Below are 57,671 nucleotides of genomic sequence, written 5' to 3'. Positions count from 1 at the left end.
GGTCTGGGCCTGTTGCTGGCCTTCACCCCTTGCTCGTTGCCGATGCTGCCGATTCTGGCGGGGTTGATCGTTGGCAGTGGTGCCACGCCCAAACGCGGTTTTGCCCTCGCCGGCAGTTATGTGATCAGCATGGCGCTGGTGTATGCGGCGATGGGTGTTCTGGCGGCATCGCTCGGCGCGAACCTTCAAGCGCTGCTGCAGAATCCATGGCTGTTGGGCAGCTTTGCGGCGGTGTTCGTGCTGCTGGCCTTGCCGATGTTCGGTTTTTTTGAACTGCAATTGCCGGTGGCCGTACGGGATCGGCTGGAACATGTTTCACGCAGCCAGCGCGGTGGCAACCTGATGGGCGCCGGTGTGCTGGGGGCCTTGTCCGGTCTGTTGGTGGGACCGTGCATGACTGCCCCATTGGCCGGCGCCCTGCTCTATATCGCCCAGAGCGGCAATGCGCTGCACGGCGGGCTGATTCTGTTCGCCATGGGCGTTGGCATCGGTGTGCCGCTGTTGCTGCTGGTGACCGTCGGCAATCGCTTCCTGCCTAAACCTGGCGCATGGATGAACCTGCTCAAGGGTGTGTTCGGTTTCCTGTTTCTCGCCACGGCTTTGCTGATGCTGCGCCCGGTGCTGGATGAATCGCTGTGGCTCGGTATGTGTGGCGGTTTGCTGCTGATCGCCGCCTATAGCGCCTGGAAGCAGTCCCAGGGGTTTGGCCGCGTTGCCCATCTGTTCGGCGCCAGTTCGCTGCTGTTGGGCTTATGGGGCAGCCTGCTGGTGGTCGGTGCGGCGGGCGGCAGTGACGATCCGTATCAGCCGTTGCAGGTGTACAGCGCCGGTCGTACCGGCGCTGTCGCGCCGAGTGCTCATGATGCATTCACAACGATCAAGGAGCCCGCTGCCCTGCAACGCGAGCTCGACACGGCCAAGGCCCAGGGCCAATGGGTGCTGCTGGACTACTATGCCGACTGGTGTGTGTCGTGCAAAGTCATGGAAAAACAGGTCTTCGGCAAACCCCAGGTGCTGGATGCGCTGAGCGATGTGCGCTTGCTACGGCTGGACGTCACCGCCGACAATGCCGCCAGCCGCGAACTGCTCGGCCGTTATAAAGTGCCGGGGCCGCCGAGCCTGTTGTGGATCGGCACCGACGGCGAAGAGCGTCGCAGCCAGCGCATCACCGGCGAGGTCGATGCCGGCACTTTCCTGCAACGCTGGACCACCACCCGAGACGCTCGTTAATGCTGACCTTTACCCTCGGCACCTTTGCCATCGCGCTTAACCATTTGCTGCTGATCAGTGCCCTGGCGCTGGCGACGTTTGTCGGCTGGCGGGTGGCCAAGCGTGGCGGCGAGAACCCGGAATCGGTGTTGTTCAGCCTGTTCCTGCTGGGCATGCTGGCGGCCCGGGTCGGCTTCGTGATTGCCTACTGGGCACAGTATCGCAACGATCCGTGGCAGATCATCGACCTGCGCGACGGTGGTTTTCTCGCCTGGCCGGGGGTGGTCGTGCTCTTGCTGGCTGCGTTGTACCGAGGCTGGCGTCAACCGGGTTTGCGTCGGCCGTTGGGCTTTGGCGTGGCCAGCGGTCTGGCGTTCTGGCTGCTGGCGAGTTTCTCCCTGGGTATTTACGAACAAGGCACGCGCCTGCCGCAGATCACCCTGCGCAATGCCGCCGGCCAGACCATCCAACTCAGCGACTACCAGGGCGGCCCGTTGGTCATCAACCTCTGGGCCACCTGGTGCCCGCCGTGCCGCCGGGAAATGCCGGTGCTGGAAAACGCCCAGCAACAGCGCCCGGACCTGACCTTCCTGTTCGTCAACCAGACCGAAAGCATGCAGAGCGTCGCCACCTTCCTCGAAACCCAGGGCCTGAGCCTGACCAACGTGCTGTTCGATGGCAGCGGTCGATTGAGCCAGGCCGTGGGTTCCATGGCATTGCCGACTACGCTGTTCTATAGCCCCGACGGGTATCTGTTGGGCAGTCACCTGGGTGAGTTGTCGGAAGCCAGCCTGGCCCGCGCCCTGGAACACTTCGACACCCCGAACCCGGCCACCTCGGCCACGCCTTCAAGGAAATTGCCATGCTCCGCCTCCGCCACCTGCTGACACTGACCCTGGGTGCCGCCCTGCTGCACTTACCGTCGGTACAGGCCGAAGAACTGCCTGAAGCGATCAAGAAGATCGAAGCCAAGGGCGCCAAAATCGTCGGTACCTTCGACGCGCCCGACGGCCTGCGCGGTTACGCGGCGCAGTACCAGAACCGCGGCATGACGCTGTACCTGACCCCGGACGGCAAACATGTGCTGCTCGGCAATCTGTACGATGCCGACGGCAATGACCTGAGCAGTGCGCCGTTGCAAAAACTGGTCTACGCGCCGATGGCCAAGGAAGTCTGGGGCAAGATGGAAGCAAGCAGCTGGATCGGTGACGGCAATAAGGACGCACCACGGGTCGTCTACCTGTTCAGCGACCCGAACTGCCCGTACTGCAACATGTTCTGGGAACAGGCACGGCCGTGGGTCCAGGCCGGCAAGGTGCAGCTGCGGCACATCATGGTCGGCATCATTCGCGAAGACAGCCCCGGCAAATCCGCCGCGCTGCTGGCCGCCAAGGACCCGCAGAAAGCCCTGGAAGAACACGAGAAATCCGGCAAGGGCAGCTCGCTCAAGGCGTTGAAAGACGTACCGCCGGCGATTCAGGCGAAACTGGCGGCGAACATGAAGTTGATGGAAGACCTGGAACTGGCCGCCACTCCGGCGATTTTCTACATGGATGAAAAGGGCCAGTTGCAACAACAGCAAGGCGCGCCATCGCCGGACAAGTTGCTGAAGATTCTCGGGCCCAAATAAAGATCAAAAGATCGTCCGAAGGCTCGGGCCGCGTTCGGACGATCTTTTTAATCAAGCGCTACACGGATTTCTGTCGGCCAGAAACTTCAGCAGCGCCTCAGTGACAAACTCGGGGTTCTCCAGACTGGAGATATGCCCCGCCTCCGGCACCAGCACATACGGGCAACCGATCAACTCGGCCATTTCTCTTGTTTCCGATGGCGGCCGAGGTTTGTCCTGGTCGCCACACATCAACAGCGTGGTTTCAGGGTTCAGCTGAGCCAGGCGCGGCAACAAATCATCACGACTAAACGTGATCCGCCCCATCGGCACGATGCTTTCGCGCAGCCGGTTGACTGGCAATGCAGCCAGCCTGGCGCGGAAATCCTGATACAAAGCCGACTGCGGATCGATGCCCGGACGGAAGAAGATCGGCACAATAATGTCGAGCAGTTGCGGCGAGATCTCACCGCTGTCTTCGATCTGCTTGAACAGCGAAAAATAGTATTGGCGGGTCGGTTCCGGTTCAACGCCGACATAGGTGTCCATCAGCACCAGCCCGTTGAGCCGCTGCGGCGCCGACAGCGCCAGGCGAACGCCCCACATGCCTCCGACTGAAAGACCGACCAGCGTGACGCGGTCGATGCCCAGATGATCGAGCAATGCCAGTGCCTGACGCGCCACGTCATCCAGCGACGTCATGCCCTCGGGCATCCGCCCGGACTCGCCATGGCCCCAGAGGTCCAGGGCAATGACCCGATAGTGCTGCGACAGCGCCGCAATCTGCGGCGCCCACATGGCCTGGTCCCACAGGTAGCTCCCGGCCAGCAATACCGCCGGGCCCGTGCCTTGATCTAGGTAGTGAAGCGCTTGTCCATCAATCGTTACGAAGGGCATCGACTGTCTCCCTGGTGAAATAGGATCCATTAAAAAACCACGGGAAGCCTGAGCCGCGTGGGCTCGGCAGTCAACCCGGGTTGAAGATCAAAAGATCGTCCGAACGCGGCCCGAACCTTCGCCAGCTGCTACAGGGACTCGTGTACACCCGCACGAACCAAATGGGCTCGGCGTACACCTGTAGGAGCTGCCGCAGGCTGCGATCTTTTGACTTTAAAGCCCCTCCAGCTCCGCCATCAGGTCATTCAACCGATCCACTTTCTCCTCGGTAATGTCGCTTGCCGCCAACCCGTCGATGTACTCGGCCAACTCCGCCACCGTGCTGCACTCGAACATCGCCCGCAGCGGCACGTTGCGTTGCAGGGCTTTTTGCACCCGCGAGGCGATCTGGGTGGCCAGCAGCGAATGCCCGCCGAGCTCGAAGAAGTTGTCACGCACGCCAACCTTCTCGACCTTCAACACTTCGGCCCAGATATCCGCCAAGGTCTGCTCCAGCTCATTTCCCGGCGCCTGATAGTCCTGGCTTTGCAACTGGCCGATCTCCAGTGCCGGCAAGGCCTTGCGATCGAGTTTGCCGTTGGCGTTGAGAGGCATTTTGTCGAGCCACAACCAGTGCAGCGGCACCATGTATTCCGGCAGTTCGGCACGCAGGCGCTGCTTGATCCGCTCCAGTCGTTCGTTCGGATTCAACGCCGAATCCGCCGCCACCAGATAGCCGACCAGATGCTTGCCGTTGACACCCTCCTGCACCCCGACCGCCGCGTCGCGGACTTCCGGCTGTTCATGCAGACGCGCTTCGATTTCACCCAGTTCGATGCGGTACCCGCGAATCTTCACTTGATGATCGATACGCCCGACGTATTCCAGCACGCCATCACTGCGACGCCGGGCCAGGTCACCGGTGCGATACAGGCGATCCCCGGGCGCACCGAACGGGTTCGGCACAAATACCTGCGCCGTGCGCAACGGATCGCTCACATAACCACGACCGACCCCGGTGCCGGCCACGCACAACTCACCCACCGCCCCCAACGGCACCAGCTCCAGCGCGCCATCGAGCAGGTACAAACGGTTGTTGTCGGTCGGCGTACCGATCGGCAAATAGCTGCCACGGGTCGAAGCCAGGTCGATCCGGAAGAACGCCACATCGTCCGAGCATTCCGCCGGGCCATAAGCGTTCACCAGACCCATCTGCGGGTAACGCAGCAACCATTGATGCGCCAGTTCCGGCGGCATCGCTTCACCGGTCGGCAACATCCAGCGCAGGTCATCGAGGCTCATGCAGTCCTGGGCGAGCATGCCCTGAATCAGTGACGGCACACTTTCCAGCACGCTAATGCCCTGGCTCTGGACGTGGGCCAGCAAGCCTTGCGGATCGTGGGCGATGCTGTTCGGCACGATGTCTACCCGAGCGCCGAACAACGGCGCCGCGAGGAACTGCCAGACCGAAATATCGAAGCTTTGCGAAGCGGTCTGGGCGATCACATCGGCGTCGCTCAGCTTCAGGTACGGCACCTTGCTCAACTGGTTATTGAGCATGCCGCGCTGCTCGACCATCACGCCCTTCGGCAGGCCGGTGGAGCCCGAGGTGTAAATCACGTAGGCAAGGTTGTCCGGGGCGCTGTAGATACCCGGATTGGCCACCGAAACGTCGCTCGCCTGCACGTCTTCCCAGACCAGCAATCGAGGCCGGTTGGCACAACCGAATTCCTCCAGCAGCGCGACGGCTTGTTCACGGCACGCCCGAGTGCAGACCAGCAACGGCGTGCGGCTCAGGTCAATGATCCGGCTCAGACGCTGACTCGGCAGGCCCGGGTCCAGCGGCAGGTAACCGGCACCGGCCTTGAAGCTGCCGATGATCATGCCCAGCAGATCGAGATTACGCTCGGCAAGCAACGCCACCGGTTGATCCAGGCCGACACCGACTGCAATCAGCGCATGACCGAGACGGTTGCTGCGTTGATTCAGCTCGACATAGCTGAGTTGCTGATCGAGACAACTGGCGGCAATCCGCTGCGGATGCCGGGAAACCTGCGCTTCGAACAATGAGACATAGCTCTGCTCCAGCGGATAATCGTGTTCGCTCTGGTTGCAGCCGTGGATCAGGAAGTCCTGTTCCTCTGCGCCCAGCAGCGGCAGATCAGCCATGTCGCCATGGAAGCCTTCGACCAGCGCCAGCAACAGGCGCTTGAACTCACCGAGCATGCGCTCGACGGTAGATTCGTCGAAGTAACGCTGGTCGTAGGACAGGTGCAAACCCAGGTCATCCCCCGGATAGCAGACCGCCGTCAACGGGAAGTTGGTGTGGGTGCGGCCCGAATCCGAGGTGGCGTTGAAGCTTTGCGCGCGGTCCAGCACCGAGACTTCCACCGGGGCGTTTTCGAACACGAACAGGCTGTCGAACAGCGGTTGGCCTTTCGGCAGTTCGCTGGTTTCCTGGATGCTCACCAGCGGCAGGTACTCGTACTCGCGCAGTTGCATGTTGCTGTCGAGCAAACCGCTGAGCCACTGACGAACGCTGCAGCGCTGATCGTCCTCGGGCATTTTCACCCGCAAGGCGATGCTGTTGATGAACAGCCCGACGGTGCGTTGCATCTCTGGCATGTCCACCGGACGCCCGGCCACCGTGACGCCGAACAGCACGTCGCGATCACCGCTCAGGCGACGCAGCACCAGCGCCCACGCCGCCTGGGCGAAGGTGTTGATGGTCAGCTGATGGGCCTGGGCCAGTTCGCGCAGTTGTGCGCCGTCACGGGCATCAAGCCTTGTATAACAGTCGCCGACGATCATGCCGCCGCTGTCGCCGGCGTGTTCACGCAGGAACGGCCGGTCGCTCGGAATCGGCGTGGTGCGCTCGAAACCTTGCAGGTTCTGCCGCCACCACTGCCGCGCCTCGGCCAGACTCTGGCGTTGCAGCCAGCCGATGTAATCGCGATAACGCGGCGGCACCGCCAGTTGCGCTTGCCGGCCTTCGCCGAGGGCGGTGTAGATTTCGAAGAAGTCGTTCATCAGCAGCGAACGGCACCAGGCATCGATGAGGATGTGGTGGTTGCTCATCATGAACCAGTAGCGCGCCGCGCCCACGCGGATCAAGCGCAGGTGGAACGGCGCCTGATTGAGCAGATCGAACCCGGCCTCGCGCTCGCTTTTCAGCAGCGCCTGCAGCTTCGGTTCTTGCTCGGCTTCGGCCACCGCGCTCCAGTCCAGATACTCGATCGGCGTGCTGCCCGGTTTATGGATCAATTGCAGCATGTCTTCGCCGACGTTCCAGCAGAACGAGGCGCGCAAGGCTTCGTGACGGGCGATCACCGCTTGCCAGGCCTGGGCGAAACGCTCCGGGTCGAGCTCGCTGTTGATGCGGTAGCGGTCCTGCATGTAGTAGAGGCCGGTGCCCGGTTCGAGCAAGGTGTGCAGCAGCATGCCTTCCTGCATCGGGGTCAGCGGGTAGACGTCTTCGATAATCGCCGCCGGGACTGGCAGTGCGTCGAGTTGCGGCTGAGCCAGTTTGGCCAACGGGAAATCCGATGGCGTCAGGCCGCCCGCGTTGTCGCTCAGGCAGTGCTGGATCAGGCTGTGCAATTCATCCCGATACGCCTGCGCTAGGTCGGCGATGGTTTGCCGGTCGTGGCGTTCGGCGCTGAAGGTCCAGCGCAGCACCAGTTCACCACCGTACACCTGACTGTCGATGCTCAGTTCGTTGGGCAGCGGCGCATGCGGATCATGGGCCGCGCCGACCGGCTCATCGAGCGGACGGAACAGCGCATCGCTGCCGAAGCTCTGGTCGAACTGGCCGAGGTAGTTGAAGGTGATCGGCGCCACCGGCAGCGCGGCCATGGTCTGCCGACACAGGCCATCAGCCAGGTAACGCAGCACGCCATACCCCAGGCCTTTATGCGGCACCGCGCGCAGTTGCTCCTTGATCGCCTTGATCGACGCACCCTGTTCACTCACCGGCGTGAGGCGTAGCGGATAAGCACTGGTGAACCAGCCGACGGTGCGGGTCAGGTCGATCTCGTCGAACAGGGGTTCGCGGCCGTGACCTTCGAGTTGAATCAACGCCGACTCATGACCGCTCCAGCGGCACAACACACGGGCCAACGCAGTCAGCAGCAAATCGTTGACCTGGGTGCGATAGGCCGCCGGGGCCTGCTGCAACAGTTGCCGGGTGCGCTCGCTGTCGAGGCGCACGCTGACGGTTTGCGCGTGACGATTCTGCTGCCCGCCCCGAGGCCGATCACACGGCAATTCAGCGCTTGGGCCGGCCAGTTGCGCCTGCCACCAACTCAATTCTTCCCGCAGGGATTCGCTGCCGGCGTAAGCCTGCAACCGTGCGGCCCAGTCCCTGAAGGCACTGGTTTTCGCCGGCAGTTTTACTGACTGCTCTGCATCCAGTTGTCGATAAACCGTTTGCAGATCGTCCAGCAGCACCCGCCACGACACCCCGTCCACCACCAAGTGGTGAATGGCAATGAACAGCCGTTGGTGCCCCTCGGGATCATCGACCAACAGCGCCCGCATCAGCGGCCCTTGCTCAAGGTCGAGGCTGCGCTGGGCCTCGGCGAACAGCGCCGCGCTTTTGTCCATCGTCGGCACTTGCACCTGCCATAGCACGGCGGCGTCGGAAACTGCCTGATGCTCGGCCTGCCAATGACCGGCGACCTTGGTGAAACGCAAGCGCAAGGCGTCGTGCTGTTCGATCACCGCCAGCAGCGCTTGCTCCAAACGATGCGGCTCCAGCGCCACGGTCGGCTCCAGCAGCAACGCCTGGTTCCAGTGTTGACGCTGCGGGATTTCGGTGTCGAAGAACCAGTGCTGGATCGGCGTCAAACGCGACTCACCCGTGAGCAAACCTTGCTCGGCGGTGACCCGTTCAGTACGAGTCGCCACCGCAGCCAACGTCTGCACGGTCTGGTGCTGGAACAGGTCGCGCGGGCTGAAGTGGATGCCCTGCTGCCGCGCCCGGCTGACGACCTGGATCGACAGGATCGAATCGCCGCCCAGTTCGAAGAAGTTGTCGTTAAGGCCGACCTGCCGCACGTTCAACACTTCGCACCAGATGCCGGCCAGGGTCAGCTCAAGTTCGTTGCTCGGCGCCACGTATTGCTGACGATTCAACTCCGGGTCCGGTGCCGGCAGTGCGCGGCGGTCGAGTTTGCCGTTGGCGGTCAGCGGCATGTTTGCCAGCAGGATCAGGTGCGTGGGCACCATGTAGTCCGGCAGTTGAGCCTTCAAGTGAGCCTTGAGGGCTTCGCGCAGGGCGGTTTGTTGCGCTTCGCCCTGCTCGGCCACGTCTGTGACCAGGTAGCCCACCAGTTGTTTGCCGCTCGGCGCATCGAGCGCCAGCACGACCGCTTCACGGATCGACTCATGTTCCAGCAGACGGGTTTCGATCTCGCCCAGTTCGATGCGGAAACCACGGATCTTCACTTGATGGTCGATACGGCCGAGGTACTCGACAAGGCCATCGGCGCGCTGACGGACAAGGTCGCCGGTGCGGTACAAGCGTCCGCCGTTCGCGGCAAAAGGATCGGCGACAAAGCGTTCGGCGGTCATCCCCGGACGCTGGTGATAACCCAGCGCCAGACCGGCGCCGCCGACATACAACTCGCCGGTCGCGCCTTGTGGCAGCAACGCCAGATCGGCGTCGAGAATGTACGCCACGCGCGCGCCAATCACGCTGCCGATCGGCACGCTACCCTGCCCTTCTTCCAGTTGCTCCGGTGCCAGACTGGCCAACGGCATGACCACGGTTTCAGTCGGGCCATAAGCGTTGAAAAACAGGCTTGGCTTGAACGCCGCGCGAATCCGTTGCAGGTGTTCGCCGGTCAGGGCTTCGCCACCGGTGATGCACATGCGCACCGGCAGGGTTTCGCCCTGGGTCGCCAGCCATTGCGCCAACTGGCTGCCGTAGCTTGGGGTGAAGCCGAGGATGTTGATGTTATGGCGACGAATCAGCCCGCAGATTTCTTGCGCATCCCACTGGCCTTGAGCGCGAAGGACCACCTGCGCACCGCTCAATAGCGGCACCAGCAGACGCTCGGTCGCGGCATCGAAGTTGATCGAATAGAAGTGCAACTCGCAATCATCCGGGCGCATGCCGAAACGCTCGATCACCGCGCGGCAATGCATGGCGATTTCACCGTGGGACACCACCACGCCTTTCGGTTTTCCGGTGGAGCCCGAGGTGTAAATCAGGTACGCCTGATGCTGCGGCAAGCTGATAAACGGCAGCTCGCTGGCCGGGTAATTGGCCAGGTCCGCGGCATCGTCTTCCAGACACCAACGACCGACGCTGGCCGGCAACTCACCGAGTGCCGCGAACATCGCCGCATCGCTGAGCAACAAACCGATGCCGCTGTCTTCGATCATGTAGTGCAGGCGATCCAGCGGGTACTCCGGGTCCAGCGGCACATAGGCGCCGCCCGCCTTGAGGATTGCCAGCAAGCCGATGACCATCTCCAGCGAACGTTCCAACGCCAAGCCGACCCGCACCTGCGGCCCGACACCGCGCTCACGGAGCATCCAGGCCAGACGATTGGCGCGGCTGTCGAGCTCGGCGTAGCTCAGGGTTTGCCCGGCGAACGTCAGCGCCGGTGCGCCCATGCGCACCCGCGCCTGCTCAGCGAACAGCTGGTGGATGCATTGATCGAGGCGATGCTCACCCGGCTCGATGCCGAGGCTGTCGAGCAGGTTTTGCTGTTCAGTGGCGTCGAGCAATGGCAGCTCACTCAAGCGCTGTTGCGGATCGGCCAGCAACGCTTCCAGCAGATTGCGCCAGTGCCCGGCCATGCGCGCGATGCGCGGCTCATCGAACAGATCGGTGCTGTAAGTCAGGCAGCAACCGAGGCGATGGTCGAGGTCGGTGACTTCCAGGTTGAGGTCGAACTTGGTCGCTCGCGCATCGTTGGCCAGGTACTCGACGGTCATCCCGGCCAGGGTGCGACTCTGCTGGAACTCCCAGCGCTGCACGTTGCACATCACTTGGAACAGTGGGTTATAAGCGGCGCTGCGCGGTGGCTGCAAGGCTTCGACCAAGTGATCGAACGGCAGGTCCTGATGGGACTGGCCTTCGATCACCGTGTGGCGAACCTGCTCGAACAACTCGCCCACGGACATCTGCCCGTCGAGCTGGCAACGCAGCACTTGGGTGTTGAGGAACGCGCCGATCAGCCCTTCGCTTTCCGGGCGAATGCGGTTGGCCACCGGCGCACCGATGCGCAAATCGGTCTGGCCGCTGTAGCGGTAAAGCAGCACGGCCAGGGCGGCGGTCATGGTCATGAACAGGGTCAGGCCGTTGTCTGCGTTGAAAGCACGAACCCGCGCCGCGAGGTCATCGCTGAGGTCGAAACGGAACAGTTCGCCCTGATGACTTTGTACCGGCGGACGCGGACGATCAGCCGGCAATTCCAGCAGCGGATGTTCGCGGCCCAGTTGCGCGGTCCAGTAATCGAGCTGGCGCTGACGTTCGCCGGACTCCAGCCACTGACGCTGCCACACGCTGTAATCCAGGTACTGCACCGGCAAGGGTTGCAGCGGTGATTCGCGGTCATCGACGAACGCTTCGTAGAGTGCGCTGAGTTCCCGCGCGAAGATGTCCATCGCCCAGCCTTCGGTGACGATGTGGTGCAGGGTCAGCACCAAGTAATGTTCGTGCTCGGCGGTCTTGACCAGGCAGGCGCGCAGCAACGGTCCGGTTTCCAGATCGAAAGGCGTGTGCGCCTCGCTGTCGGCCAGTTGCTGGACTCGCTGCTCACGGGTATCGGCCGCCAGCGCGGAGAAATCCTTCCAGTCCATGCGCAGGCCGGTGTCCGGATGCACCTGTTGCCGGGCCACGCCGTCGACGCTCGGGAACGTCGTGCGCAGGGTTTCGTGGCGCATGATCAGCGCTTGCAGTGCCGCTTCGAAACGCCCGACGTCGAGTACACCGCGCAACCGCGCCATGCCGCCGACGTTGTAGGCCGGGCTGTCCGGTTCCATCTGCCACAGGAACCACATGCGTTGCTGGGAATAGGACAACGGCACCGGTTGGCGGCGGTCGACTTTCTCGATCGGTGGCTGCCGGTTGGTTTTGCCGCTGGCCTGGATCAAGCGAACCTGTTCGGCAAACGCGCCCAACTCACTGGCCTCGAACAGCGCCCGCAACGGCAACTCGACGTCACAAGCCTGGCGGGTGCGGGAGATGATTTGCGTGGCCAGCAAAGAATGACCGCCGAGGGCGAAGAAGTCGTCGCGCAGACCGATCTGCGCTTGGCCCAACACTTCGCGCCAGATGTCGGCGATTTGTTGCTCAAGCGCCGTGACCGGTTCGACGTGCTCGCGGACATGCCACTGAGGTTCCGGCAAGGCGCGGCGATCGAGTTTGCCGCTCGGGCTCAGGGGCATTTGGTCCAGACGCATGAGTTGCGCCGGGACCATGTATTCCGGCAAATCAGTGGCCAGCGCGGCTTTCAGGCGCGCGGTTTGAGTGTCGAGGTCTTCAGTGGAATCAGTGGCGGTGTAGTAACCGATCAACTGCCCGCCGACCGCCGTTTCGCGCACCAGCACCACCGCTTGGGCGACGCCGGTTTGTGCCAACAGCCGCGCTTCGATCTCTTGCGGCTCGACACGAAAGCCACGCAGTTTGACCTGCTGATCGAGACGACCGAGGTATTCGATTACGCCATCGGCGGTCCAGCGCGCACGGTCGCCGGTGCGGTACAGACGCGTGCCCTGCTCGCCCAGTGGATCGACCACGAAACGCTCAGCGGTCAGCCCCGGACGACCTAGATAGCCCCGAGCCAAACCGATACCGCTGATGCACAGTTCACCCGGCACGCCGGCCGGCACCGGGTTGAGGTCACTGTCGAGCACCCGGCACAGCACGTTGCCCAATGGCCGGCCAATCGGCGAGCGCTCGCCATCGGCGATTGTGCAGTGCCAGTGGGTGACGTTGATCGCGGTTTCGGTCGGGCCGTAGCGGTTGTGCAGTTGCACCGCCGGCAGTTGCGTCAGCACGCGGTTGCGCAGTTCGGCGGGCAAGGCTTCGCCGCCGGAAAACACCCGGCGCAGGCTGGTGCATTCGGCGGTCAGCGGTTCGTCGATGAACAACCCCAGCAAGGGCGGCACAAAGTGCAGCGTGGTCACGCCGTATTGCTGAACCAGTTGCGCGATGCGGTGTGGATCGCGATGTTCGCCGGGACCGGCGATCAGCAAGCGGCACCCGGTGATCAACGGCCAGAAACACTCCCATACCGACACGTCAAAACTGATCGGGGCTTTTTGCATCAGCACGTCGGTATCGTTCAGGTGATAAGTGTTCTGCATCCATTGCAGACGTTCAGCGAGCGCTGCGTGAGTGTTGCCAACGCCCTTGGGCTGGCCGGTGGAACCGGAGGTATAAATCACGTAGGCCAGGTTGTCGCCGTGCAGGTGCAGACCCGGCGCATGGCTTGGCCAGCTCTCCAGGTGCAGGGCGTCCATGGCAATCACGCAGACGCCATCAGTGGCCGGCAAGCGGTCGAGCAATTCGGTTTGGGTCAGCAATAACTCGACGCCACTGTCGCTGAGCATGTAGGACAGGCGCTCGGCCGGGTAATCCGGGTCGAGCGGCACATAAGCGCCGCCGGCCTTGATGATCGCCAGCAAGCCGATCAGCAACTGCGGCGAACGCTCGGCGGCGATGGCCACGCACACATCCGGGCCGACGCCTTTGTCGCGCAGGTAATGCGCCAAGCGGTTGGCCTGAGTATGCAGTTCAGCGAAGTCCAGGTTGCCGCCGTCCCACAGCAACGCGGTGCGCTCCGGGGTCTGGCGTACTTGTTCGTTGAGCAGTTCCGGCAACCACTGCTGCGCCGGACTGCATGGGGCAACGCTCCAGTCATTTTGCTGAGTGTGTTCGGCGGTAGTCAGTAGTTGCAGGTCACCGATCACTTGTTGCGGGCGTTCACAGATGGCTCGCAGCATGTTGCTGAAGTGCTCGGCCAGACGCTCGATGGTCGGCGCGTCAAACAGTTCGCTGGCGTAGTCGAACGACAGGCTCAAGCGTCCGTTGCGGTCTTCTTCGCTGTGCAGTTGCAGGTCGAACTTGGCTTCGCGGCTGTGCCACGGCAGCTCTTCGGCGAGCAGCCCCGGCAGACGACGCAGGGCGCTGAGATCCCGTTGCTGATGGTTGAACATCACCTGGAACAAACCTTGTTCGCGGGCCTGGGGGAAAGCTTCGAGCAGTTGTTCGAACGGCAGGTCCTGATGCGCTTGTGCACCCAGGGCGGCTTGCCGGGTTTGCGCCAGTAACTCCACAAATGGCAGTCGCGAATCCATTTCGGCACGCAGCACTTGGGTGTTGATGAAGAAGCCGATCAGCCCCTGGGTTTCCAGGCGTGGACGGTTGGCATTCGGCACGCCGACGCGGATGTCGCGCTGGCCGCTGTAGCGATGCAGCAGGCTCTGGAAGGCTGCGAGCAACAGCATGAACGGTGTCGATTCATGGGCCTGGGCGGTCTGGCGAATGGCGTTGCTCAGGCTCGCGTCCAATCGCAGCGTGTGGCGTTCGGCGCTGTAAGTGTGCTGCGCCGAACGTGGGTGGTCGGTGGCCAGGCTCAGGGTCGGATGCTCGTCACCCAACTGCGCTTTCCAGTAAGCGAGTTGCCGTTCGCCCTCTCCTTGCGCCAGCCACTGGCGCTGCCAACTGCCGTAGTCGGCGTATTGCGTCGGCAAGGCTGCAAGGCTGGCGGTCCGGCCTTGAGAGGCTGCCGCATACAGGCGCGAGAATTCGTCGATCAGCACGTTCAGCGACCAGCCGTCGGCGATGATGTGGTGCATCGTCACCAGCAGTTGATGATCCTCATCATCGAGGCGCACCAGGGTCACCCACAGCAGCGGGCCGTTCTCCAGGTCGAACCGGGTGCGGGCTTCGTCCTCGCGGATTTGTTGCGCGCGGGCTTCACGCTCGGCGGCCGGCACGTCGCGGATGTCGATCACTTGAAGATCGAATTCAGCGGCAGCATCGACCTGTTGCAGGGCCACACCGTCGCGCTCGAAAAACCGCGTGCGCAGGGATTCGTGACGTTCGATCAGTTGCTGGAAACTGGCGCGCAAGGCGTCTTCGTCCAGTTCGCCGCGCAGGCGCAAAGCGCCGGGAATGTTGTAGGCGCTGCTCTGCGGGTCAAGTTGCCAGGTGATCCACAAACGGTTTTGCGCCAGGGATTGCGGCATGGCTTCGTTGCGCGACAGCTGAGTGATCGCGCCTTGGGCGAGGCCGCCATCCTGTTGTTGCCGGGCGACGGCGGCGGCGAACGCGCCGAGGGTTGGCGCTTCGAACAACAGACGCAGATTCAGCTCCAGAGCCAGCTTTTCACGCAGGCGTGCGACCACTTCAGTGGCAGCGATGGAGTTACCGCCGAGCAGGAAGAAATGGTCATCGGCACTGACTTGTTTGACGTTGAGTTGTTCGCACCATATCTGGCCGATCAAGGTCTGCAGCTCGGAGCCCGATTCAGTTTCAGAGGGGCTTGCGCTGTCTGCCGACGGGAATAGCGCATAGCTGTCGAGGCTGCCATCGGCCAGGCGACTGCGACAGGCCGAGCGTTGCAACTTGCCGCTGGAGGTCTTGGGCAGCGCCCCCGGATTGAGCAACACCACCACGCTCGGCGCTTCCTGATACGCCTCGGCCACTGCCTGGCGAATAGCTTTGATCAGCGCCTCGGGCGGCAGGATTTTCTGCACGCTGCGGCTGATTTCCGCGGCAATGCCGATGCCTTCCCGCCCCTCGAAGTTGACCGCGAACGCGGCCACGCGACCTTTGCGCACCACCTCCACTTCGCGCTCGATGGTCTGCTCGATGTCCTGCGGATAGAGGTTGTGACCACGAACGATCAGCATGTCTTTCAGGCGCCCGGTGATGAACAGTTCACCGTCACGCAAAAAACCCAGGTCGCCGGTGCGCAGCCAGGTGCGGCCTGCATGCTGGACGAAGGTCTTGGCCGTGGCTTCAGGGTTGCGCCAGTAGCCATGGGCGATGCTCGGCCCGGCGGCCCAGACTTCACCGACGACGTTGTCGGCGAGTTCTTCAAGCGTTACCGAATCGGCAATCAGCACCGCATGATCCGGCTGGCTGACGCCGCAACTCATGATCGGACTGCCATCGCCCGGTTCGGCACGGTTTTGCGCCAGGGCCTGATCATCCACGCGCAATGCCGGAATGCCCTGACCGCGCAGAGTGCCGGCAACGAACAGTGTCGCTTCCGCGAGGCCGTAAGAAGCCATGAAACTGTCCGACGTAAAACCACAGGCCGAGAACTTCTCGGCGAAGCGTTCCAGGGTGTCGAGACGAATCGGTTCGGAACCGGAATACGCCACGCGCCAACCGCTCAGGTCGAGGCATTCCAGAGCCGATTCGCTGACGCGCTCGCTGCACAGTCGATAGGCGAAGTCCGGCCCGCCGCTGATGGTGCCGCCGTATTCGCTGATCGCTTCCAGCCAGCGCAACGGGCGACCGAGGAAGTACGCCGGCGACATCAACACGCACGGCACGCCACTGAAAATCGGTTGCAGCAGGCCACCGATCAGCCCCATGTCGTGGTACAGCGGCAGCCAGCTGACGATCACGTCATCAGGATTGAGGTCGATACCAAAGCCATGACGAATCAATAGTTCGTTGGCCACCAGGTTGCCGTGGCTGACTTGCACGCCTTTAGGTAACGCTGTGGAGCCGGAAGTGTATTGGAGGAAGGCGATGTGCACGCCTTGCAAGTCCGGCGCAACCCAGCGTTCGGCCAGAGCGTTGTCGAGGGTGTCGACACATAGCAGCGGCGGCGCCCCGTTGATTTGCAGCAACGCGTCGTGCAGGTCGGCGCGGGTCAACAGCAGGCGCGGCTCGGCATCGCTGATGATCGACAGCAGACGTTCCTGATGATGACGACGGGTCGATTCCGGCGGATAGGCCGGGACCGCAATCACCCCGGCGTACAGGCAACCAAAGAACGCCGCAACATAATCCGGGCCACTGGGAAACAGCAGCACCGCGCGATCGCCGAACGACGCCTCGGCCTGCAACGCACCGGCAATGGTTCGCGCCCGTTGATCCAGCTCACGATAACTGAGCACCACAGCCTGATCCTGGGTTTCGGCGAGAAAACGCAAGGCCACCCGGTCCGGCGTCAGGGCCGCGCGGCGCTGGAGGGCTTGGACCAGTGTGCTGGGGAGTTCGAACGCGTCGGTCATGAGGTTTCCTGCCTGAATTCGGCTTGCAAGTGGAATCGGTTTTCGTACGTCATGCCCGTTCATGGGCATGCAGGACACGGTCTTCGCCGACCGCGCAAGGCATTGGGAATGCTGTTTTGTCAGGGGCTTGCGCCCGCAGCCAGTCACCAATGAGAACGGATGAGGTCTTGAAATAATTAGTCGCCGGGCTTGAGCGCCGACGGGCTTGCGGCCAGTGGATGAGTCAGCGTGTCGCCGCTCTCCCTCCGCACCGCAGTGGAGCATTAATTCTCTTTCTCAATTGACAATCATTATCATTCAGAATAATTTGTCGCTCGATATGTAGGACGGCTCCGACCCCCCTTGTCGTCTCACGACCCTATTTGCAGCAAGGTGATTTCCAATGACGGAACAAGTATCCACAAGCAGGTGCGATTCACCGCTACTTCAGGCCTTCGTCGACAACCGACTGATTCTGGTCAAGATTGCCGCCCGCATTACCGGCTGCCGATCCCGTGCCGAAGACGTGGTGCAGGATGCTTTCTTCCGGTTGCAATCGGCGCCGCAGATCACCTCGTCCATCAAGGCGCAGCTCAGCTATCTGTTCCAGATCGTGCGCAACCTGGCGATCGATCACTACCGCAAGCAGGCGCTGGAGCAGAAGTATTCAGGCCCGGAAGAGGAAGGTCTGAACGTGGTGATCCAGGGCGCTTCGCCGGAAACCTCGCATATGAATTTCTCGACCCTGGAAAACATTGCCGATGCACTGACAGAGCTGCCCAGCCGCACCCGTTACGCCTTCGAGATGTACCGCCTGCACGGCGTGCCGCAAAAAGACATCGCCAAGGAACTTGGCGTCTCGCCCACCCTGGTGAACTTCATGATTCGTGATGCGCTGGTGCATTGCCGCAAGGTGTCGGGCAATCGTGCGAATACCTTCGCTCGTCGTTAAGACGGCGCCGTGTCGATAAAAAAGATCGCAGCCTTCGGCAGCTCCTACAGGTGCGTGCTCATCCGCAAATATCGCGGCAAACACGGTCAATGCAGGAGCTGCCGAAGGCTGCGATCTTTTTTTCAGGCCAACTTGCACCGATCAAAAAACCGCTCACGCCCCAGCACCATCAGCGCCGCGCGCTTGTGCGGGAAGTCGAACTCTTTTTCGCAGTGAAAACACTGATTGTGCAGATGCCCGATCATCTTCGCGTTGTCGGCTCGAGGTTCGGCGACCACCCGTTGAGTGCGCGGATCATCGAGAAACAAGTAGTGCACCAGCGCCGATAACCAACTCGCCACCTTATGTGGGCCACGGTGATGTTCTTCGCCCACCAGCATGTGAATGCCACGGTCGTAATCACCGGCGTCATAGAACGGCGCAATGCGATCTTCCTTGGCCCAGTAGGCTTCAAAGTAGGCAAACGGCTGATCATCGAAGCAACCGATCAGCGTCAAGGTATGCGGGTCGGCTTCAAGCTTGCCGAGGTATTCCCGATGCTGCTCGAGACTGCCCTCCTCCTGCCAGAAACTCGCGACCCGCGGGCTGTTCTGCCAACGGTTGAAACGCGCCAGGTCATGCTCGATTTCTACCGTGCGCAGGGAAACCCACGCACCGAGCCGCGCATCGAAGCGTCGATAGACCTCACCACGGGGTTTCGCTGCACGAAGGGGATGGCGCTTGCCGTCGCTGATGACCATCTGCTGTGGATAGCTACCGGTCAACGACTCACCCAGCCAAGGCTGAGGCAATTGCCAGAACAGCGTGCGTTCACAGCGATACTGGCCGTTGACGTCGGTGGGGATCAGCAATCCGCTGAGCAAGGCTTCGGTGGGCACTTGATCGAGGTGCCAGGTCAGACGCTGACACTGCGCATCACGGGCAAACAGCCAATAACAGGCCGCCCAGAATGCTTGACCGTCAGGACGGCCAAAGCGCTCCTCCAGCCGCAGATGCAACTCGGGTTCGCGGGTCAGCCGCAGTTCGATCAGCGGCTGACCTTCCAGGCTGAGGCTCAGGCGACTTGCGGTTTCATCGGCTACAAGACGGTTGCCTGACGGCAAGGCCAGGGCGGTCAGGTCATTCAGATTGGACATGGATCGGGCTCACGGTAATCGTCGACAGTTCAACGATGTGACGTGAGCCGGGGCAGAAAATTTAAGCGCCGTCGCCAAATACGCGCCCCATGGCGCGATTCAGTGCTTGCCCACCGGCACCAGGGCAATTTTGTAGGGATCGAAAATCTTCAGCATCTGGCCGTTGTTTCGCAGGCCTTGCAGCAACTTGCCGAATGCTTCACCCGTAATCGGCGCCTCTGGACGAATCAGCGCGTAATGGTGATAGACCTGATCGATGCGTTGCGACACCAGCAACTGCTCGCCGACTTTTTCGTTGCGCAGCAGGTAATCGCTCAGATAAGAGCGTSTCACCAGGGCAATGTCTGCTCGCCCGCGCAGCACCATCAGCAGGTTGCTGTCGTGGGAATAGGTCAACGTGGCCTTGTAAGTGTCGGCCAGATACTTGGGATCGGCATTGAAATTGGCAAACTCGTAGTGATAGCCGCTGTACAGCGCCAGCCGCTTGCCCGTCAGGTCCTTGAAGTAACTCTCATCGCGACCGGGTTGCTTCTGCGCGACAAAGATTTCTGCATCTTCCAGGTCCATGTCAACGAGGGTATGCGGGATGTCCTTCCAGCCCCAGTCCGGGTTCTCGAAAATCGCCATATCGACCCGGCCTTCCTTGAAGTCGTTGAAACGCCTGGGAATCGAGGTGGGCACCAGCACAAACTGATAATCGGTTTGCAACTGATTCAGCGCTTCCACCAGTTGCGGCAGCAGACCGGTGTCGGCACCGGACTCCGGGCGCACGGTATAGGGTGGAAAATGGGCGGCCCCGACCCGCACCTGTTGCGCGGCCTGAGATGGCAACACCCAGCACACCGCAAGCGCCGCCAGCAAAAGCCGCGACGCCATTCGAATTGATGAAGACATCAAAACAGCACACTCCCCAAAAAAATACTCACCAATGCATACAAACTAGGCGGTTTCGTCAACTTAGCCAGTTTCTTGCCGAGATAGACGGCTCTTACCGTTCTTCAAGCACCAAAATCAGCGCTTCATCGGCCAATTGATCGAGGTTCATACTGCCACCGGGGCGAAACCAGGTGGTGGTCCAGGATAGCGCGCCCGTCAGGAAGCGGCGGGTGATGAACACGTCGCCCCGGATAAAACCGGCGTCCTTGGCTTCTCCCAGCACCTGCAGCCAGATGGCTTCATAAATATCGCGCAGCGCCAGAACCTGCGCCTGGCCTTCCTCAGACAGCGAACGCCACTCATACACCAGCACCGCCATGGCCTCGCCACTGCCGCCCATGATCGACTGCAATTCGCAGCGAATCAGCGCCAGCACCCGCTCGCGCACACTGCCGGCCTCGGCCAGTGCTGCGCGCATCAACGCGGTATTGTAGCGAATGGTCTCCTCCATCACTGCCCGCAGGATCTCGTCCTTGCTTTTGAAGTGATGAAAAATGCTGCCTGACTGAATGCCCACCGCACTGGCCAGGTCACGCACGGTGGTGCGTTCATAACCTTTGTTGCGAAACAGGTGAGCGGCCACTTGCAGCAGTTTGCCGCGGGCGCTGTCGGGGTCGGTCAATTGGCCGCTGTCGACCAATTCGCGCATCACCCTCAGGGCTTTTTGCTCGTCCACCCGTTCTCTCCTACAGTCGATCAATCAAATGCGCCGCTGCCCCGTTAAAACAGTAGGGTTGCGCGGGCAATTTAAGCTGGCGGGGGCGACCAAGCAAGCGCTCGGGAAGAAGATAATCAAGGCGTTTACAAACCAAGCGCTTGCTTGGTAGTCTCGAAGCACTTCTGTCGCAGGTGGCTATGGAGTTGACTGTGCCTAAAACAATTCGCATCGGTTGTGCCAGTGCATTCTGGGGCGACACCTCGACCGCCGCCGCGCAGCTGGTGGAGGGCGGCCGCCTGGACTATCTGGTGTTCGATTATCTGGCCGAAATCACTCTGTCGATCATGGCCGGGGCGCGGATGAAAGATCCCGCCACCGGCTACGCCAGCGACTTCATCGAAGTCCTCAGCCCCCTCCTCGAGCAGCTCGCGAAACAACAGATCCGAGTGATCAGCAACGCCGGCGGGGTCAATCCACAGGCCTGCGCCGCTGCCCTGCAAGCGGCCTGCGACAAGGCCGGGGTGGCGCTGAAAATCGCCGTGCTGTCGGGTGACGACCTGCAACCGCAGTTCAAACACCTGAGCAGTCTTGGTATCCATGAGATGTTCAGTGGCGCGCCCCTGCCGCCGATGTGCGTGTCGACCAACGCCTACCTCGGCGCACCGGGCATCGTCGAAGCCCTGCGCCTGGGCGCCGACATTGTGATTACCGGGCGCGTGGTCGACAGCGCCGTGGTCAGCGCCGCGCTGGTGCATGAGTTCGGCTGGTCGTGGCACGACTACGACAAACTCGCCCAGGCCGCATTGGCTGGGCACCTGATCGAATGTGGCGCCCAGTGCACCGGCGGCAATTTCACCGATTGGCATGACGTGCCCGATTACGAACACATCGGTTTTCCGATCGTCGAAGTCGGCGCCGACAGCCAGTTCATCGTCAGCAAACCCGACGGCTCCGGCGGCCTGGTCACACCGCTGACGGTTGGCGAGCAGATGCTCTATGAGATCGGCGACCCACAGGCCTATTTGCTGCCCGATGTAGTGTGCGATTTCAGCCAGGTCAAACTCGTGCAACAAGGCAATAACGCGGTTCAGGTGCATGGCGCGAAAGGCTTGCCGCCGACCGCTCAGTACAAGGTCAGCGCAACGTACCCGGACGGTTTCCGCTGCACCGCCAGTTGCCTGATCGCCGGGATCGATGCCGTAGCCAAGGCCCGACGGGTCAGCCAGGCGATCATCAACAAGACCTCGCAAATGTTTAGCCAGCGCGGCTGGGCGCCCTACAGCGAAGTGAACATCGAACTGCTGGGCAGCGAGGCCACTTACGGCCCCCACGGCCAGCGCCAGGACAGCCGTGAGGTGGTGATCAAACTCGCCGTGCGCCATCCAAGCAAACAGGCCTTGATTCTGTTCTCCCGGGAAATCGCTCAGGCTGCCACCGGTATGGCGCCCGGGCTGACGGGAATCGTCGGCGGACGGCCGACGGTGTATCCGTTGATCCGGCTGTTTTCGTTCCTGATCGACAAAACCGCCTGCGCCTTGGATATCGATCTTGCCGGTGAGCGCCATCCATGCGCCCTGCCCGCCCTCGATACGCTCGACCCGGCGGACTTGCCACTACCGTTCGATCCGCCCCAACCCGCAGAACGCGCCGACGCCAGCGTGGCCTTGATCAAACTCGCCGTGGCGCGCTCCGGCGACAAGGGTAACCACAGCAACATCGGCGTCATGGCCCGCCACCCCGACTACCTGCCCTGGATCGCCGAAGCACTGACACCCGAGGTGATGGTCGACTGGATGAGCCATGTCCTCGACCCGATTCACGGACGCGTCGAACGCTGGTATTTACCCGGCACTCAGAGCTTTAATTTTCTTCTGGAAAACGCACTCGGCGGCGGTGGCGTGGCCAGCCTGCGGATCGATCCGCAGGGCAAGGCGTTCGCCCAACAACTGTTGGAAATCCAGATTCCGGTGCCCCAGCGCATCGCCGATCAGTTCAATTAGAGGACTGTCGCCATGGCCTATGACTCGATTTTCAAACCCGACCTGTTCGCCGGCCAAACCATCATCGTCACCGGAGGCGGTAGCGGCATCGGTCGTTGCACCGCCCATGAGCTCGCGGCCCTCGGCGCGCAAGTGCTGCTGGTGGGACGCAATGCCGACAAATTGAAAAAGGTCAGCGCCGAAATCACCGAAGACGGCGGTAAAGCCAGTTGGCAGGTCTGCGATATCCGCAACGAAGACGCCGTCACGCAACTGGTCAGCGAGCTGATCCGCGAACACGGGCCGATTCATGGGTTGGTCAATAATGCCGGCGGGCAGTACCCGTCGCCGCTGGCGTCGATCAATCAGAAAGGTTTCGAAACCATCCTGCGCACCAATCTGGTGGGCGGTTTTCTGATGGCCCGGGAGGTGTTCAATCAGTCCATGAGCAAGCACGGCGGTGCCATCGTCAACATGCTCGCCGACATGTGGGGCGGCATGCCCGGCATGGGCCATTCAGGCGCGGCGCGCTCGGGCATGGACAACTTCACCAAGACCGCCGCGTTCGAATGGGGCTACGCCGGCGTGCGGGTCAACGCCGTCGCGCCGGGCTGGGTCGCGTCCAGCGGCATGGACACCTACGAAGGCGCGTTCCGGGCGGTGATTCCGACACTGTGCGAACACGTGCCGCTCAAGCGCATCGGCACCGAATCGGAAATCAGCGCGGCGATTGTGTTCCTGCTCAGCCCGGCAGCGGCGTTTGTCAGCGGCAGCACGTTGCGCATCGACGGTGCCGCCAGCCTCGGCGGGCGGGCCTGGCCAATGCACAAGGCGCAGAACAGTCACTCGTACAACGGCTTTCACCGCGCCTATTTACCTGAAGTACTCAGGCCGGACGCCTCCAAACCAGACGAACCGAAGGACAAGGAATCACCATGCCGGTCATCCAGTCCCAGATAGACCCGTTCAGCGAACCATTCGCCCGCAACCGTGCGGCCATGCTGGCCGGCATCGAGCAGGTCCGCCAGCTCGAACAGAACCTGTTGAATAAAGCCGCAGAAGCCAAACCGAGGTTCGACAAGCGCGGGCAATTGCTGCCCCGGGAGCGGCTGAACCTGCTGCTTGATCCCGGCGCGCCATTCCTCGAGCTGGCGAGCCTGGCCGGCTACAAGCTGCACGACGACAAGGACGGCAGCGCGGCCGGCGGCGGTTTGATCGCCGGGATCGGTTACGTATCCGGCGTGCGGGTGCTGGTGGTGGCGAACAACAGCGCGATCAAGGGCGGCACCATTTCCCCCAGCGGCCTGAAAAAGTCCCTGCGTCTGCAGCAGATCGCCATGGAAAACAAACTACCGGTGATCACCCTCGCCGAGAGCGGTGGCGCCAACCTCAACTATGCGGCGGAAATTTTCGTCGAAGGCGCGCGCAGCTTTGCCAATCAGGCGCGGATGTCGGCGATGGGCTTGCCACAGATCACCGTGGTCCACGGCTCGGCCACGGCGGGCGGTGCTTACCAGCCCGGGCTGTCGGATTACGTGGTGGTGGTGCGCGGCAAGGCCAAGCTGTTTCTCGCCGGCCCCCCACTGCTCAAGGCCGCCACCGGTGAAGTCGCCACCGACGAAGAACTGGGCGGTGCCGAGATGCATGCGCAAACCGCCGGCACCGCCGAATACCTGGCTGAGAACGATGCCGATGGCGTGCGCCAGGTGCGCGAGATTGTCAGTCTGTTGCCGTGGAACGATCAGTTGCCGTGGTTACCGGAACGTCGGTGGGAAGAGCCGCTCTACCCCATCGACGAACTGCTGGGGCTGATCCCGGATGACCCGAAAAAACCTTACGACGTGCGTGAAATCATCGCGCGGGTTGCCGACGCTTCGAACTTCCTCGAATTCAAAAGCGAGTTCGATCAGCAGACGGTGTGCGGGCATTTGCAGATCCAGGGTCGAGCCTGCGGTTTCATCGGCAACAACGGCCCGATCACCCCCAAAGGCGCGAGCAAGGCCGCGCAGTTCATTCAACTCTGCGACCAGAGCCAGACGCCGCTGCTGTTTTTCCACAACACCACCGGCTTCATGGTCGGCACCGAGTCGGAACAGCAAGGCGTGATCAAGCACGGCGCGAAAATGATTCAAGCGGTGGCCAATGCCCGGGTGCCTAAACTGACAATCGTCGTCGGCGGTTCCTACGGTGCCGGCAATTACGCGATGTGCGGCCGCGGTCTCGACCCGCGCTTCATCTTCGCCTGGCCCAACAGCCGCACCGCGGTGATGGGCGGTGCCCAGGCCGGCAAAGTGCTGCGGATCGTCACCGAAGCCAAACAACTCAAGGACGGATTGGTGCCCGACCCGAAAATGCTCGACATGCTGGAACAAGTCACCGCGCAGAAACTCGACAGCCAGTCCACCGCGCTATATGGCAGCGCCAACCTGTGGGATGACGGGCTGATCGATCCACGGGATACCCGCACGTTGCTTGGATACTTACTGGATATCTGCCATGAGGCCGAGGTTCGGGCGCTGCAACCCAACAGCTTTGGTGTCGCACGTTTTTGATTGATCGTTCCCACGCTCTACGTGGGAATGCAGCCCGGGACGCTCCGCGTCCCAAAAGCGGACGCGGAGCGTCCATAGAGGCGTTACCACGCAGAGCGTGGGAACGATCGGGTTCGACAGGAGAACAATAAAAATGATCTTCACCCAGGAACACGAAGCACTGCGCCGCACCGTCCGCCAATTCGTCGATCATGAAATCAATCCCCACGTCGAGGAATGGGAAAAGGCCGGGCGCTTTCCGATCCATGAGATCTTTCGCAAGGCCGGCGAGCTCGGTTTGCTGGGGATTTCCAAACCGGAAAAATTCGGCGGCATGGGCCTCGACTACAGCTATTCGATTGTGGCGGCCGAAGAGTTCGGCACCATTCATTGCGGCGGCATTCCGATGTCCATCGGTGTACAGACTGACATGTGCACCCCGGCCCTGGCGCGTTTCGGCTCCGATGAACTGCGCGAAGAGTTCCTGCGGCCGGCGATCACCGGCGAGCAAGTCGGTTGCATCGGAGTTTCCGAAGTCGGCGCGGGCTCCGACGTCGCCGGGCTGAAAACCACCGCCCGCAAGGACGGCGACGACTACGTGATCAACGGCAGCAAGATGTGGATCACCAATTCGCCGAGCGCCGACTTCATCTGCCTGCTGGCCAACACCTCGGACGACAAACCGCACATCAACAAGTCGCTGATCATGGTGCCGATGAACAGCCCCGGGATCAGCCTCAGCCCGCACCTGGACAAGCTCGGCATGCGCAGCTCGGAAACTGCCCAGGTGTTTTTCGACAACGTACGCGTGCCGCAACGCAACCGCATCGGCCACGAAGGCGCGGGGTTCATGATGCAGATGCTGCAGTTCCAGGAAGAACGGCTGTTCGGCGCGGCGAACATGATCAAAGGCCTGGAGTACTGCGTCGACAGCACCATCGAGTACTGCAAGGAGCGTAAAACCTTCGGCAACGCGCTGATCGACAACCAGGTCATCCACTTTCGCCTGGCCGAACTGCAAACCGAAATCGAATGCCTGCGGGCGCTGGTCTACCAGGCCACCGAGCAATACATCACAGGCCAGGACGTCACCCGTCTGGCGTCGATGGCCAAACTCAAGGCCGGACGACTCGGTCGGGAAGTCAGTGACAGCTGCCTGCAATACTGGGGCGGCATGGGCTTCATGTGGGACAACCCGGTGGCCCGGGCTTACCGCGATGTACGGCTGGTATCGATTGGCGGCGGTGCCGACGAAATCATGCTGGGGATCATCTGCAAACTCATGGGCATCCTGCCGGGGAAAAACAAATGAGCACCCTCCCCGTCTGTCAAACCCTGCTGCTCGGCCTGCATACCGACGTGCTGCACATCACCCTCAATCGCCCGGACAGCCGTAATGCCATGAGTTTGCTGATGGTCAGCGAACTGCGCGCGGTGCTGGCGGCGGTGCGCGATGACCGGCAGATTCGCGCGCTGGTGATCGGCGGTGCCGGCGGGCATTTTTGTGCCGGTGCCGACATCAAGGACATGGCCAACGCCCGCGCTCAAGGCCAGACCGCCTACCGCGATTTGAACCGTGCGTTCGGTGCGCTACTGCAAGAGGTGCAACACGCGCCGCAAGTGGTGATTACGGTACTGCAAGGTGCGGTGCTTGGGGGTGGCTTCGGCCTGGCTTGTGTCAGCGACATCGCGATGGCCGATCATCAGGCGCAATTCGGCCTGCCGGAAACCAGCCTCGGCCTGTTGCCGGCGCAGATCGCACCGTACGTGGTGCAACGCATCGGCCTGACACAGGCCCGCCGACTGGCCCTGACCGCCGCACGCTTCGATGGCACCCAGGCGCGGCGCATGGGGCTGGTGCATTTTGTCGAACATGACCCACAAGCGTTGGCCGAACGCCTCGATGAGGTGTTGGCCCATGTGTTGTGTTGCGCACCGGGGGCGAATGCGGCGACCAAAAAACTGTTGCTGGCGAGTGTCGGACAACCCTCGGATGATCTGCTGGATCAGGCAGCCGAGTGGTTCAGCGAAGCAGTGACCGGGGCTGAAGGGGTCGAGGGGACAATGGCTTTTGTGCAGAAGCGCAAACCAGGGTGGGCCGTTTAAAGAGCCTCGCGGGCAAGCGCGCGATGAGCCCTTACATTCACCGCAAAAACCAAGGAAATACCTCATGCCGGCCCTCAAGAAAATCCTGATCGCCAACCGCGGTGAAATCGCCTGCCGCGTCCAACGCACCGCGCAAAACCTGGGCTACCGCACCGTCGCCGTATTCAGCGACGCCGACGCCAATGCGCTGCACGTGCAGATGGCCGACGAAGCCGTGAACATCGGCCCGGCCCCGGTGCAGCAGTCTTATCTGAACATCCCGGCCATCATCGATGCCGCCCGGCGCACCGGTGCCGATGCAATCCATCCCGGTTACGGCTTCCTCTCGGAAAACTCAGGCTTCGCCCTCGCCTGCCAGCAGGCCGGTATCATCTTCATCGGTCCCAGCCCCGAGGCCATCGAGCTGATGGGCAGTAAACGGCTGTCGAAACTCGCCATGATCAAAGCCGGCGTGCCCTGCATCAAAGGCTATCAGGGCAGCGAACAAGACGACGCCACCCTGCGCCGCGAAGCCGAACGCATCGGCTATCCGCTGATGATCAAGGCCAGTGCCGGCGGTGGCGGTCGCGGCATGCGTCTGGTGCACAGCGCCGCCGAATTGCTGGAACAGATCCGCAGCGCACGCTCCGAAGCGCTGCACGGGTTTGGCAGCGACGAATTAATCCTCGAACAAGCCTTGATCGATCCGCGTCACGTTGAAATTCAGGTGTTCGGCGACCAGCACGGCAACCTGATCCACCTCGGCGAACGCGACTGTTCGATCCAGCGCCGCCACCAGAAAATCATCGAAGAAGCGCCCTGCCCGGCGATGACCACCGAATTGCGCCAGGCCATGGGCGAGGCGGCACTCAAGGCGGGTCGCGCGGTGAATTACGTGGGGGCGGGTACCGTGGAATTCCTGCTGGATGCTCACGGCCGGTTTTACTTCCTGGAGATGAACACCCGGTTGCAAGTGGAACACCCGGTGACTGAACTGATCGCCGGCCTCGATCTGGTGGCCTGGCAATTACACATCGCCGAAGGGCAACCGCTGCCGCTACGACAGGAACAGGTGCAGCTCAACGGGCATGCCATGGAAGTGCGCCTGTACGCCGAAGATCCAGCCCATGGATTTCTGCCGCAAACCGGGCGAATCGTGGCCTGGGAGCCAGCGATCCAGGGCAGCGTACGGATCGACCATGGCCTGATCGAAGGCCAGTCTGTCAGCCCGTTCTATGACCCGCTGCTGGGCAAGCTCATCGCCCACGGTGCCACCCGTGAAGAAGCCCGGCGCAAGTTACTGCGGGCGGTACAGGACAGTGTGCTGCTGGGCGTGCAAAGCAATCAGCGCTTACTCGCCAATCTGCTGGAACACCCCCAGTTCATCAGTGGCGAGTTCAGCACCGGGTTTATCCCCACGAACTTCGCCGACCATCCCTGCCTGCACCCTCATGCGCCGAGCGCCGACGAGCTGGCCATCGCCGCGGTGCTTTTTTATCAAGCATCAGCGCAGGCTCACCCCGCCCCGCTGGCCGGTTGGCGCAACAACGCCAGCGTGCCGCTGCACTATCGGATCGGCCTGGAAGATCAGGCCTGGCCGGTAGAACTGCACGCTGAACCTGGCGAACCCTACCGTGTTCAGATCGGTGCCCGGCCCCTCGAACTGAAGGTCATCCAGTGCGACGGACGCTGGGCCACCCTGCAAATCGACGGCATCCGCCAACGCCATGCCTACCGCCGAGAAGCTGGTCAACTCTGGTTGTTCACGCGCCCCGGCAGCCTGCGGCTGGTCGATCGGACCCAGGCGCTGGTCAGCAGCCAGGTCAGTGTCAGCTCTGGCACGCTCAAGGCGCCGATGGACGGGGCGATCGTCGATGTATTGGTCAGTGAGGGCAGCCCGGTCAGCCAAGGGCAGCTGCTGGTGGTGCTTGAAGCGATGAAAATGGAGCATCCACTCAAATCGGGGATTGACGGCGTGCTCAAGCGCTTGCAGGTCAGGGTTGGCGACCAGGTAAAAAATCGTCAGATTCTGTTGGAGGTCGAATAAGCCGCTAGGCGGATCCGCCGGGTTTGGCTACGCTCAAGCCCTATCAGGATGCGGATACCAGGAAACCTGCAATGCCTCACTGGCTGGTCATTGATCTGGAAGCCACCACCGATGAGGGCGGCTGGCCAGTAACAGAAATGGAAATCATCGAAATCGGCGCCACCCTCGTGGACCGCAAAGGCCGGGAACTGGATCACTTCCAGTGCTTCGTGCGCCCGTTGCGTCGGCCCCTGTTGACCCCGTTTTGCCGCGAATTGACCCACATCACCCAGGCCAATGTCGACGCTGCCCAGCCTCTGAGCGACGTCTGGGTTTCGTTCGAACACTGGCTTGACCAGCATCTCTCGGATCTGGAAGGCTGGGCCAGTTGGGGTGACTACGACCGCAAACAGCTGCTTCAGGAATGGCAGCGGCTGCACCTCGACAGCGCTCTGAGCCGGGTGCCGCACATGAATCTCAAGCAACGTTTCGCCAAGGCCTGTCGACTGGAGCGCCCGCTGGGGCTTAATGGCGCCCTGCAACTGGCGGGCCTGCAGTTCAACGGTCAGCAGCATCGGGCGCTGGAGGATGCGCGCAATACCGCGCGCCTGTTACCGCTGATTTTCCCCGCCAATCCTTGAGTGCGGGAGGTGACGCCTATCGACACCTTGTGCATACTGGCCGGCCCTTTTTAGCCCTTTTCGAGGAATCGCCCATGTTTAAAGTCAACGAGTACTTCGACGGCACCGTCAAGTCGATCGCCTTTGGCACCGCTGAAGGTCCGGCGACCATCGGCGTCATGGCACCGGGCGAATACGAATTCGGCACCAGCCAGCGTGAAATCATGCACGTGGTGTCCGGCGCCCTGACCGTCAAACTGCCTGACAGCAGCGACTGGCAAACCTTCGCCGCCGGCAGCCAGTTCAACGTGCCCGCCAACAGCAAGTTCCAGCTGAAAGTGGCCGTCGACACCGCTTACCTGTGCGAATACCGCGGCTAAACCCCTAGGGTTTCACAGCGAAAAAAAATGCCCGTGTCCAAGAACACGGGCATTTTTTTATCAGGGCTGCTATTCGAGGATCGTCACCGGCATGCCGACTTCGAGCCGACCGTTACCGTCATTGACCAGGTTCTGCCCGAACATCGCGCCGTCCTCTTGAGCCCGATATTGCTGCAAGGTCGCCAGAGGTTCGCGGTCATCGCTACGTTCGCCGGTCTGCGGGTCGATGGTGGTCAGAATGCAACGTGAGCAGGACTTGACCACGCGGAACTCGACATCGCCAATGCGGATGCGCTTCCAGCCATCTTCGGCGTACGCCTCGCTGCCCTCGATCACCAGATTGGGCCGAAAGCGCAGCATCTCCAGCGGTCGCCCGACCCGTTGCGACAAGTCTTCCAGCGACGCCTGGCCAATCAGCAACAACGGAAAGCCGTCGGCAAAAGCCACCTGATCGTCGTCCTTGCCGTAGCCGGCCTGGGTGGTCCGAGCACGATCGAGCGGCACATGCACCAGACGCGTCGGCTTGCCGATGAACTCACTGACCCAGGCTCCCGCCGCATCCCCGGCATCGGGCACGCGCAAGGTGTCGCGCCAGATGGTCACGCCACGCAGCTCTGCATCGCTGGCGGGCAAGGCGATATCGATCGGTGAATGGCCTTGGGCACTGAGGGTCAAGCCACCGCTTGCGTTCCACAACGCCGACAGCTGACTCATTTTCGCCTCCGCGCGCTGGGTCAGAAAGCGCCCGCTGGCCTCGTCCACCAGCATCCAGCGTCGGTCGCCGTCCAGCCCCAGTTTATCCAGGCTGACCTGATTCAAGGTCTCGCCCTTGCCGGATTTCAACGGAAAACGATAAAGCGCGCTCAGACGCATGGCCACAGCTCCCTGGTGGGCAAAAACGCCACCCTATACGAGCTTGATCGCCGAATCAAAGGCCCTGTGGCGAGAGGGCTTGCCCCGTTGGGCTGCGCAGCACCCCCAAACCCTGCCACCGCGCTCTTCCAGTTCGCTATCAGGCCGGAACTGCATCGAGCATCAGGCGCTGACGCACCACGTCGACGAGTTTGTCGGGCTGGAATTTGGAGAGGAAGTTGTCGCAGCCGACCTTCTTGACCATCGAGTCATTGAAGCTACCCGACAGCGAGGTGTGCAAGACCACATAAAGGCCGCGCAAACGGGGGTCGTTGCGGATCTCGGTGGTCAGGCGATAGCCGTCCATCTCCGGCATTTCCGCATCGGTGAAGATCATCAACAGCTTGTCAGTCATGTTCACACCGGTATCAGCCCAGGCCTTGAGCATGTTCAGCGCCTTCAAGCCATCACTGGCGATATGCATTTTCACGCCCAACTGACCCAAGGTGTCGCGCAATTGCGACAGAGCCACGTTCGAGTCATCCACCAGCAGCACTTCACGGCCACGGGCGCGCTCCAGAACCGGATCGTCGAGTTTGTCGCGAGAGACCTTGGCGTTGTATGGCACGATTTCGGCCAGGACTTTTTCGACGTCGATGATTTCCACCAGCTGATCATCGACCTTGCTGATGGCGGTCAGGTAATGCTGGCGACCGGCGCTGGTCGGCGGCGGCAGAATGGCTTCCCAGTTCATATTGACGATGCGGTCCACGCCACCGACCAGGAACGCCTGCACCGAACGGTTGTACTCGGTGACGATGATCGTACTGGTGGAGCTTGGTACCAGCGGACGCATGCCGATGGCCTGGGACAAGTCGATCACCGGCAGCGTCTGGCCACGCAGGTTGACCACGCCACAAACAAAGGGGTGGCGCTGCGGCATCAGGGTCAGCTTCGGCAGCTGCAGCACTTCCTGGACCTTGAAGACGTTGATCGCGAACAATTGCCGTCCGGCCAGCCGGAACATGAGAATTTCCAGGCGATTCTCACCCACCAGTTGCGTGCGTTGGTCTACCGTGTCGAGAATGCCGGCCATTAATGACTCCTGGGCTTGTTCTGATGAATTCACTAAAGAGAGTTATCGGCAGTTTTTGTCGAATCTTGACCCCCGGACAAAATGCCATGTCCAAGCATTGATGTCACATTAACATCATGCTTTACTGACCCCGTGATTCCATCTGCTTCATCCCTTGCGGCACGACCTTGGTTTGCACGTTAGGTTCCCCTGTGTAAGGGATTCCCCTAGGCACAATCAGGCCCAACCTGATATTCGCAATATCCAATAGCCATTAATGTGACGCCATTCTCATTGCATGAACGGAGTCAGGCTTTTGTGTGCGATCGCAGGTCAGTGGCCATCCACCCTCTCGAGCTCCCCAGTCGGTGCCCAAGCCTGCCAGAGCGCGATCTCACCAAGGCATGGCAGCGCCGGGACACGTAAGGTTCTCGTCGACACACACGACATTCCCTCATCTGACATGACGTTGTGGAGATAAGCATGGCGAACAACCCTAAAGAGTGGGCCCAGGGATTTCCGGAGTTTCTCGTCGAGGCTGAAACACTCCTGGCCAAGACCGAGGAGTGCCTGAGTCATTTGCAGTTGATCAGCAATGACAAGGACGCCATCGATTGCATGCTCAGCACCCTCCTCAAGCTGGCAAGCAAGGCCGATGCCCTGGCACTGGCAACGGTTTCGGAATTCTCGCTGCACATTCATGGATTGCTGAGCCACGCCCAGAATCACATGGACCTGCATGATCAGGCCCTGGATGCGCTCAAGGATTGCTTCACGTTAATGGCCTGGCAACTCGAACTCATCGACCAGACCACCGGCCAACTCGGCCTCGATGACAGTGAACAGACGTCCCTGATCGAAGCGTTTGCATTTCAAGTGGGACAAAGTCAGTTTCAGCCGCCCAGCCACTCCAAGCAGTTCAGGCTCGTTTCGTTCTCTGAACGGCAGGCTTAAATTCACCAACCCCGTGTTGCGCATTTTTTATTGTAATGATGCCGCCCTGTAACTTGAGTGTGCGCATACCGCAATTGAATATTTCATACCCGTCGATGGCAGCTCGAAACAAATAGTTACCCCGGCCCCGACTTCAGATAGTGCCTGCCAATAAAAACAAAACGCCTGGCACACTCGATATCTTTCGAAGATAAAAATCAAAAGTTTATCCATTGTGGAACTATCGTCCAAAAACGTTATTTCCTGAAGGTACCTACCTATATGCCGAACGCGACCAACGGTATCTTAAGTGGTATTATGCCGCCCATTCGTTGACGTCAATTAATGACAGAGTGCCCTTTGGCGCGAACAAGCCCATAACATTGAAGGCTTTATTTCGAGCATTGCACTGCCGTCATTAAAGGCGACTCATACAACCTATTTTCAAACAGAGACCCGTCAGCCCTTATGACCGGTCTGCCCGCAGCGAACATCCATTGGCTCCATCCGCTATGTACGCCAGCCTCAAGTCAATCGCCCTGTGGCCACCCTCCCGAAAAAGCGCGCGCCGGTTCACGCTTTTCGTGTGCACCTGCTCGGCACTTGGCAGCCTGTTGGTCTACAGCTTGTCGATGCCTCTGCCGGTGAGTCTGCTGGTGCTCAATACTGCGGCGCTGACCTGCGTCTGGGTGGGGCATCGCCTCTCGCTCAAATCGATAAAGTTTCAGCCTCAAGAATTGGCCGACCGTCTGCTGGAAGTTCAGGAAAACGAACGTCACCGGCTCAGTCGGGAACTGCATGATGATATTGGCCAATTGCTGACCGCCGCAAAACTTCAAAGTGAATGGCTCAAACGTCGATTGCCTGAAGAACTGCAGGGTCAATGTTCGGTCCTCTGCGATACGCTGGACGAAACCCTGACCAAAGTTCGTGATGTATCAGCCATCCTGAACCCACGACAGTTGACCAGTCTCGGGCTGGAAGCCAGTCTGCGTGCGCATTTACTCAGAACCCTGGCCAATACGTCCGTGAACTGGAGCCTGGAATGCCATCAACGTTTGACTGGCATACCGGAAGAAATGGCGGTGGCGGCCTTTCGCATCACTCAAGAAGCGGTTACCAATATGCTGCGCCATGCCGAAGCCAGGAATCTGTTGGTCCGCCTGCAACGTCTGCCCCAAGGACTGACGTTGTTAATCAGTGACGATGGCCTGGGGTTCGAGCCAGCGGCAGACCCTGCTCGGGAGGGGCAACGCGGAATGGCCGGAATGTCGGAGCGGATCGATCAGTTAGGCGGCACGCTGACCGTGACCAGCGAGCCGGGCAAAGGCACTCAAATCGAAGCACTCTTCCCCTGGGCGCCCCGTGCGCTGGAACGGGCCAGTACGAATAAGGTTATGCGTTGACTTGTAACTTACTTCTGGTGGACGACCACTCGCTTATCAGGGCTGGCGTGCGCGCTCTGGTACTGGATATTCCCGGCTATGCGGTCATTGGGGAGGCCAGTGACGGCTCGCAGTTACTCGAGATGGTCGAGCAACTGTCCCCGGACATCATCCTGCTGGATATCTCCATGAGGAAAACCGGTGGCCTTGAAGCCTTGCAGCGACTCAAACGAGTACGTCCGCAGTGCAAAGTGCTCATCCTGTCGATGCACACCGACCCGGCGCTCATCATGCAAGCACTCGAATCCGGGGCTCATGGCTACCTGCTCAAAGACACCACGGCCACCGAGCTCGAGCATGCCCTGGATGCCTTGCGCAGTAACGAACGCTACCTGAGCCCGGCCATTGCCCACACCGTCATCAACCAGGCGCTGACCCGAACCCAGAAAAATCAGGCACCAACCCAGGACTCGCACAACCTGACGGCACGCCAGCTGGAAATCCTGCGATTGATTGTTCGCGGAAAATCCACCCGGGAAATTGCCAATGGCTTGGGCCTGAGCATCAAGACTGTCGAAACCCACCGCTCGCAGATCATGAAACGCTTGCAGATCTACGATGTGGCCGGCCTGGTGTTGTTCGCCGTGCGCGAGCAAATCATCAGTCTGGACGATTAGCCGGATTCGAGCCGCTCAGCAGCGGCGAGTCCTCGGGCAAATGCACCCGCAATGCCGCCGGCCGTGCCGAAAAACGCAGGTTATCGCCCTCCAGAGGCTCACCATCAAGGTTGATATAAAGGCCCTCCGATACTTTGATCTCGACCCACGGCAAGCGGGCTCGCACAAACATGCTGTCGATTCCGAAACCATCGGTCAGCAGGTCTTTCAAGGTACCGACCACTTCCTGGGGCGCGGGCAAAATGCTGATATCCAGCAGACCATCGTCAGCCAGCGCCTGCGGGCACAACATATGACCACCGCCAGCCTGTCGGCCATTGCCGATGCCTAATGCCAACAGCTCACCGGCCCAGTGAAAATCCGGCCCCTGCAACTCGCCATAGGCCGCATGCAACTCACTGAAGCGCGATAAACCGGTGAAGAGATAAGCCGCGCCGCCAAGAATTTTCTTCAGATCCTCGGAAGTATTGGCCGTGACCTGACTGCCAAAGCCGCCCGTGGCCATGTTCAGAAAAACCTGCCCGCCGACCTCCCCCAGATCAATGGCATGCGGGGCGGCCTCCAAAAGCTCCAGCGCTTGAGCGGGCTCCAGGGGCACACCAGCGGCGCGTGCAAAATCGTTGGCGGTGCCCAAGGGCAAAAGCACCAGGCTGGCCTGCGTCGAATGCGCCGCCATGGCTTCGGCGATATCACGCAAGGTGCCATCGCCGCCGCCGGCAATCAGCTGCGTATAGCCCGCCGTCAACGCTTCCCCCACCAGCCGCTGCGCATCACCGGCCTCCCAGGTCAGTCGAACAGCCAGCTCCCAGCCTTGTTGGCGCTTGCCTTCGACAGCTGAACGGACCTGCTCATTGAGTGCCTGCTTGCCATGCAGAATCAACAACGCCTTGCGCTCGCGCATTTTGATCACTCCCCTTTCCGAGTCCGTATGAGAGATGTTGACCTCGCACCCCCTCATAAAAGTCGCAAGGATTTCAATTATTTCCCGGGGAAGGACACTTGAGTCCTACAGAGCGGTATTTTTTCTTACAAAACCTGAGGAATCGGCTCAATTGACCCATCAGGGCAATTGGTACACCGTTGTGTCAGCGGTTATCAGTCATCACCAGTAAATGTCACAGGGACGTGCAAACAATGAATGGAACCCCTTTAAGGTCCCCAAAAATCGTAAGTAATAACAGTATCGGCCACCTGAATGGTTTTAACGCAAGGAGCCAATTATTCCATGCATAGCCATGACCTCAGACTACCGGTAACTCCGGTTACGCCGTTCTCGGACAATCACGTCAATCAGCAGGCTGAATTCAAAAGCGGCGCAAAGCCCACCGGAGAAGTTGATATGGAACCTCGCGTCACTGAACTGGAGACACATCTCAAGTACATCCGCAGAGACCTGGATGAAGTCCGCGGCGACGTCAAATCCATCAAGCACAGGCTTGCCTATTCCGCTGGCGGAACAGCTGTGGTCCTGGGGCTTTTGAGCTGGATCTCCAACAGTCGCTTCGATCAGGTCGTGACACTTCTGGCAAATTAAGGAACGGTCATGCACGCAAGCCCCAACGCTTTCGACCGGGCTTGCGTGGCAGAACCAGGACCTGCATCACCCCAGGACTTCACTCAACGGGATGAAGCTCACACTATCACCCTCGATCAGCGTACGGTCCTCCAGCACTTCAACCAGACCGTCCGCCCAGGCGGCACTGCGCAGTACGCCAGAGCTCTGATTCTTGTAGATGATTGCCCGGCCATTCTCCAGACGTCCGCGCAAGTACTCACGTCGGTTACCGGCCTTTGGCCAGACAAACCCTGCCGGTACCTGAAACTTCAGGGGTTCGATCTCTTTTACGCCTTGGCGGCGCAAGAGGTAGGGCCTCGCCAACAGAGCAAAAGTCACCAGGGTTGACGCCGGATTGCCGGGCAAACCAATGACAGGCACACCGCGAAAATGCCCGAACGTCAGCGGCTTGCCTGGCTTGATAGCAAGCTTCCACAGGGTCAACTCGCCCTCTTCCCGCAAGGCAATCCCCAGAAAGTCGGCTTCTCCCACCGATACGCCACCGGTGGAGAGAATCAGGTCGACATCCTTCAACTCGCCGAGACGGGCACGCGTGGTCGCTAAATCATCGGGAAGAATGCCAGCATCAATCACCTCACAGCCCAAGCGCTGCAACCAGCTGCAAAGCAACACTCGATTGCTGTTGTAGATCTGTCCCGGTCCAAGGGCCTGGCCCGGCTCAATCAGCTCATCCCCGGTAGACAAAACCGCAACACGAACCTTGCGAACCACGTCCAGTTCAGCGCATCCCAACGATGCCGCCAGCCCCTGTTCGATGGGACCCAGGCGTGTACCGGCGGGCAAGATCAACTCACCGGCGGTGGTTTCCTGGCCTTGTGGTCGGATGTTCTGTCCCGGGGTCATGGTCTGGGTGAAACGTACCCGCTCATCCGCCTGAACCTCGGCGTTCTCCTGCATCTCGACACAGTCGGCACCCGCGGGCACAGGCGCGCCGGTGAAGATCCGCGCACAGGTCCCCGGCTTCAAGGGCTCCGGAGCCTGACCCGCAAAAATCTTCTGGCTGACCGGCAACGGTTCTCCCGTCCAGTCGGCGACGCGCAAGGCATACCCATCCATGGCACTGTTGGGCCAGGGCGGCAGATCAAGTGTCGAGACCAGATCAGCAGCCAGTACACGCCCCTGAACCTGCGCCAACGGCAAGCGTTGGTGCTGATGAACTCTCGAGGCGTCGGCCATTTCCAGTAACCGCGCGAGCGCCACCTCGACAGCCATCAGGCTGCCAGTCTTGCCTGGCTTACCCGCGGGATTCACAGGGTGCCGCCTGTTTCAGATGGGTCACGAAATTGCACGGACGGTGCCGGGAATCCAGTTGTTCGGCGAGAATGCCGTCCCAACCGGTGCGCACCGCATTGGTCGAACCCGGCAAGCAGCAAACCAGCGTGCCATTGGCCAGACCGGCCAAGGCCCGGGACTGAACCGTGGAAGTACCGATATCCGCCACCGATATCTGCCGGAACAGTTCACCAAAACCATCGACCTGCTTATCCAGCAGGCAACTCACCGCTTCGGGCGTGCTGTCACGACCGGTAAACCCGGTACCGCCAGTGATCAGCACCACTTGCACGACTTCATCGGCAATCCAGTTGGCCACTTGCGCACGAATTTTGTAGAGATCATCTTTGAGCAATACACGGGCCGCCAGGTTATGACCGGCAGCGCTCAAGCGGTCGACGAAGACCTGGCCTGAGGTGTCGGTTTCCAGGGTACGGGTATCGCTGACAGTCAGCACCGCGATGTTGAGCGGTGCGAAAGGTACATCAGCCTTGGCTTTCATAGGCTCGTCCAGTTGTAGGAGAAACAGCCCGGTGTTATATCACAGCGCCTCATTTTTTCGCCGCCCCCATGGAGAAGTGCGATGACCTCGGAAACACCTTTAGCGCCGTGCTCCATTTTGCTCCTGGCGGGCGGGCGCGGCCAACGCATGGGCGGTCAGGACAAGGGTTTGCTGGAATGGCACGGCGAGCCACTGATCGCGCATCTGCACCGCAAGACCCGTCTGCTGAGTGATGATCTGATCATCTCCTGCAACAGAAACCTGGAGAAATATGCGCCTTATGCGGATCAGTTGGTCCATGACGATGAAGGCGACTTTCCGGGGCCGTTGGCGGGTATTCGCGCAGGCCTGAAGGCCGCCCGCCACACACACCTGCTGGTATTGCCCTGCGATGTGCCTCGCATCGATGCTGCGCTGCTCCAGAGCATGCGTGAAACTGCCGCGCAGCATCCGGACAAACCGTTGATGCTGCGTCATGGAGAACACTGGGAACCTTTGCTGTGCATGATTCCCGTCGTTCTTTCAGGGGCTTTCGAGACGGCCTGGAACGAAGGCGAGCGCAGCCCGGGCCGACTGATGCGCACATTGGGCGCCATGGCCCTGCAGTGCCCCGACAACGACCCTCGCCTGGCCAACCTCAATACGCCGGAACTATTAAGCACGCATCACACTGTGTCAGACTGACACTCGAAGGAACTTGCGCGCGCTGCATACGTCTCAAGCTCAGTATTCAAAAGATTTTCCATTCGGAGACACACCCATGACCCAACGGACCCTCGCCACTTTCATGCTCGCCCTGGGCCTTGCGACCCTCGCCGGTTGTGCATCGCCTTCAGTGATCACCTTGAATGACGGTCGAGAAATCCAGGCCGTCGACGCGCCTAAGTACGATCAAGAATCGGGCTTTTACGAGTTCGAACAGCTGGATGGCAAACACATCCGTATCAACAAAGATCAGGTTCGTACCGTTAAAGAGTTGTAATCTTTGCGGCGACCATCGGATACAGAAAAGCCCGCTTTTAAAGCGGGCTTTTTCGTGGCTGAAGAAAAGCAGGTTTGCCTGTAATCACCACTCCAGGGTGATTGTGCTTTCGAACTCTCTTTCCTGCCCCGTAACCGGATCAACAAATCGCAATCCCTGGGCCAGCAGCTTCAAGGGGTTGGCATAGTCGTCTTCTACGTCCTTGAGCACTCGCGGATAGAACGGGTCATTGCAGATGCCAGCTCCCAGGGCCGCCATGTGCACTCGCAACTGATGTTTCTTGCCTGTTACCGGGTAAAGCGCATAGCGCCACAATTCACCGTTTTTTTCCCTGACCTCGACAGCCGTCTCGGTATTGCTGACGCCCGGACCTTCCTGCATGCGAAAGAACGGCTCGCCATCGATGAGTCGACTTTTATGAACCATCGGAAAAGTCAGTTCAGGCAATGCCCGGGCGATTGCTTCGTAGCGTTTTTCGATCTGGCGTGTAGGAAACAACGACTGATACGACGACCGACTCTGAGGATTGGCTGAGAACAGCACCAGCCCTGCCGTATGCCGGTCAATACGATGCAAAGGCACCAGATGCGGGTTATCCAGTCGCCGGATCAATCGTCGCAGCAATGTCTGCTCCACATACTCCCCAGCCGGCGTCACCGGCAGGAAGTGCGGTTTGTCCGCCACCACCAGATGCTCGTCGGCATAGAGGATCGACTCCACCACCGGAATCGGTTTTTCGTCCGGTACTTCACGAAAATAATGAATCCGCAGACCTTCCTTGTAAGGCAGATCCAGAGCGATCGGCATGCCTTGCCCATCGAGGACACGACCGCGAGCAATTCTGTCCAGCCATTGCTCACGACCGATGGCGCTGAAGTGTTCGCACAGGCAATCGAATACGGTCTGCCACGGACCAGGCGGCAGATAGAGCGTGCTGGCCTGGTTGTGCGCAGCAGAAAACGATGAAGTGGACATACGAAAAACTCTAACCCTCAATGCAGGGCAGCATTATCCAACAGTGGCCGGAACGAACCTAGAAGAGAATCCTCAGGCCGGTATTGACTGCGTTCGAGCGGCCGCTTCGGTGAACTCCTTGAGCCAGCGCAGCACATCGACCGCTTCCCAGCGCCCCGGATCATAAAGCGCATACAACAACCCCTGATAGCCCACGACATCGAGCTGCCGGTGATAACCCGCACGCTGGAACAAGGCTTCGATTTCGGCGAAACAAGTATTGAAATGCAGTTTATTGAAGGGCGTTTTCCCTTCCGTGACCAGACCATCCAGACGCAACTCGAGAACCGCCTCGCGTACCACGTCCGCCGACATCCGGTTCACGCTGTTCTTCAATTGTTCGACATTGACCACATTTCATCCCTCTGACGTCCGGGATCATCTGCCCCAACCCGAACAGGGAGAAGCATGGCAGGCAATCCGAATAACTGTATGCACATACAGTAACTGAATAACCGACCTTTCGCCAATGGATGAAACAAGGATCGCGACAGGTGGGGCATCGCCAGCAGCGTCAGAGTTAACGCAGGAACGCCACCACTTCATCGGCACTGAACGGCCAACCCAGCTCAGCGCCGGTATCGACCCGTCGCAACACCGGAATACGCAGGCTGTAGGCTTCGAACCAGGTTTCATCGTCAGCGATATCCACCAGCTCCACCAACAGCCCGTTTTCGACAAAGGGCATCAGAAGTGCTTCGGCGACTTCACAAAGATGGCAACCAACGGTGCCGAACAGCTGACATTCAGGAGGCATGACGACAAGACCAAACGAAGTAAGCGCTCATTCTAGGCCCGCCATCAAACGCCGTCGAGCCGACGTCCGAGCAACGGTGACTTCAAGAGATTTCGGCAAAACTCTGACGCAAATCATTTGCGTCGCCGGTCATTTGCGCAATGCTCGCGTCTTTTTTGCCTCTACGCTTGAGTAGCCAGAACCCTCACCGGAGTTTTTTGTGTTTGCCAACTTGTTGATCATCCTCGCCTCCTCCCTGGTGGTGATTGCACTGTTCCAGCGCCTGCGTTTGCCACCGGTGCTGGGCTACTTGTGCGTAGGGCTGATGATCGGGCCGACAGCGTTCAACTGGGTGAATGAAAACGAAGACTTGCCCGATCTGGCTGAATTGGGCGTGGTGTTCCTGCTGTTCTCCCTGGGGCTTGAGTTTTCCCTGTCGAAGATGCTCGCACTGCGCCAGGTGGTGTTTGGCCTGGGCAGCCTGCAAGTGCTGGGGTCCGGGATCTTGCTGGGAGCATTGCTGATGCTGTTCGGCATGCCGATCACACCGGCCCTGTTACTCGGTGCCGGTCTGGCGCTGTCGTCCACCGCCATTGTCAGCAAGGAGTTGAGCAGCCTCGGCGAGATATTCAGCCGTCACGGCCAGAATGCCATCGCCGTGCTGTTGTTCCAGGACGTGATTGCGGTGTTGCTGCTGACGCTTGTGCCGGTGTTCGCCGGCAGCAGCGACCAGGCTTGGTATTGGGCGCTGCCGCTGACGCTGGCCAAGACCTTGGTGCTGTTCGTCGGTTTGCTGCTGGTCAGTCGCTGGTTTCTGCCACGGCTGTTCCATGAAGTCGCCGCGGCCCGGTCCGCGGAGCTGTTCGTGCTGTTGGCACTGGTGATTGTTCTGCTGACGGCCTGGCTGACTCACCTGCTCGGCCTCTCTCCTGCCCTGGGCGCCTTTCTCGCCGGCATGCTGCTGGGGGAAAGCCACTACCGACATCAGATCGAGGCCGACATCCGTCCATTCCGCGACATCCTGCTCGGAGTGTTCTTCGTCAGTATCGGCATGCTGATCGACTTGCGCCTGTTTGCCAGCCACGGTCTGCTGATTCTCGGTCTGACGTTGGGGTTGCTGCTGATCAAGGGCACCCTGGTCGCACTGCTGGTCAAATGGCGCGGCAGCGATGGCGAAACTGCATGGCGCAGCGGCCTGGCATTGGCCCAGGGGGGTGAGTTCTGTTTTGCCCTGATGGCGCAGATGCAACAGAACAAACTGATGCCCGCCGACCTCGGCGGCCTGCTGCTGGCCGCCACGTTCTGCTCGATGCTGGTCACGCCTTTACTCCTGCGCGCCGCTCCCCGCATCGCCATGCGTCTGCACCGCAAACCCAACAAAGCAGCCGAACTCGAAGAAATCAGCGCGCTCAACGCCGGCCTGCACAATCACGTGGTGATCTGTGGCTACGGCCGCGTCGGTCAATCCATCGGGCGTTTCCTGCGTCATGTTCAGCAACCGTACATCGCGTTGGACACCGATCCGGTGCGGGTCCAGGAAGCCGTGGTCAATGAAAGCAGTGTGCACTACGGCGACTCACGCCGCGGCGAGCTGCTGATCGCGATAGGACTGGAGCGCGCAAGACTGTTGGTGGTTGCCGTGGACAAGACAGACATCGCCCTGCTGATTCTCAAGGAAGCACGGCGGTTCAACCCGACCGTGCCGATCCTGGTGCGCACCCGGGATGACAGCCAGTTGGCCGAGTTGAAGGCGGCCGGCGCCAGTGAAGTCGTACCCGAGTTGCTGGAGTCCAGCCTGATGCTCGCCTCCCACGCGCTGATCATGCTGGGCATACCCGGCCAGCAGGTGCAGGACCGGGTCGACCAGGTACGGCATGACCGCTATCGCCTGCTGCACGATTTTTACCCTGGCGCCAACGATGAGGAACGCTGATTCAATCCTGGCTCACGGCGCCGATCTTGTGCACCGACAAATCCGCGCCGTAATACTCTTCTTCCTGGCTCAGGCGCAAGCCATGGACCGCCTTGATCGCGCCATACACGGCAAAACCACCGGCCAGCGCCACGACTACCCCCAAAGAGGTGCCGATCAACTGGCTGATCAGGCTCACGCCCCCCAAACCACCCAAAGCGGTTTGCCCGAAGATGCCGCAAGCGATCCCGCCCCAGACACCACACAACCCATGCAAAGGCCAGACACCCAGCACATCGTCGATACGCCACTTGCCTTGAGCTGCGGTAAAGCACCAGACAAACAGGCCCCCGGCGATGGCGCCGGTCACCAATGCGCCCACCGGGTGCATCAGATCCGAACCGGCGCAGATCGCCACCAATCCAGCCAACGGACCGTTATGCAGGAAGCCCGGGTCATTGCGCCCGACGATCAACGCTGCCACCGTGCCGCCGACCATGGCCATCAACGAATTCACTGCCACCAGCCCGCTGACTCCTTGCAGGGTCTGGGCGCTCATCACGTTGAAACCGAACCAGCCGACGATCAGGATCCACGACCCCAACGCCAGAAAGGGAATGCTCGACGGCGCGAATGCCACCAGTCGCCCGTCGCGATAACGACCTTGCCTCGGCCCCAGCAGCAACACCGCCGCGAGTGCCAGCCAGCCGCCCATGGCGTGAACCACCACGGAGCCGGCGAAGTCATGGAAACTGGCGCCAAAACGTGCCAGCAACCAGGCTTGCAGACCGAAGTTGCCGTTCCAGACCACGCCTTCGAAGAAGGGGTAGATAAACGCCACGATCAGCGCCGTCGCGCACAACTGCGGGACGAACCGGGCGCGCTCGGCGATGCCGCCGGAAATGATCGCCGGTATCGCCGCGGCAAAGGTCAGCAGAAAGAAAAACTTCACCAGCCCATAGCCATGATCGGCGGTGATCACCGCCGCCGGTTGCATAAAACTGACCCCATAGGAAATCCAATAGCCTATAAAGAAGTAGGCCAGGGTCGAAATGGCGAAGTCGCTGAGGATCTTCGACAAGGCGTTGACCTGATTCTTTTGGCGAACCGTACCGACCTCAAGAAAGGCGAAACCGGCGTGCATGGCCAGAACCATGACCGCACCGATAAGGATGAACAACGTGTTGGAGCTATGGACCAGACTGTCCACAGCACTTTGCAGATTTTCCATGGATTGGCAGACCTGAAGGCTGAAAAAAAGCACCAAAGCAGTTCGCGCAGATGACCTACGCACCAAGTTGCAGCTCATCCAGACCGCAACGCTGATCCGGATGAACCGCTTTGGCGCACAAGACCGCAGGCTCTGCGTGAGTTTTAATTGTTTGAGTCAGGGTTTTCCTGAAATCATGCCCGGCAACAGCGCAATAGCGCCGGCTGACGCACCACGACGTAGCAAAAGATGTACCAGTCATTTGTACTGAACCTTCGCGCAAGGCTCATACTCGAACGCTTCAGAAGCCACTTACGGAGATCACCAATGGCACGCATCAAGGCAAAGACTGCTCAAGAAATTCTGATGGAAGATTTTCAGACACTGGTCAGCGACACCGAACGGTTGCTGGAACACACCGCATCCCTGGCCGGTGATCAGGCCGATGAGCTGCGTGAGCAGATCCGCGACAGTCTGCTGCGCGCCCGGGAAACCCTGAAGCTGACCGAAGACTCCCTGCGCGAGCGCGGCAAAGCGGCTGTCACCGCCACGGAAGATTACGTCCAGGCCAACCCATGGCAATCGGTCGGGATCGCAGCCGGCGTGGGTTTCCTGATTGGTCTGCTGGCCACTCGGCGCTGATATGGCAATCGATGAATCCGGCTCGTCCGCGACGGGCACCCGCTCTTCATCGCGGCGCCTGGGTGCCGCATTTCTTGGATTGCTGCATAGCCATGTCGAACTGTTCGGCATCGAACTGCAGGAGCAAAAAGCACGCACCGTAAGCCTGTTGCTGTTTGCAGGCCTGACGCTGGTCTTTGCCTTGTTGTTGTTAGTGGGGTTGTCGACGCTGGTGTTGATCCTGTTTTGGGACACCTATCGCCTGGCGGCAATCATCGGGCTCTGTGTGTTCTACACCTTTGCGGCGTTGTTCTGCGCAATGCGCTTGAGGGCGGCGATTTTCGATGAGTCCTCACCCTTCCATGGCACCCTCGAAGAGCTGGCCAATGATCGGGAGCGTCTGTTGCCATGAGCATGCCTGAACTTCCCCGCAATAGTTCGCGAACGGAAATGCGCAAGGCACTGATCCGTCTGCGCATGGAAATGCATCGCCAGGAAATTCGCCACGAATCCCAACAACTGCTGCAGCCCCTGCAACGGGTGCGCGGCATGACACAAAGCCTGCAAGACGGCTTCGGCATCAAACACGCCCCGCTCTGGGGCATAGCCGCCGTGATCGGGTTGGGCTTTCTGACCGGCAAGGGTGCCAAGAGCGGCGGTATCGGCAGCCTGACCAAGCTGGTTAGCCTGGGCGCCGCACTGGGGCCGCTGATCAAGCTGGTCATGCAGAGCGCTTCGCGCAAACACTAATCAGTCTTGTCTGGCTGCATTCTTGCAATACCACCAGGATCAACCTCTTTATCGAGAGGTTGATCCTGCGTGCCTACCTGGGACCAGGTATTTATCCAGAACAACACCTTACTAAGGAGGCCTCGTGATCGACGGGCAACCGCTCGCCTGTTTTCAGCCATTCATCGATACCGCCACAGGCCGTATCGCTGGTGTCGAAGCGCTGGGCCGACTGCGCCAGGCCGATGGTCAACTGACCTCAGTAGGTGCGCTGTTCGCCGATCCGCGAACCCCGGCCATCGCCCTGCGACGTCTCGATCGCCAGATTCGCGACAACGCCCTGAGCCGTCTGCATGAAGCGCCCGCGGACTGGTTTCTCAGCCTGAACATCTCCCCCCGCTGGATCAGCCGCTTGCGCCGGGACCAGGCACTGCCGAGCCTCAAGCAACTGAGCAGGCATGGTGTCGATGCACAGCGAATCGTCTTCGAGATCACCGAATTGGGCGGCGACAGCCAGCGTCTGGCTGAAGTCGTGGCCCGCTACCGGCAAGCCGGGGCGCGGATCGCCATCGATGACTTCGGTGCCGGTTACTCTCAACTCGATCGCGTGCTGGCCCTGCAACCGGACATTCTCAAGCTCGACATGCGGTTGTTCCAGGCCGCCGCGTTGGGCGGTCCCAGCAGCGATGTGGTCAAGGCACTGGCGCAAATGGCGGAAAAAACCGGTTGCTGGATCATCGCCGAAGGCGTGGAAACCGAAGCTCAACTGAATTTTGCCCTGGAGTGCGGCTCACGCTACGTACAGGGCTTTCTGTTCGCCCGAGCGCAAGCGGATTTCTTCGCCACCGACGCCTTTGTCGAGCGCTTCGCGCAACTGCGCCAGCGTTACGTTCAGCAAAAGCTGACTGAACGCGCTCGCCTGATGATCATGCGCCAGCAACTCAGCGAACTGATGACCATCCTGCAAGCCTGGGCTCAAGCCAGCGCGCCCCTCAGCGCCTTGCCGCAGCTGGAAGCGTTTCCCTGGCTGTTGCGTTTTTATCAGTGCGACCGCCACGGCACGCAACTGACCCCCAACCTGGAATGGCGTAACAATGGCTGGGAAGCCGATAACCGCTACCTGGGCCATAACTGGTCATGGCGCCCCTATTTCTATCACTTGCTGGCCGAGGGTTGGGATGAGCGGCGTCTGACGCTTTCCAACACTTACCGCGACGCCACCAGCAATCAGTACTGCCTCACTGCGGGGCAGTTTTTCGATAACGGCGAACGGCTACTGCTCATCGATATCGACGCTGCGGGGTTGTAGTTCTCCTTGCAGGTACCGGCGCGAAACGGGAAGCTAGGGGTTCAGTCACCTGACGGAGAAACCAGCCTTGGATTGGCACACCCTGCTTACCCGCGAACGCCTCGGAAAACCTGTGCACAGCCCGGAAGAACTCGGCCGCAGTCCTTTCCATAAAGACCATGACCGGATCATTTTCTCAGGCGCGTTTCGCCGTCTCGGGCGCAAGACCCAGGTCCATCCGGTCTCCAGCAACGATCACATTCATACGCGCCTGACCCACTCGCTGGAAGTCAGCTGCGTCGGTCGTTCACTGGGGATGCGCGTCGGTGAAACCATCCGCAGCGCGCTGCCCGACTGGTGTGAACCGAGCGACCTGGGGATGGTGGTGCAATCGGCTTGCCTGGCCCATGACATCGGCAACCCACCCTTCGGCCACTCTGGAGAAGACGCGATCCGCCACTGGTTCCAGCAGGCCGCCGGTCGTGGCTGGCTGGATGCCATGAGCGAAGCCGAACGCAACGACTTCCTCAACTTCGAAGGCAATGCCCAAGGTTTCCGGGTGCTCACCCAGCTTGAATACCATCAGTTCGAAGGAGGCACCCGGCTGACCTATGCCACCCTGGGCACCTACCTGAAATACCCGTGGACGGCCCGGCACGCCGACTCACTGGGCTACAAGAAGCACAAGTTCGGCTGCTACCAGAGCGAACTGCCGCTGCTGGAACAGATCGCTCATAAACTCGGCCTGCCCCAACTGGAAGAGCAGCGCTGGGCGCGCCATCCGCTGGTGTATCTGATGGAGGCCGCCGACGACATCTGCTACGCGCTGATCGATCTGGAAGATGGCCTGGAAATGGAACTGCTGGAGTACGCCGAAGTCGAGTCCCTGCTGCTGGACCTGGTGGGCGACGATCTCCCGGAAACCTATCGCCAGCTCGGTCCACAGGATTCGCGGCGGCGCAAACTGGCGATTCTGCGGGGCAAAGCCATCGAACACCTGACCAACGCAGCAGCCCGAGCCTTCGTCGAACAACAGGATGCGCTGTTGGCCGGCACGCTGCCGGGGGACCTTGTCGAACACATGCATGGCCCGGCCAAACGCTGTGTCTTGAATGCCAAGGACATGGCACGCAAAAAAATCTTCCAGGACAAGCGCAAGACGCTCCACGAAATCGGCGCCTACACCACCCTGGAAATCCTGCTCAATGCTTTTTGCGGCGCAGCACTGGAGCAGCACAACGGTCGTACGCCCTCCTTCAAGAACCGGCGCATACTCGACCTGTTGGGCAACAATGCACCCGATCCCCATGGCCCGTTGCACACCTCGTTCTTGCGCATGATTGATTTCATCGCCGGCATGACCGACAGCTATGCCGGCGAAATGGCGCTGGAAATGACCGGTCGTTCAAGCCACGGATAACAGAGCATCGATCAGCCGCGTCAACGACGTCTGAACGGCTGATCGAATGTCTCGACATTCATCTGTATTTCAACATCGACAGAATCGCCCTACACCTTGTGCAGAGCTGACTGATCGATTGTTCGGCCATCTCGCGAAACAATTGCACACCCACTGCTCGACAGATGACGCATGAAAACTCCTACGTTCAAACACGATTGGCACATATTGCTGGTGGAAGATCATCCGTTTCAGCTGAGAGCGACTCAATACCTACTCGAGAGTTACGGCTTCACCCAACTGACCACCACTGACAGTGCCGAAGGCGCCTTGCAACAAATGCTCAAGGCTGCGCAACCGTTCGATATTCTTCTGTGCGACCAATGCCTGCCCGACCTTCCCGGTCTTGATTTGATCGAGTTCGCCAGTCACCGGGGAATGATCAGACAGGCAATACTGCTGAGCAGCCTGACATCAGCCGAACTGGAAAAACTTAAAACAGTAGCCTACGAACACGGACTTCCCTTGCTGGGTTACTTGATCAAGCCATTGAAACAATCAGACTTTAGAAACTTGTTGACCTTGGCCTCACAATAAAACACGCCAATCCACACACACTAAAACCGCACCAAAAAACACAGATTAAAACTTATAACCCAACGCTTTCACACTCTTGACTACACCCTCCAAACTTTACCCCTTCCTCATTCAAAACCTAGTTGGTACGTAGTCCATTTCTTTTTCAATTGTAGGACTTTTCCTATATTGATGCTATCGGCTTGTCAGTTCATGCGCCCCCTCAACTACTGAGCTAAGGTGCGCGCTTTATTTGTGCACGTATGGGATTTGATTATGAACTCCGTTTTTATTGTCGACGATCACCCTGTCATCCGCCTTGCCGTTCGAATGCTGCTGGAACATGAAGGTTACAAAGTCGTCGGTGAAACTGACAATGGCGTCGATGCCATGCAAATGGTGCGCGAATGCATGCCCGACCTGATCATCCTCGACATCAGTATTCCCAAACTGGATGGGCTGGAAGTGCTCTCCCGTTTCAACGCAATGAGCACGCCATTAAAAACACTGGTGTTAACTGCACAATGCCCAAAACTTTTTGGTATTCGTTGCATGCAGTCAGGTGCATCAGGGTATGTATGCAAACAGGAAGAGCTCAGTGAACTGGTGAGCGCGATCAAAGCAGTATTATCAGGTTACAACTACTTCCCCAGCGAGGCATTGAACCCAGTTCGTTGTGACGACGCACAGTGGGCAGACCTGGACTTGTTCAAATCCGTAAATGATCGAGAGTTGATGGTATTACAACTTTTCGCCCAAGGTCGCACCAACAAGGAAATTGCCAAGGGCATGTTCCTCAGCAACAAGACTGTCAGCACCTATAAAAAACGACTTATGCAGAAACTCAAAGCCAAATCTCTGGTTGAACTCATCGATATGGCAAAACGTAACGCGTTAGTGTGAGGAACAGGATGCCCAGTCGTTTGAAGGATTATCTAAGACTCATGATCACGGCTTCATGCCTGAGTACCCCAGTGCTCGCGGCGCAGACGGCCAGTGAAAACTACACCCTGCTCAGTCGCTCAACGACCGGGCACATGGAAGTCCGACTGGATACCTCACAACGACAATGGGTCAAAGACAAACGTGAATTGATCCTGGGCACGTCAGGCCCGGATTATCCGCCTTTCGACCTGACCTTAAGCGGCCACGACTACGAAGGTTTCACCGCCGACTACGCCGGCATCCTCGGCAAGGTTACGGGGTTGCCCGTCAAGGTTCAGCGCTTCGCGTCCCGAGGGGCTGCGATCGAGGCACTGGAAAAGGGTCAGGTCGACATGCTCGGCACCGCCAACGGGTTCGAGGCTGACAATGCCGACATTGCACTGTCCATTCCTTACGCCGTGGATCAACCCGTGCTGGTCACACGGGAAGGAGAAACCCGATCACTGGCAGATGGACTCGCCGGCCTGCGGCTTAGCATGGTCTATCACTATCTGCCCCTGGACGAAGTCAGGGCGCTGTATCCGAAGGCAATCATCACCTCCTACCCGTCCTACCAAAATGCAATCAACGCGGTTGCCTTCGACCAGGCCGACGTTTTTCTCGGTGACACCATTTCAACTCATTACATGATCAACAAGGGGTATCTGAACAACATCCGCATGGCCAACTTCGGTAAACACGAAGCCCATGGTTTCAGCTTTGCCGTACAGAAGGGCAACCCGGACCTGCTCGGGATCATCAACGCGGTACTCAAGGCCATCCCCACCAGCGAACGGGAAAACATCGCCAAACGCTGGAGTGCCGGCAGCGACATTCTTCTCACCGATCAAAAACTGCAACTCACCCACCACGAAGAACGCTGGCTGACGCAACATCCGGTTGTGCGGGTGGTGGTTAATGAAGCGTTTGCGCCGCTGACGTTTTTTGACAGCGACGGCAACTTTCGGGGTGTCACGGCTGACCTGCTCGAACTGATCAGACTGCGCACCGGTTTGCGGTTTGAGATCCAGCGCAGCCGAAGCGATGACGAGATGGTCGAGCAGATCGCTAACCGGCAGGCCGACCTGATCGCCGCCCTGCTCCCCAGTGCACAGCGTGAAACGATGTTGAACTTCAGCCGCCCTTATCTGGAAAACTCCTTTGTCCTGCTGACGCGCAAAGCCGCCGACAGCCCGACAAACCTCAACCAGCTGCAGGACAAACGCCTGGCCATTGCCCAGGGCAATCCACTGGTGGATTACCTGCGTAGCGAGTTTCCGCGGATAAACCTGGTTGAAACCCCGGACACATTCAGTGCCGTGGAGTTGCTCGCCCAGGGCAAGGCAGAAGGTGCGGTGAATTCACTGGTGATCGCCAATTACTTCATCTCATCGCGGATCTTCGAGCGGACACTTCAGATCACCACCACCATCGGCACCCAACAGGCGGCATTTTCCCTGGCGACCGGGCGCGACGCCAAAGAACTGAATGCCATCCTCGACAAAGCGCTGTTGAGCATCGCACCAGAAGAGCTGGGCATTATCAATAACCGCTGGCGTGGCTATTCGGCGGCCTCGCAAAGTACCTGGCGCAACTATCACAGAGTGTTCTATCAGATCGTTACCGGTGCTGGCGTACTGCTGCTGATCTCCGTTGCCTGGAACGCCTATATGAGACGCCAGATAAAACAGCGGCAGGCGGCGAAAGAACGTGCCGATGAAGCCAACCGGGCTAAAAGCACCTTTCTGGCAACCATGAGCCATGAGATCCGCACGCCGATGAACGCGATCATCGGCATGCTGGAGCTAACACTCAAACGTATTGATCCTGGCCATCCGGATCGACCGGCCATCGACGTCGCGTATCACTCGGCGAAAGACCTGTTGGAACTGATCGGGGACATTCTCGACATTGCGCGCATCGAGTCCGGACGTCTGAGCCTGAGCCCGGAACGCGTCAATCTGGCTGAAGCCGTGGCCTCGGTGGTGAGGATCTTCGACGGGCTGGCCCGGCAAAAAAATCTCGGACTGCACCTGGCATTCAAGCCTGCAAAACCTGCGACCGATGTCCTGTTGGACCCGATGCGTTTCAAACAGGTGCTGTCCAACCTGGTCAGCAATGCAATCAAGTTTACGCAACAGGGTCAGGTCAGGATCAGCGTCGAGTTGCAACCGACCGACGAGCCCGACCGCGTGCAGCTGCAGTTGCTGGTTGAGGACAGCGGCGCCGGGATCAGCGAGCAGGATCAGCAGCGACTGTTCGAGCCTTTCGTCCAGGCCAATAACTCCGGCCAGTTACCCAGGGGCGGTGCGGGGCTGGGCCTGGTGATCAGCCGCAATCTGTGCGAAATGATGGGCGGCAACCTGCAATTGAGCAGCCAGCCTGGGGTCGGCACTCAGGTTCGGGTTTCGCTGAATCTGGCAACCCTGCCGCCTGTACAGATACCGGAAACTGCCGAACCACAGATTCACCAGAGCGCTGCCCCCTTGAACGTTCTGGTGGTCGACGATCACCCGGCCAATCGCTTGCTCATGTGCCAGCAACTGGAGTTTCTGGGGCATCGGTTCAAGGTCGCAGCAGATGGCGAAGCGGGATTGGAGGCGTGGAAAGATCAGCCATTCGACCTGGTGATTGCCGATTGCAATATGCCGATCATGAATGGATATGAGATGGCTCGTGCCATTCGCCAACATGAACAGCGCATGCAGCGCCCTGCCTGTACCGTTCTGGGTTTCACCGCTAATGCGCAACCGGAGGAAAGACAACGCTGCAAACAAGCCGGGATGGACGATTGCCTGTTCAAACCTCTCAGCCTGACAGCCTTGAGCCAATGGATCGAAGGCATTGTGCCGACGGTCCGCGGCCCGGCGTTCAGTCTGGAGGGGCTGCACCTGTTAACCGGTGGCAACCCGGCACTGAACCGGCGATTGTTGACCGAGCTGCTGAATAGCAACCACCTGGATCGGCAAACGCTGCTGACGTTGTCCCGGTCAAACGACCGGCAGGCACTCCTCGACATCGCCCACAAAATCAAGGGAGCGGCGCGAATCGTCCAGGCCTCTCGACTGATCGACAGTTGCGAGGCGCTCGAAAAGGCCTGCAATGACAGGTTCCAGCACGACGAAGTAGCCGATTGCAGCAAGTCCACGGAACGCGCCATGCTCGAACTGGAGCGGGCATTACAACAACAGATCGCGTGCCACGACAAAAAGCAGAATGATGGAGCGTTAACTATGCTGGAAGGCTGAGCAGTGTGTTCATCGTCATGGAGAAAGCTGCAATGCCCAGCCCACTGCGCCCGGACCAACGCCGATTGCCCCTGCACATCCATATCAGCGTGATGTTCACGTTCCTGTTGTTGCTGACCGGGGTGGTGCTGGGCATTTTCAACTATCGGCAAACCACCCGAATCATTCTTTCCAGCAGTGAAAAGCTCTTCAATCGCATCGAGCAGGATGTCCGTCTGGACCTGCATCGCACCTATGAGCCGATTCGTCATCTGCTGAGCCTGCTGGCGGACAATCCGGCAACCCAGGCGCCCGACCTTGAGCAACGCCTGGCGTTGCTCAAGCCCTTCAGTCAATCGCTCAAGGACAACCCCGATCTGGCCTCGCTGTACCTGGGCTACAGCAATGGCGACTTCTTCATGGTTCGCCCCCTGCGCAGCGTCGCCCTGAAAACGCAGCTCAAGGCACCGGACATCGCGGCGTATCAGGTATGGAGCATCGAGCATCCAGGCAGCGGTCAGGTCCGCTCCCAATCCTTATTTTTCGATCAGAACCTGGCCCTCATCAGCCGTCTGGACAACCCCGACGAAATTTACGATCCGCGCTCCCGCGCCTGGTTCTCCAGCGCCCGCAGCGACCGTGATCAGATCACCACCGAGCCCTACCTGTTCTTCTCCACCCACAACGTCGGCACAACCCTGGCGCGGCGCAGTGGTGAGCAAGCGGTGATGGGGGCCGACCTTACGCTGGCGGAACTGTCGGCAACCCTGGCCAAACATGTCGTGACGCCCGGCACCGAAATTGTGCTGCTCGATGCCGAGGGTAATGCCGTCGCCTACCCTGACAGCAGCAAACTGATCATCGACGACCAGACGGCCCGGCTGATCAAAGCCGCCGACCTGAGCCCCAGCCTCGCGGCCCTGCTCACCAGTCCCCCTGAGATCAATCGCCTGAACGCCGCGGGTCGTCAATGGATCGTGGCGCGCAGCAGCATGCAGGAGGGTGGCCCCCAGGGGCTGCAACTGGCGCTGCTGGTGCCGGAAGACGAATTGCTCGTCGATGCCTATCGCATGCGCTGGCAAGGCGCGCTGATTACCCTGGCAACGCTGCTGTTGTGCCTGCCCATGGGTTGGTTGACCTCGAGGGTCCTGGTCACCCCCCTGCGCGCCCTGGTGCGGGAAGCCGATGCGATTCGTAGTTTCGACTTCAATTTTCCGGCCAGCCGTCGCTCGCCGGTGCTGGAAGTCGACCAATTGAGCGTGTCGATGGCGCGCATGAAAGACACCCTGGCGAGTTTTTTCCGGATCACCGACAGCCTGAGCGCCGAAACCCGTTTCGCCCCCTTGCTGCAACGGGTGCTGTTTGAAACCGTGCAGATCGGCCAGGCCCAGGCCGGTCTGATCTACCTGCGCGAAGGTGATGAAAATCGCGTGGAACCTCATGCGCTGGTCATCAACGGCAGTTCACAGGCCTTGCCGTCATTCGACATTCAAGGACACGTACCCCTGGATTCGCAGAGCCCTCAGTGGATGCAAACACTGTCGACCGCCGACAATGTCGTTACCTCTCTGGGCTTCGAACAGGCGGGGGATCTGCAGAAAGTCTTGCTCGCGATGGAGTGCCCGCGGGTTCATCTGGTCGGTATTCGGCTACACAATCGGCATAACGAAACCGTGGGGCTGCTGGTCCTGTTGCTGGCCGACAGCGGCACACAAGACGACCTGGAAAAACTGCGCCCGGATCGCATCGCGTTTCTCCAGGCGGTGTCCGGCGCGGCCGCTGTGAGTATCGAAAGTCAGCGCCTGCAAGCCAGGCAAAAACAACTGCTGGACTCGTTCATTCAATTGCTGGCCGGCGCAATCGATGCCAAGAGCCCTTACACCGGCGGGCACTGCCAGCGGGTGCCGGCACTGACGCTGATGTTGGCGCAGGCGGCCGCCGCCAGTCAGGACCCGGCCTTCAGCAGCTATCAGCCCGGCGAAGATGAATGGGAGGCGCTGCACGTCGCCGCCTGGCTGCATGATTGCGGCAAGGTCACCACCCCTGAATACGTGGTCGACAAAGCCACGAAACTTGAGACCCTGTACGACCGCATCCACGAAATCCGCACCCGTTTCGAAGTCCTCAAGCGTGATGCCTGGATCAATTATTGGCAGGCCATCGCCCTGGGGGGTAACGAGGCGCATCTGGCGCAATTGCGCAATGCGAGCCTGGCGGCGCTGGATGATGATTTCGCGTTCGTGGCGCGCTGCAACGTGGGCAGCGAGGCCATGGCCGAGGCCGATCTGCAGCGGCTGAACACCATCGCCCAACGTACCTGGACCCGAACCCTGGATGATCGGCTTGGCGTTTCGTGGGAAGAGAACCGGCGCCAGGCCCGGACCCCGGCGCCGACCCTGCCGGTCAGCGAGCCACTGTTGGCGGATAAACCCGAGCATCTGCTCGAGCGTGCCGACAGCGAACTGATCCCGGACGACAATCCCTGGGGGTTCAAGCTCGACGTGCCGCGCTACAAGTACAACCGCGGCGAACTTTACAACTTGAGCATCGCCCGAGGCACCCTGACCCGCGAGGAGCGTTACATCATCAATCACCACATGGTGCAGACGATCCTGATGCTCAGTCACCTGCCTTTCCCCGGCCACCTCAATAACGTCGCGGAAATCGCCGGAGGCCACCACGAAAAAATGGACGGCACCGGTTATCCCAAACGCTTGAAGCGCGAAGACATGAGCCTGCCGGCGCGGATGATGGCGATTGCCGATATTTTCGAAGCGCTGACCGCCGCCGATCGCCCCTACAAGAAAGCCAAGTCCTTGAGCGAAGCGCTGGGCATCATGGCCACCATGTGCCGTGACGCCCACATCGACGCTGAATTGTTCGGGCTGTTCATCAACGACGAAATCTACTTGCAGTACGCCAGCCAATTCCTGGAGCCACAACAGATCGATACCGTCGACCCGACAAGCCTGCTGATCAAGGCCGGCTTGAAGGCCTGATCAGCAGTCGGTCAGACGCAGGAAAATCGCCGCCAGTTGCTCGATTCCGGCCTGATCTTCAGCGGTAAAACGCGCCAGCTTCGGGCTGTCGAGGTCCAGCACGCCGATCAGTCGACCGTCCTTGACCAACGGCACGACGAGTTCACTGTTCGAGGCGCTGTCGCAAGCGATGTGGCCGGGGAATGCATGTACGTCTTCGACCCGCTGGGTCTGCAAGGTGGCAGCGGCAGCCCCGCACACGCCGCGACCGAATGGAATCCGTACACAGGCGATCTGCCCCTGAAACGGGCCAAGCACCAGTTCTTCGTTGCGATTAAGGTAGAAACCGGCCCAGTTCAGGTCATCGAGCTGGTTGAACACAAACGCGGAAAATTGCGCGGCGTTGGCGATAAAATCACGCTCGTCCGCCAGCAACGATTCCAGCTGTGCCCATAGCATGCCGTAGCCCTCAAGGCCCTGGCCGCTCTTTTGTAAATCGATCATGCCTTTTGCTCCAACAGCTTCAGCCCGACCCAATAGCGGGCAAATTGATACGCGCAACGTCCGTTGCGATTACCCCGGCCCGTGGCCCAGCGCACCGCGAGGATGTCCAACTCTTCGTCACGCTGCCACTTGAGGCCGGCCTTGTCGGCCAATTGGCCGATCCAGTGCTCGACGACGTTGAGGAAATGTTCCTGAGTAAACGGATAGAACGACAGCCACAGGCCAAAACGGTCCGACAGTGCGATCTTGTCTTCCACCGCCTCATTGGGATGGAGCTCGCCATCGACCCTTTTCCAGTTTTCGTTATCGCTTTCCTTTTCCGGCACCAGATGGCGACGGTTGGAGGTGGCGTACAGCAGAACGTTATCTGGCGCCTGCTCGAGAGAGCCATCGAGTACGCTTTTGAGCACGCGATAATCACCCTCGCCCGACTCGAACGACAGGTCATCGCAGAACAGCACAAACCGTTGAGGCAGCTTGGCAATCTGCTCGACCACCCGCGGCAAGTCAGCCAGGTGATCGCGCTCGATCTCGATCAGCCGCAGGCCGTTCTTGGCGTGTTCGGCCAGCAAGGCGCGCACCAGCGACGACTTACCGGTGCCCCGCGAGCCCCAGAGCAAGGCGTGATTGGCAGGCATGCCGTCGAGGAACTGTTGAGTATTGCGGCCCAATTGCTCAAGTTGCCGGTCAACGCCGATCAGGTCGGACAGGCGCATGTCGAGGCTGACTTGCAGCGGCAACAGAAAACCGTTGCGACCCTCGCGTTGCCAGCGTGCGGCCAGGCAGTGTGTCCAGTCGACAGTTTGCCGAGGCGCCGGCAGCAGCGGTTCGATACGGGCCAGAACGGCATCGGCGCGTTCAAGAAAAGCATTCAATCGGGAATCCACGTCTTCTCCTCGGGCACGTTCACAGTGATGATGGCGGTACAGCGACGAAACACAGCATCCGATGCCCGGCCAACACCCCGTACAGGTGTTTTGCGAGAACATCGGTATCCATTGATGATCGACTATGCTTGAGCAGCGAAGGGAAACGGAAGTGGTTCAACATCCCATGGATATCAAGTTCAGCCAGCGGCTGTCGTACAAGCAAGCCAAGCTCACGG

The 57,671-nt window shown here is 60.1% G+C and carries 45 protein-coding genes (2 of these 45 cut by a window edge); 29 read left to right on the top strand and 16 right to left on the bottom strand.

Features of this window, described 5'->3' with window-relative positions; genetic code table 11:
• The 3 genes in view from dsbD to dsbG are tightly spaced (each overlapping or abutting the next) and all read left to right on the top strand, a layout consistent with a single transcriptional unit that may run on beyond the window.
• A protein-coding gene (gene dsbD, locus AC1D2Q_RS14870) for a protein-disulfide reductase DsbD (RefSeq protein WP_477813651.1) crosses the window boundary here: on the top strand, positions 1 to 1,230 show its 3' portion. 504 nt of this gene lie to the left of the window's left edge; 1,230 of the gene's 1,734 nt are visible here — the last part of the coding sequence; its start codon lies off the left edge, out of view; it ends in the stop codon at positions 1,228 to 1,230.
• Positions 1,230 to 2,096, top strand: coding sequence for a prolipoprotein diacylglyceryl transferase family protein (locus AC1D2Q_RS14865; protein ID WP_477813650.1), 867 nt, complete (start codon positions 1,230 to 1,232; stop codon positions 2,094 to 2,096). The genes dsbD and AC1D2Q_RS14865 overlap by 1 nt, the downstream gene beginning before the upstream one ends.
• A complete protein-coding gene (gene dsbG / locus AC1D2Q_RS14860; RefSeq protein ID WP_477813649.1) occupies positions 2,072 to 2,839 on the top strand; it encodes a thiol:disulfide interchange protein DsbG in 768 nt (255 codons plus the stop codon). Before AC1D2Q_RS14865 ends, dsbG begins: the two co-directional genes overlap by 25 nt.
• Positions 2,840 to 2,890: 51 nt before the next feature.
• On the opposite strand, the gene AC1D2Q_RS14855 is transcribed toward dsbG, so the two are convergent.
• On the bottom strand, positions 2,891 to 3,715 hold the full coding sequence (locus AC1D2Q_RS14855) for an alpha/beta fold hydrolase (RefSeq protein WP_477813648.1): 825 nt from the start codon (positions 3,713 to 3,715) through the stop codon (positions 2,891 to 2,893).
• A 213-nt stretch (positions 3,716 to 3,928) separates the two neighbouring features.
• On the bottom strand, positions 3,929 to 16,912 hold the full coding sequence (locus AC1D2Q_RS14850; protein WP_477813647.1) for a non-ribosomal peptide synthetase: 12,984 nt from the start codon (positions 16,910 to 16,912) through the stop codon (positions 3,929 to 3,931).
• Between the two features lie 382 nt (positions 16,913 to 17,294).
• On the opposite strand from AC1D2Q_RS14850, the gene AC1D2Q_RS14845 reads away from it, so the two are divergent.
• A complete protein-coding gene (locus AC1D2Q_RS14845) occupies positions 17,295 to 17,843 on the top strand; it encodes an RNA polymerase factor sigma-70 (RefSeq protein ID WP_477813646.1) in 549 nt (182 codons plus the stop codon).
• A 122-nt stretch (positions 17,844 to 17,965) separates the two neighbouring features.
• Here the strand turns inward: AC1D2Q_RS14845 and AC1D2Q_RS14840 are convergent, their stop codons facing one another.
• The 3 genes from AC1D2Q_RS14840 to AC1D2Q_RS14830 form a co-directional block, all read right to left on the bottom strand.
• Positions 17,966 to 18,979 carry a GNAT family N-acetyltransferase gene (locus AC1D2Q_RS14840; RefSeq protein ID WP_477813645.1) on the bottom strand — a complete coding sequence of 338 codons (1,014 nt, stop codon included), beginning with the start codon at positions 18,977 to 18,979 and terminating at the stop codon, positions 17,966 to 17,968.
• A gap of 99 nt (positions 18,980 to 19,078) precedes the next feature.
• Entirely contained in the window at positions 19,079 to 19,873 is a 795-nt protein-coding gene (locus AC1D2Q_RS14835; protein ID WP_477813644.1) for a substrate-binding periplasmic protein, read from the bottom strand.
• A 94-nt stretch (positions 19,874 to 19,967) separates the two neighbouring features.
• Entirely contained in the window at positions 19,968 to 20,591 is a 624-nt protein-coding gene (locus AC1D2Q_RS14830) for a TetR/AcrR family transcriptional regulator (protein WP_477813643.1), read from the bottom strand.
• A 191-nt stretch (positions 20,592 to 20,782) separates the two neighbouring features.
• Between AC1D2Q_RS14830 and AC1D2Q_RS14825 the strand changes: the two genes are divergently transcribed.
• From AC1D2Q_RS14825 to ppnP, 8 genes are all read left to right on the top strand, one after another.
• Positions 20,783 to 22,573 (top strand): acyclic terpene utilization AtuA family protein, encoded by a 1,791-nt coding sequence (locus AC1D2Q_RS14825; protein WP_477813642.1) that lies wholly within the window; start codon positions 20,783 to 20,785, stop codon positions 22,571 to 22,573.
• A 12-nt stretch (positions 22,574 to 22,585) separates the two neighbouring features.
• On the top strand, positions 22,586 to 23,512 hold the full coding sequence (locus AC1D2Q_RS14820) for an SDR family oxidoreductase (protein WP_477813641.1): 927 nt from the start codon (positions 22,586 to 22,588) through the stop codon (positions 23,510 to 23,512).
• Complete coding sequence (gene atuC, locus AC1D2Q_RS14815; protein WP_018929988.1) at positions 23,488 to 25,104, top strand: geranyl-CoA carboxylase subunit beta; 1,617 nt, start codon at positions 23,488 to 23,490, stop codon at positions 25,102 to 25,104. Before AC1D2Q_RS14820 ends, atuC begins: the two co-directional genes overlap by 25 nt.
• Before the next feature lie 133 nt (positions 25,105 to 25,237).
• Positions 25,238 to 26,395, top strand: a complete 1,158-nt coding sequence (gene atuD, locus AC1D2Q_RS14810) for a citronellyl-CoA dehydrogenase (protein ID WP_477813640.1) — start codon at positions 25,238 to 25,240, stop codon at positions 26,393 to 26,395.
• On the top strand, positions 26,392 to 27,189 hold the full coding sequence (locus AC1D2Q_RS14805) for an enoyl-CoA hydratase/isomerase family protein (RefSeq protein WP_477813639.1): 798 nt from the start codon (positions 26,392 to 26,394) through the stop codon (positions 27,187 to 27,189). Before atuD ends, AC1D2Q_RS14805 begins: the two co-directional genes overlap by 4 nt.
• Before the next feature lie 64 nt (positions 27,190 to 27,253).
• Positions 27,254 to 29,215 (top strand): acetyl/propionyl/methylcrotonyl-CoA carboxylase subunit alpha, encoded by a 1,962-nt coding sequence (locus AC1D2Q_RS14800; protein WP_477813638.1) that lies wholly within the window; start codon positions 27,254 to 27,256, stop codon positions 29,213 to 29,215.
• A 71-nt stretch (positions 29,216 to 29,286) separates the two neighbouring features.
• Complete coding sequence (locus tag AC1D2Q_RS14795; protein ID WP_477813637.1) at positions 29,287 to 29,835, top strand: 3'-5' exonuclease; 549 nt, start codon at positions 29,287 to 29,289, stop codon at positions 29,833 to 29,835.
• Between the two features lie 74 nt (positions 29,836 to 29,909).
• A complete protein-coding gene (gene ppnP, locus AC1D2Q_RS14790; protein ID WP_018929993.1) occupies positions 29,910 to 30,194 on the top strand; it encodes a pyrimidine/purine nucleoside phosphorylase in 285 nt (94 codons plus the stop codon).
• Between the two features lie 69 nt (positions 30,195 to 30,263).
• Here ppnP and AC1D2Q_RS14785 read toward each other — a convergent pair whose 3' ends face one another.
• A complete protein-coding gene (locus tag AC1D2Q_RS14785) occupies positions 30,264 to 31,067 on the bottom strand; it encodes an MOSC domain-containing protein (RefSeq protein ID WP_192379593.1) in 804 nt (267 codons plus the stop codon).
• 139 nt (positions 31,068 to 31,206) lie between these two features.
• On the bottom strand, positions 31,207 to 32,142 hold the full coding sequence (locus AC1D2Q_RS14780; protein ID WP_192379592.1) for a chemotaxis protein CheV: 936 nt from the start codon (positions 32,140 to 32,142) through the stop codon (positions 31,207 to 31,209).
• 462 nt (positions 32,143 to 32,604) lie between these two features.
• Between AC1D2Q_RS14780 and AC1D2Q_RS14775 the strand changes: the two genes are divergently transcribed.
• From AC1D2Q_RS14775 to AC1D2Q_RS14765, 3 genes are all read left to right on the top strand, one after another.
• On the top strand, positions 32,605 to 33,075 hold the full coding sequence (locus AC1D2Q_RS14775) for a hypothetical protein (protein ID WP_192379591.1): 471 nt from the start codon (positions 32,605 to 32,607) through the stop codon (positions 33,073 to 33,075).
• A 491-nt stretch (positions 33,076 to 33,566) separates the two neighbouring features.
• Positions 33,567 to 34,460, top strand: a complete 894-nt coding sequence (locus AC1D2Q_RS14770; protein WP_192379618.1) for a sensor histidine kinase — start codon at positions 33,567 to 33,569, stop codon at positions 34,458 to 34,460.
• Positions 34,457 to 35,116, top strand: a complete 660-nt coding sequence (locus AC1D2Q_RS14765) for a response regulator (RefSeq protein ID WP_477813636.1) — start codon at positions 34,457 to 34,459, stop codon at positions 35,114 to 35,116. Before AC1D2Q_RS14770 ends, AC1D2Q_RS14765 begins: the two co-directional genes overlap by 4 nt.
• Here AC1D2Q_RS14765 and yegS read toward each other — a convergent pair.
• Entirely contained in the window at positions 35,100 to 36,017 is a 918-nt protein-coding gene (gene yegS / locus AC1D2Q_RS14760; RefSeq protein WP_477813635.1) for a lipid kinase YegS, read from the bottom strand. The genes AC1D2Q_RS14765 and yegS overlap by 17 nt on opposite strands.
• A gap of 324 nt (positions 36,018 to 36,341) precedes the next feature.
• On the opposite strand from yegS, the gene AC1D2Q_RS14755 reads away from it, so the two are divergent.
• The gene (locus AC1D2Q_RS14755) at positions 36,342 to 36,650 is read left to right on the top strand and encodes a hypothetical protein (protein ID WP_477813634.1); all 309 of its coding nucleotides are present in this window, start codon (positions 36,342 to 36,344) and stop codon (positions 36,648 to 36,650) included.
• Positions 36,651 to 36,716: 66 nt separating this feature from the next.
• Here the strand turns inward: AC1D2Q_RS14755 and AC1D2Q_RS14750 are convergent, their stop codons facing one another.
• The gene (locus AC1D2Q_RS14750; RefSeq protein WP_477813633.1) at positions 36,717 to 37,943 is read right to left on the bottom strand and encodes a molybdopterin molybdotransferase MoeA; all 1,227 of its coding nucleotides are present in this window, start codon (positions 37,941 to 37,943) and stop codon (positions 36,717 to 36,719) included.
• Complete coding sequence (gene moaB / locus AC1D2Q_RS14745; protein ID WP_007940044.1) at positions 37,927 to 38,466, bottom strand: molybdenum cofactor biosynthesis protein B; 540 nt, start codon at positions 38,464 to 38,466, stop codon at positions 37,927 to 37,929. Before moaB ends, AC1D2Q_RS14750 begins: the two co-directional genes overlap by 17 nt.
• 81 nt (positions 38,467 to 38,547) lie before the next feature.
• Here moaB and mobA point away from each other — a divergent pair, with 81 nt between their 5' ends.
• Entirely contained in the window at positions 38,548 to 39,150 is a 603-nt protein-coding gene (gene mobA / locus AC1D2Q_RS14740; RefSeq protein WP_477813632.1) for a molybdenum cofactor guanylyltransferase MobA, read from the top strand.
• Between the two features lie 76 nt (positions 39,151 to 39,226).
• Positions 39,227 to 39,448, top strand: coding sequence for a YgdI/YgdR family lipoprotein (locus AC1D2Q_RS14735; RefSeq protein WP_007940041.1), 222 nt, complete (start codon positions 39,227 to 39,229; stop codon positions 39,446 to 39,448).
• Positions 39,449 to 39,532: 84 nt separating this feature from the next.
• Here AC1D2Q_RS14735 and AC1D2Q_RS14730 read toward each other — a convergent pair whose 3' ends face one another.
• The 3 genes from AC1D2Q_RS14730 to AC1D2Q_RS14720 form a co-directional block, all read right to left on the bottom strand.
• The gene (locus tag AC1D2Q_RS14730) at positions 39,533 to 40,423 is read right to left on the bottom strand and encodes a pseudouridine synthase (protein WP_477813631.1); all 891 of its coding nucleotides are present in this window, start codon (positions 40,421 to 40,423) and stop codon (positions 39,533 to 39,535) included.
• Between the two features lie 72 nt (positions 40,424 to 40,495).
• Positions 40,496 to 40,816, bottom strand: a complete 321-nt coding sequence (locus AC1D2Q_RS14725) for a hypothetical protein (RefSeq protein ID WP_007895054.1) — start codon at positions 40,814 to 40,816, stop codon at positions 40,496 to 40,498.
• Between the two features lie 166 nt (positions 40,817 to 40,982).
• A complete protein-coding gene (locus AC1D2Q_RS14720; protein ID WP_428635049.1) occupies positions 40,983 to 41,219 on the bottom strand; it encodes a glutaredoxin family protein in 237 nt (78 codons plus the stop codon).
• 199 nt (positions 41,220 to 41,418) lie between these two features.
• On the opposite strand from AC1D2Q_RS14720, the gene AC1D2Q_RS14715 reads away from it, so the two are divergent.
• On the top strand, positions 41,419 to 43,131 hold the full coding sequence (locus AC1D2Q_RS14715; RefSeq protein WP_305409736.1) for a cation:proton antiporter: 1,713 nt from the start codon (positions 41,419 to 41,421) through the stop codon (positions 43,129 to 43,131).
• A gap of 1 nt (position 43,132) precedes the next feature.
• On the opposite strand, the gene AC1D2Q_RS14710 is transcribed toward AC1D2Q_RS14715, so the two are convergent.
• Positions 43,133 to 44,341 (bottom strand): ammonium transporter, encoded by a 1,209-nt coding sequence (locus tag AC1D2Q_RS14710; RefSeq protein ID WP_477813630.1) that lies wholly within the window; start codon positions 44,339 to 44,341, stop codon positions 43,133 to 43,135.
• Positions 44,342 to 44,647: 306 nt separating this feature from the next.
• On the opposite strand from AC1D2Q_RS14710, the gene AC1D2Q_RS14705 reads away from it, so the two are divergent.
• The 9 genes from AC1D2Q_RS14705 (at position 44,648) to AC1D2Q_RS14665 (ending at position 56,083) form a co-directional block, all read left to right on the top strand.
• On the top strand, positions 44,648 to 44,962 hold the full coding sequence (locus tag AC1D2Q_RS14705; RefSeq protein ID WP_253426293.1) for an ElaB/YgaM/YqjD family protein: 315 nt from the start codon (positions 44,648 to 44,650) through the stop codon (positions 44,960 to 44,962).
• Position 44,963: 1 nt separating this feature from the next.
• Positions 44,964 to 45,353 (top strand): phage holin family protein, encoded by a 390-nt coding sequence (locus tag AC1D2Q_RS14700; protein WP_477813629.1) that lies wholly within the window; start codon positions 44,964 to 44,966, stop codon positions 45,351 to 45,353.
• The gene (locus AC1D2Q_RS14695) at positions 45,350 to 45,691 is read left to right on the top strand and encodes a hypothetical protein (RefSeq protein WP_477813628.1); all 342 of its coding nucleotides are present in this window, start codon (positions 45,350 to 45,352) and stop codon (positions 45,689 to 45,691) included. Before AC1D2Q_RS14700 ends, AC1D2Q_RS14695 begins: the two co-directional genes overlap by 4 nt.
• A gap of 124 nt (positions 45,692 to 45,815) precedes the next feature.
• The gene (locus AC1D2Q_RS14690) at positions 45,816 to 46,979 is read left to right on the top strand and encodes an EAL domain-containing protein (protein ID WP_477813627.1); all 1,164 of its coding nucleotides are present in this window, start codon (positions 45,816 to 45,818) and stop codon (positions 46,977 to 46,979) included.
• A gap of 67 nt (positions 46,980 to 47,046) precedes the next feature.
• A complete protein-coding gene (locus tag AC1D2Q_RS14685) occupies positions 47,047 to 48,378 on the top strand; it encodes a deoxyguanosinetriphosphate triphosphohydrolase (protein WP_019650563.1) in 1,332 nt (443 codons plus the stop codon).
• Between the two features lie 171 nt (positions 48,379 to 48,549).
• Positions 48,550 to 48,954 (top strand): response regulator, encoded by a 405-nt coding sequence (locus tag AC1D2Q_RS14680; RefSeq protein WP_028939022.1) that lies wholly within the window; start codon positions 48,550 to 48,552, stop codon positions 48,952 to 48,954.
• 255 nt (positions 48,955 to 49,209) lie between these two features.
• Positions 49,210 to 49,836 carry a response regulator transcription factor gene (locus AC1D2Q_RS14675; RefSeq protein WP_007940027.1) on the top strand — a complete coding sequence of 209 codons (627 nt, stop codon included), beginning with the start codon at positions 49,210 to 49,212 and terminating at the stop codon, positions 49,834 to 49,836.
• Between the two features lie 8 nt (positions 49,837 to 49,844).
• Positions 49,845 to 53,105: a transporter substrate-binding domain-containing protein gene (locus tag AC1D2Q_RS14670; protein WP_477813626.1), complete on the top strand. Its 3,261-nt coding sequence runs from the start codon at positions 49,845 to 49,847 to the stop codon at positions 53,103 to 53,105.
• 32 nt (positions 53,106 to 53,137) lie between these two features.
• Positions 53,138 to 56,083, top strand: a complete 2,946-nt coding sequence (locus AC1D2Q_RS14665; RefSeq protein WP_477813625.1) for an HD domain-containing phosphohydrolase — start codon at positions 53,138 to 53,140, stop codon at positions 56,081 to 56,083.
• Here the strand turns inward: AC1D2Q_RS14665 and AC1D2Q_RS14660 are convergent, their stop codons facing one another.
• Positions 56,084 to 56,566: a GAF domain-containing protein gene (locus tag AC1D2Q_RS14660; RefSeq protein ID WP_477813624.1), complete on the bottom strand. Its 483-nt coding sequence runs from the start codon at positions 56,564 to 56,566 to the stop codon at positions 56,084 to 56,086. It abuts the gene before it with no gap.
• On the bottom strand, positions 56,563 to 57,453 hold the full coding sequence (locus AC1D2Q_RS14655; protein WP_018930014.1) for an ATP-binding protein: 891 nt from the start codon (positions 57,451 to 57,453) through the stop codon (positions 56,563 to 56,565). The genes AC1D2Q_RS14660 and AC1D2Q_RS14655 overlap by 4 nt, the downstream gene beginning before the upstream one ends.
• Positions 57,454 to 57,619: 166 nt before the next feature.
• Between AC1D2Q_RS14655 and AC1D2Q_RS14650 the strand changes: the two genes are divergently transcribed.
• Positions 57,620 to 57,671, top strand: the beginning of a protein-coding gene (locus tag AC1D2Q_RS14650; protein ID WP_019582526.1) for a hybrid sensor histidine kinase/response regulator. 2,270 nt of this gene lie beyond the right edge of the window; only the first 52 of its 2,322 coding nucleotides appear in the window; it begins with the start codon at positions 57,620 to 57,622; the stop codon falls past the right edge of the window.

The organism is Pseudomonas sp. P1_A1 (assembly GCF_056406935.1).
Note: the sequence above shows the minus strand (reverse complement) of the source record. Positions and strands in the feature narration are given on the sequence as shown.

What these genes read in the sequence shown, in the direction of transcription:
- mobA (WP_477813632.1), top strand. Translation starts at nt 38,548, where the DNA reads ATGACCTCGGAAACACCTTTAGCGCCGTGCTCCATTTTGCTCCTGGCG.
- AC1D2Q_RS14775 (WP_192379591.1), top strand. Translation starts at nt 32,605, where the DNA reads ATGGCGAACAACCCTAAAGAGTGGGCCCAGGGATTTCCGGAGTTTCTC.
- AC1D2Q_RS14705 (WP_253426293.1), top strand. Translation starts at nt 44,648, where the DNA reads ATGGCACGCATCAAGGCAAAGACTGCTCAAGAAATTCTGATGGAAGAT.
- AC1D2Q_RS14670 (WP_477813626.1), top strand. Translation starts at nt 49,845, where the DNA reads ATGCCCAGTCGTTTGAAGGATTATCTAAGACTCATGATCACGGCTTCA.
- AC1D2Q_RS14795 (WP_477813637.1), top strand. Translation starts at nt 29,287, where the DNA reads ATGCCTCACTGGCTGGTCATTGATCTGGAAGCCACCACCGATGAGGGC.
- AC1D2Q_RS14710 (WP_477813630.1), bottom strand. Translation starts at nt 44,341, where the DNA reads ATGGAAAATCTGCAAAGTGCTGTGGACAGTCTGGTCCATAGCTCCAAC.
- AC1D2Q_RS14675 (WP_007940027.1), top strand. Translation starts at nt 49,210, where the DNA reads ATGAACTCCGTTTTTATTGTCGACGATCACCCTGTCATCCGCCTTGCC.
- AC1D2Q_RS14700 (WP_477813629.1), top strand. Translation starts at nt 44,964, where the DNA reads ATGGCAATCGATGAATCCGGCTCGTCCGCGACGGGCACCCGCTCTTCA.
- AC1D2Q_RS14850 (WP_477813647.1), bottom strand. Translation starts at nt 16,912, where the DNA reads ATGACCGACGCGTTCGAACTCCCCAGCACACTGGTCCAAGCCCTCCAG.
- atuC (WP_018929988.1), top strand. Translation starts at nt 23,488, where the DNA reads ATGCCGGTCATCCAGTCCCAGATAGACCCGTTCAGCGAACCATTCGCC.
- AC1D2Q_RS14660 (WP_477813624.1), bottom strand. Translation starts at nt 56,566, where the DNA reads ATGATCGATTTACAAAAGAGCGGCCAGGGCCTTGAGGGCTACGGCATG.
- yegS (WP_477813635.1), bottom strand. Translation starts at nt 36,017, where the DNA reads ATGCGCGAGCGCAAGGCGTTGTTGATTCTGCATGGCAAGCAGGCACTC.
- AC1D2Q_RS14720 (WP_428635049.1), bottom strand. Translation starts at nt 41,219, where the DNA reads ATGCCTCCTGAATGTCAGCTGTTCGGCACCGTTGGTTGCCATCTTTGT.
- AC1D2Q_RS14665 (WP_477813625.1), top strand. Translation starts at nt 53,138, where the DNA reads ATGCCCAGCCCACTGCGCCCGGACCAACGCCGATTGCCCCTGCACATC.
- AC1D2Q_RS14865 (WP_477813650.1), top strand. Translation starts at nt 1,230, where the DNA reads ATGCTGACCTTTACCCTCGGCACCTTTGCCATCGCGCTTAACCATTTG.
- AC1D2Q_RS14755 (WP_477813634.1), top strand. Translation starts at nt 36,342, where the DNA reads ATGCATAGCCATGACCTCAGACTACCGGTAACTCCGGTTACGCCGTTC.
- AC1D2Q_RS14730 (WP_477813631.1), bottom strand. Translation starts at nt 40,423, where the DNA reads ATGTCCACTTCATCGTTTTCTGCTGCGCACAACCAGGCCAGCACGCTC.
- AC1D2Q_RS14735 (WP_007940041.1), top strand. Translation starts at nt 39,227, where the DNA reads ATGACCCAACGGACCCTCGCCACTTTCATGCTCGCCCTGGGCCTTGCG.
- AC1D2Q_RS14845 (WP_477813646.1), top strand. Translation starts at nt 17,295, where the DNA reads ATGACGGAACAAGTATCCACAAGCAGGTGCGATTCACCGCTACTTCAG.
- AC1D2Q_RS14855 (WP_477813648.1), bottom strand. Translation starts at nt 3,715, where the DNA reads ATGCCCTTCGTAACGATTGATGGACAAGCGCTTCACTACCTAGATCAA.
- AC1D2Q_RS14695 (WP_477813628.1), top strand. Translation starts at nt 45,350, where the DNA reads ATGAGCATGCCTGAACTTCCCCGCAATAGTTCGCGAACGGAAATGCGC.
- AC1D2Q_RS14820 (WP_477813641.1), top strand. Translation starts at nt 22,586, where the DNA reads ATGGCCTATGACTCGATTTTCAAACCCGACCTGTTCGCCGGCCAAACC.
- dsbG (WP_477813649.1), top strand. Translation starts at nt 2,072, where the DNA reads ATGCTCCGCCTCCGCCACCTGCTGACACTGACCCTGGGTGCCGCCCTG.
- AC1D2Q_RS14785 (WP_192379593.1), bottom strand. Translation starts at nt 31,067, where the DNA reads ATGCGTCTGAGCGCGCTTTATCGTTTTCCGTTGAAATCCGGCAAGGGC.
- ppnP (WP_018929993.1), top strand. Translation starts at nt 29,910, where the DNA reads ATGTTTAAAGTCAACGAGTACTTCGACGGCACCGTCAAGTCGATCGCC.
- AC1D2Q_RS14840 (WP_477813645.1), bottom strand. Translation starts at nt 18,979, where the DNA reads ATGTCCAATCTGAATGACCTGACCGCCCTGGCCTTGCCGTCAGGCAAC.
- AC1D2Q_RS14770 (WP_192379618.1), top strand. Translation starts at nt 33,567, where the DNA reads ATGTACGCCAGCCTCAAGTCAATCGCCCTGTGGCCACCCTCCCGAAAA.
- AC1D2Q_RS14805 (WP_477813639.1), top strand. Translation starts at nt 26,392, where the DNA reads ATGAGCACCCTCCCCGTCTGTCAAACCCTGCTGCTCGGCCTGCATACC.
- moaB (WP_007940044.1), bottom strand. Translation starts at nt 38,466, where the DNA reads ATGAAAGCCAAGGCTGATGTACCTTTCGCACCGCTCAACATCGCGGTG.
- atuD (WP_477813640.1), top strand. Translation starts at nt 25,238, where the DNA reads ATGATCTTCACCCAGGAACACGAAGCACTGCGCCGCACCGTCCGCCAA.
- AC1D2Q_RS14680 (WP_028939022.1), top strand. Translation starts at nt 48,550, where the DNA reads ATGAAAACTCCTACGTTCAAACACGATTGGCACATATTGCTGGTGGAA.
- AC1D2Q_RS14800 (WP_477813638.1), top strand. Translation starts at nt 27,254, where the DNA reads ATGCCGGCCCTCAAGAAAATCCTGATCGCCAACCGCGGTGAAATCGCC.
- AC1D2Q_RS14780 (WP_192379592.1), bottom strand. Translation starts at nt 32,142, where the DNA reads ATGGCCGGCATTCTCGACACGGTAGACCAACGCACGCAACTGGTGGGT.